The sequence below is a fragment of the Micromonospora alfalfae genome (assembly GCF_022230925.1).
In the GTDB taxonomy this organism is placed as follows: Bacteria; Actinomycetota; Actinomycetes; order Mycobacteriales; family Micromonosporaceae; genus Micromonospora; species Micromonospora alfalfae.
Window position 1 is genome coordinate 1 of record NZ_JAKKFH010000063.1, and the last position, 56,758, is coordinate 56,758.

Sequence of the window (56,758 nt, forward strand, 5' to 3'; positions counted from 1 at the left end):
ACTCCGCCGTGCCAAGGCGAACGGGTCGTGAAAGAGGCGCAGATCTTGGACGGACGGCGCCCCCGGCGTACCGCAGCGACCATGGTCCACTCGACTTCAGTGAAACCGCGGTATCCGACGTGGCGGGATGCCCCGACTTCCTGAAAGCCGAGTCGATCAACCGCGCCGGACGCGCCGAGGGCCGGACGGGCAGAGGGCCGGGGCCGGACGGGCCGAGGGCCGGGGCCGGACGGGCCGAGGGCCGGGGCCGGACGGGCCGAGGGCCGGGGCCGGACGGGCCGAGGGCCGGGGCTGGGACGCGTTGGTGCCCGCGCCGGCAGAGCGGGCGCGGGCACCTGGGCACGCCTACGGTCAGCGGAGGCTGGCGAAGAACTCGCGGATGTCGGCGACCAGCACCCCGGTGGCCTGGTGGGCCGCGTAGTGGCCGCCGACCTCGCCCCGGCCGTCAACGTCGGTCTCGTACGCCGTCCACCGGACGATGTTCGCGTGGTCGCGGTCGGCGAAGCGGCGGATGGACTGGAAGTCGCCGGGGAACATGGCCAGCGCGGTCGGAGCGGTGGTCGGCTCGGTCGGCGCCTCGCCAGCGTGCGCGTCCTCCCAGTAGAGCCGGATCGCCGAGGCGGCAGTGCCGGTGAACCAGTAGAGCGCCACGTTGGCCAGGATGAAGTCGGCGTCCAGGCTCTCGTCGAAGAGTTGGGCGTTCCAGGCGAGCAGCCCCACCGGCGAGTCGACCAGGCCGAACGCCAGGGTCTGCGGCTGCTGACTGTGCACCTGGTTGAAGGAGAACTTGTTCTCGTAGAACCACTGGAGGTGCCCGAGCGCCGCCTGGTCCGTCTCGGAGAGCCCGGCGAACTCGGCCGGGTCGCCGGAGGGGAACGAGAAGAGTTGGGTGACGTGTACGCCGAGCACCCGCTCCGGATCGACCCGGCCCAACTCCGGCGCGATCATCGAGCCGGCGTCGTTGCCGATCGCGCCGTAGCTGTCGTACCCCAGGCGGTTCATCAGCTCGGCCCAGGCGCGGGCGATGCGGAACCGGTTCCAGCCGGCGCTGCGGGTGGGGCCGGAGAAGCCGTAGCCCGGCAGCGACGGGATGACCACGTGGAACGCCGGCGCGGCCGGGTCGGTCGGCTCGGTGAGCGGGGCGATCACGTCGAGGTATTCCAGCACCGACCCGGGCCAGCCGTGGGTGAGCACCAGCGCGGTGGCGTCCGGCCGGGACGACCGGACGTGCAGGAAGTGGATCTGCTCGCCGTCGATCTCGGTGACGAACTGCGGGTGGGCGTTCAGCCGGGTCTCGACGGCCCGCCAGTCGAACTTGCCCTGCCAGTGGTCGACGAGGGTGCGTACCCGGTCGCTGCTCATCCCGTACGAGTCGCCCGCCGCGGGCAGGTCGACGGGCCAGTTGGTGCGGGCCAGCCGGGCGGCCAGGTCGTCGAGGGCGGTCTGCGGGATCTCGACGCGGAACGGGCGGATCGCGGTGTCGCTCATGAGGGAACCCCTTCGGAACGGAATGTTTCGTTCTGCAATCACCATAGCAGAGCGGAACGATCCGTTCCACTGCTAGGCTGAGGGCATGTCAACGACTTCCGGCAAGACGTTGGGCGGCCGCCGCGCCCAGGCCGCCCGCAACGACGAGGTCATCCTCGAAGCCGCCCGCGCGGTCTTCCTCGACGACCCGAAGGCCCCGATCGCCGCCGTCGCGGACCGCGCGGGCGTCGGCATCAGCGCGCTCTACCGGCGCTACGCGGGCAAGGAGGACCTGCTGCGCCAGCTCTGCCACGACGGGCTGCGCCGGTACGTCGCGGAGGCTGAGGCCGCCCTCGACGAGCCGGACGACTGGGCCGCGTTCACCGGTTTCCTGGCCCGGGTGGTCGATGCCGACGTGCACTCGCTCACCGTCCACCTGGCCGGCACCTTCACTCCGACCGAGGAGATGGGCCGGGACGCGATGCGCGCCGGTGAGTTGGCCACCGCCCTGGTCGACCGGGCCCACGCCAGTGGGCGGCTGCGCCCCGACGCTGTCGTACACGACCTGGGGTTGTTGTTGGAGGCGTGCGCGGCGGTCCGCGTACCCGATCCGGAGCGGACCCGCCAACTGCGCCGCCGGCAGCTCGCGGTCCTGCTGGCCGGTCTGTCGTCGGCGTCGGGCGCGGACCCGCTGCCCGGCCCGCCTCCGGCGGCCGGCGAGTTCGACTGGCGGTGGCGGCGCCGGGAGTGATGGGCGTCACGCGCTAAGGTTGAGCGGAATACGCTCAACTCTGGTTGTGTCCAACCCAGTGGACAACGCCGATCCGGGGGAGCCCATGAACACCGAAAGACTCACCACAAAGAGCCGCGAAACCATCACGGGCGCTGTCGCGCTGGCCAACCAGCGTGGTCACGCCACAGTGGAGCCCTGGCACCTGCTCCTGTCACTCCTGGACACCGACGGCTCGACCGCCACCGGCCTGCTGCGCGCCGTCGGGGCCGACCCGACCGAGCTGCGCCAGGCCGCCCAGCGCGCTGTCGACAACCTGCCGGCCGCGCGCGGCTCCAGCATCGCCGAGCCGACGTTGGCCCGGGAGTTCGTCAACGCCATCGGCGCCGCCGAGCAGATCGCCCGGCCGCTGGGCGACGAGTACACCTCCACCGAGCACCTGCTCGCCGGCCTGGCCCGGGTGGGCGGAGCGGTGTCCGGCGCGCTGAAGACCGCCGGCGCCACCGAGGAGGCACTGGTCGCCGCCTTCCCGACCGTCCGCGGCGGGGACCGCCGGGTCACCACCGCCGACCCCGAGCAGACCTACCAGGCCCTGACCAAGTACGGCGTCGACCTCACCGCCAGCGCCCGGGACGGCAAGATCGACCCGGTCATCGGCCGGGACTCCGAGATCCGTCGGGTCATCCAGGTGCTCTCCCGGCGTACCAAGAACAACCCGGTGCTGATCGGCGAGCCCGGCGTCGGCAAGACCGCGATCGTCGAGGGCCTGGCCCAGCGGATCGTCACCGGCGACGTGCCCGAGTCCCTGCGCGACAAGAAGCTGATCTCGCTGGACCTCGGCGCGATGGTCGCCGGCGCGCAGTACCGCGGCCAGTTCGAGGAGCGGCTGAAGTCCGTCCTGGAGGAGATCAAGAACTCCAACGGGCAGGTCATCACGTTCCTCGACGAGCTGCACACGGTCGTCGGCGCCGGCAAGGGCGAGGGCTCGATGGACGCCGGCAACATGCTCAAGCCGATGCTGGCCCGTGGTGAGCTGCGGATGGTGGGCGCCACCACGCTTGACGAGTACCGCGAGCACATCGAGAAGGACCCGGCGCTGGAGCGCCGTTTCCAGCCGGTGCTGGTCGGTGAGCCGACCATCGAGGACACCATCGGCATCCTGCGTGGGCTCAAGGAGCGCTACGAGGTGCACCACGGCGTACGGATCACCGACGCCGCGCTGGTGGCCGCCGCGACGCTGTCCGACCGGTACATCACCGACCGGTTCCTGCCGGACAAGGCGATCGACCTCGTCGACGAGTCCGCGTCCCGGCTCCGGATGGAGATCGACTCCCGTCCGGTCGAGGTGGACGAGATCGAGCGGGCGGTCCGCCGGTTGGAGATCGAGGAGATGGCGCTGGCCAAGGAGCCGGACGCCGCCTCGGCCGAGCGGCTGGAACGACTCCGCAAGGAGTTGGCCGACAAGCGCGAGCAGCTCACAGTGCTCTCCGAGCGCTGGCAGACGGAGAAGAGCCACATCACCAAGCTCTCCACAGCCAAGGAGGAGCTGGAACGCCTCGGCGGTGAGGCCGAGCGGGCCGAGCGGGACGGCGAGCTGGAACGCGCCGCCGAGCTGCGCTACGGCCGGATCCCCGCCCTGAAGGTCGAGCTGAAGCAGGCCGAGGAGGAGCTGGCCCAGCTCCAGGCCGACGGCGCGATGCTGAAGGAGGAGGTCGGCGCGGACGACATCGCCGCGGTGGTCGCCTCCTGGACCGGCATCCCCGCCGGCCGCCTGCTGGAGGGTGAGACGGCCAAGCTGCTGCGGATGGAGGAGTCGCTGGGCGGCCGGGTGGTCGGCCAGATCGAGGCGGTGGGCGCGGTCTCCGACGCGGTACGCCGTGCCCGGGCCGGCATCGCCGACCCGGATCGCCCGACCGGCAGCTTCCTGTTCCTCGGCCCCACCGGCGTCGGCAAGACCGAGCTGGCCAAGGCCCTCGCCGAGTTCCTCTTCGACGACGAGCGGGCCATGGTCCGCATCGACATGAGCGAGTACGGCGAGAAGCACTCGGTCGCTCGCCTGGTCGGTGCCCCGCCCGGCTACGTCGGTTACAACGAGGGTGGTCAGCTCACCGAGGCGGTGCGCCGACGGCCGTACTCGGTGGTGCTGCTTGACGAGGTGGAGAAGGCTCACCCGGACGTCTTCGACGTGCTGCTCCAGGTGCTCGACGACGGCCGGCTCACCGATGGCCAGGGCCGCACCGTGGACTTCCGTAACGCGATCCTGATCCTCACGTCCAACCTCGGGTCGTCGGTGATCAGCGACCTGACGCTCGCCGATGAGCAGCGCCGGGAGGGAGTGCTGGCGGTGGTCCGGTCGCACTTCAAGCCGGAGTTCCTCAACCGGCTGGACGACATCGTGGTCTTCGCCTCGCTGCGTGGGGACGACCTGCGCTCCATCGTCGACATCCAGTTGAACCGGATGCGGCGGCGGTTGGCCGATCGCCGGCTGGGTCTGGCGATCACCGATGCCGCCCGGGACTGGCTGGCCGAGCACGGCTACGACCCGATCTACGGCGCGCGACCGCTCCGTCGCCTGGTCCAGACCGCAATCGGAGACCAACTGGCCAAGGCACTGCTCTCCGGAACGATCCGGGACGGCGACACCGTCAAGGTCGACCTGGCCGACGCGAAGGAAGGGTTGGCCGTCACCTCCGCCTGATCCGTCGCACCCGGGCCGATCCCGCCTCGCCGGCGGGGTCGGCCCGACCCGTCTCTCCGCCCCCGACGGCGTCCCACCGGGACGCTCCGTAGCCGCCGTATCACCAGGCGATGATGAGTTTCTCCAGGTGCGCGGGGTTGTTACCGTTCCCGCCGACGCACTTGGGGAGGTGGTCGGCATGAACGGTCCCGTGGCGTACCTGGTGACGACGCTGGGGTGTCTGATCGGTGTCGCCGGGGTAGTGGTGGCGGTGGTGGCGCTGCGCAAGGGCCGTAAGGCCGCCCGGCCGGCGGCACCCGCAGACCCGTTCCGGGACACCGACAGCGACGCGCTCCGCGGCGACCCGCGCAGGCTCAAGCCCGGCGACATCGTCGAGATCCGCCGGGTGTCGTACGCGGTCCGGGGCTCGGTGCATCTGAATGAGGGCAGTTGGAGCTGGGCCGAGCACCTGCTGGACACCGTCGATGGCGACAAGCGCTGGCTCTCAGTGGAGGAGGACCCGGACCTGGAGTTGGTGCTCTGGACCGCCGAGCCGGCCGCCACGATCACCCCGGGCGCGTCCACCCTCGACTTTGCCGGCCGCCGCTACGCCTTGGAGGAGTCCGGTCAGGCCCGCTTCACGGCCACCGGCAGCACCGGCCTCGACCCCAGCGGCACCCTTCGATACCACGACTACCGGGCCCAGGGCGGCGAACGGCTTTCCTTCGAGGCGTACGGCCAGGCCGGCTGGGAGGTCGCCCGGGGCGAGCAGTTGCACCGCGCCGACGTGATGGTGTACCCGCAGGCCGGGCCGGAGGCCAGCTGACGTGTTGGTGAGCCTCCACGCCCCATACGTCGACACCTGCGCCGCCGACTTGAGCCTGGCACTTGGCGGCCCGGAGCGGCCCGCGCTGCACGTCCGCGACCTCACGCTGCCCGGGGACGTCCGGATACGGCTGCGCCTGCTCGGCGCGTCCCACCAGGTCGTGCTGGCCGAACCCGGAGGTGCGGCCGGACTCACCGAGACGGTTGCCTGCCTGCCTGGTCGGCCGCCGCACCTGCCCGGGGCCCTGGACGACGAGGCGGGCGGCTACCGCTTCACCGCCAGCGTGCTGCGCCCCGCCGACGGTGAGTTGCACACCCGGATCGCCGGGCTCCGCGCCGACCTGGCCGACGACCCGTACGCCCTGGTCGGAGTCTTTCCCGGTGACCCGGACGCGGTCACCGCGCTGGCCGTGCGCACCGACCTGCCGCACCGGTCGGTCGGCTGGCGGACCTGGCACGCGTACCCCCAGAGCAATGAGCTGGTCCTGACCGAGACGGTGGTGGCACTGCGATGACGTACCGACGCTGGTTCGTGGTGGGCGCGGCGGCGGCCGTGGTCGGCGTGCTGGTCGCGACCTTCGCCCTCGTCAACGGCACCTTCTCCGCGCGCGCCTACGTGCAGGACAGGTACTCGCGAGCGGCCAGCCGGGACATCGGTCGGGAAGCGATTGCGTACACCTCGTCCAAGTCACCGACCACTGTCGCCAAGGAACTGACCGACGCGTGGAAGCCGTCCGACCGGTACGCCGACGGCAGCGGCGTCTACCTGCGCTACGACGACGACTCGGTGGTGATCCTGCCGATCGCCACCGGCTCGGTGATCCTGCTCGAGGACATGGACACCGCTCACCCCCGTTACCACTCGACCGTCGGGTCGTACTGGGGCTGGGGACGCGGCAGCAGCGTTCGGGGCGGCGGCCCCGGCGCCGGCAAGTAGCCCGACGCCTCCCCCCTTCACCTGGAGCCCACCGTGCAGAACCTCGTCACCGATCTGCTGGCCACCCTCGCCTTCGGCGCGGTCGGCGTCGTCCTCATGGGCGTCGGCTACGCGCTGGTCGACCTGACCACTCCCGGCAAGCTGCACGAACTGATCTGGACCGGGCGCAACCGCAACGCGGCGCTGCTGCTCGCGTCCAACCTGCTCGGCGTCGGCACCATAGTGGTCGCGGCGATCGTCGCCAGTGACGACGACTTCGCCCTGGGGCTGGTCGGCGCGGCGGCGTACGGGATCGTCGGCCTGGTCGTCATGGCCGTGGCGTTCCTGCTGCTCGACGCGGTGACCCCGGGCCGGCTCGGCGAGCTGCTGGTCGACCCGGAGCCGCACCCCGCCGTGTGGGTGTCGGCCGTGGTGCACCTGGCCACCGGCGCGATCATCGCCGCCGCGATCCTCTGATGACCGAGGGACCGCGACCGGGCGGTGCTGGCCGGCCGTACCCGGGGAAGTCATGAGCACCGGGGCGCTTCCGGTGGTCGACGGCGGCACCGAGGCCCGGCCGCACTGGCGGCTGGCCCGCGCGGCGGTGCTGGTCGCTGTCTTCGTGTGCGCCGCCTGCGGGCTGGTCTACGAGCTGGCCCTGGTCGCGCTCGGCAGCTACCTGATCGGCGACACCGTCGGGCAGGCATCGATCGTGCTCGGCGTGATGGTCTTCGCGATGGGGGTCGGCGCGCTGGTCGCGAAGCCGTTGCAGCCCCGGGCCGCCGCAGCGTTCGCGGTGATCGAACTGACCCTGGCCCTGCTCGGTGGTCTGTCCGTACTCGGCCTCTACGCCGCCTTCGCCTGGCTCGACCTGTACGGCCCGGCGCTGGTCGGCACCGCCTTCGTGCTGGGACTGCTGATCGGCGCGGAGATTCCGCTGCTGATGGTGATGCTGCAGCGCATCCGCGAGCAGGCCGCCGGCAGTGCGGTGGCCGACCTGTTCGCCGCCGACTACGTCGGCGCGCTGCTCGGCGGGCTCGCCTTCCCGTTCCTGTTGATCCCCGTCTTCGGCCAGCTCAAGGGTGCCCTGGTGGTCGGCGCGGTGAATGCGGTGGCCGGCCTCGCCCTGGTCTGCACGGTGTTCCGGAGGGAGCTGAGCCGCCGCGCCCGGCTCGTCCTCGGCGCCGGCTCTGTAGTGGTCGCGCTCTGCCTGGGTTACGCCTGGGTGACCGCCGCCGACTTCGAGGTGACCGCCCGGCAGCAGCTCTACCGGGACCCCGTGGTGTACGCCGAACGCTCCCGTTACCAGGAGATCGTGCTGACCCGGTCGGTGCGGGAGGTCGGCCACGCCGACACCGACCTGCGGTTGTTCCTCAACGGTGATCTCCAGTTCAGCTCGGTCGACGAGTACCGCTACCACGAGGCGCTGGTGCATCCGGCGATGCGCGGCAGGCGCGGCGACGTACTGGTTCTCGGTGCCGGCGACGGCCTCGCCGTCCGGGAGATCCTGCGGTACCCGGACGTCCGCCGGGTGACAGTTGTCGACCTCGACCCGGCGGTGGTGACGCTGGCCCGCACCGTGCCGCAGCTGCGAACGCTCAACGGCGGCTCGCTCGACGACCCCCGCGTACGGGTGCTGAACACTGACGCGTTCGGTTGGCTGCGTACCGCCGCCGAGCGCTTCGACGTGGTGGTCGCCGACCTGCCCGACCCGGACGAGACGGCCACCGCCAAGCTCTACACCGTCGAGTTCTACGCGCTGATCAGGTCGGTGCTCGCCGAGCAGGGACGGCTGGTGGTGCAGTCCGGCTCGCCGTACTTCGCGCCCCGCTCCTACTGGTCGATCGATGCGTCGGTGCGGGAAGCCGGCTTCGCCACAGTGCCGTACCACGTCGACGTGCCGTCCTTCGGCGACTGGGGGTTCCTGCTCGCCGCGGCGGGAACAGTCCCGCCGGTGCTGGAACTGCCGGCCGACGCGCCCCGGCTGCGTTTCCTCGACCCGGGCGTGCTGCGGGCGGCGGCGGCCTTTCCCGCCGACCGCGCCCGTCTGAACGTGCCCCCCAGCACCCTCCTCCAACCGAGGGTCCTCGACTACGCCCGCGCGGAGTGGCGCGGCTACTGACCCCACCGCCTGGCACCTGAACAAGGCGGCTGTGTCAGGAAAGTGTCCGCTCATGGCGCAAACCTCATGATTAACAGGGTGGAGTGGGGGCGGACGGGGAAAGGGTGGAGGCATGTTTGGGATGCGGAAGGCTTGGGAGCGCGAATTGGGCGCCGCCGTCGACGAGTTGGTGGCGGCTGACACGCTCGCCTTTGGTGGGGTGGGGATCGCGGGCACGCTGTTGCCGGTGACCGAGGCGTACCACCGGGTCGAGGCCGCCCTCAGCGACCACCCCGAGGAGGTACGCCGTCAGCTCGACAGGGTGCTGGCCGACGGCACACCCGCCGGCCGGGCGTACGCGGCCACGCTGCTGGAGCGGGTCGACCCGGAGGCGGCTCGAGCGGCCTGGACGTCGCTGCGGGACGATCCGAGCGAGTTCACCACGTTCGTCGGCTGTGTGATGGACCGGGAAACCCTTGGCACGTACGCCAGTCGGCGGCTCGCCGCAGCATGATCCATTCGCCGGTCGGTGCTGCCCGATTGGTGCTGCCGGTCGCGGACGACGCGCCGTACGTTGCGAGCCATGAGCCCGCCCGCCACCGCGCCGCGTCCGCCCCGCCCGATCACCGTGACCGTCGCCTTCTGGCTGCAACTGGCAGTGGTGCTGGTGCTGCTCGGCCTGGCCGCGCTGACGGTGGCCGAGGCGGTGCACTTCGACGGCCAGATCGACCGCGCGGTACGGCTGGTGCCGGACGCCGACCCGGACGAGGTGGCTGGCGAGCGGCAGGGCAACGTCGCGATGACGCTGGTCCTCGGCGTGCCGGCGGTGTTGCTCGCGGTCTGGCTGGCGGCCACCGCCGTCCCGGTCCGGCGGGGCGTCAACGTCGCACGGGTCCTGGTCTTCGTGGCCAGTGGCGGGCAGTTGCTGGTCTGCTTCGCGCAGTGCTGTTCCGGAGGGTTTCTCGTGCCGGCGCTGACCATGCCGGACATCGGCGACGAGCCGTCACCGGACTGGGACGAGTGGGAGACCTCGACGTTCTTCGACACGCTCTACTCCGGCACCGATCCCTGGGACGACCTGTTCTTCCCCGCGGCCGGGCTGGGTGTGCTCACCGTTCTGGCCCTCTCCGCAACAGTGGTCCTGCTACTGGCCCTGCCGCCGGCGAACCGCTGGTTCGTGCCGCCCACCGAGAACGAGGCGTTGCCCGGCCCGGCCTGGGTGATGCCAGTCCCCGCCTACGCCCCTACCGGTTACGGATACCCGACAGCTCCGCTCGTGCCGGGCTTCCTGCCGCCGAACCAGCCGCTCCCACCCGGCTACCTGATCTGCCCCGACCCGGCCGCGCACCTGACGCCGGGAGCGCCGGGCACCTCACCAGGGCCGACCGGACCGCCGGTGGCCCCTCCGGACGACCTGCCCGACCACCTTCGCTAGCTGAGCTGTCGGCCACAGCAAGGGCCTTCCTGGTGCCGAGGGTTGTTACCGTCTGCGCCGACGTACCTGGGGAGGTGGTCGCATGGAAGCGCTGGTGACGTGCCTGGTGGCGGCTGTTGCCGTACTCGCGGTGGTAGTGGTCGTCGTGCGGGCCCGCCGACGGCCGACGGGCCGGCCCGACGGCCAGCCGGCGGAGCCACCACGCGGCGGCCCGCTCCGACTGACCCCTGGTGACCGCGTGCGGATCCGCGAGCGGGAGTACGCGGTGATTGCCACGATCCGCCTCGTCGAGGGCGACTGGAGTTGGGTGCAGCACCTCATCGACGACGACTCCGGCACCCGCCACCGGCTCTCCGTGGAGAACGGCCCCGAACTTGAGCTGGTGTTCTGGACCGCCGAACCAGGCGCCACAGTCACCCCGGGCGCCCCGACCATCGAGCTCGGCGGGCGGCGCTACACCTGGGCCGAGACCGGGCAGGCGCGTTACACCGCCACCGGCGAGACCGAGTTGCCGTCGACCGGGACGATGCGCTACCACGACTACCAGTCCGGTGGCGCCGCGCGGCTCTCCTTCGAGGCGTACGGCGAAGAGGGCTGGCGGGTCGCGCGCGGCAAGCTGCTCGACAGCGCCGACCTGACGATCCGCCCGCCCCGTGCCTGAGGCCCGCTGAGCCGGATCGGGCGGACGCGCCGGGCTCGTCACGGCATGCCGAACTGGCCGGTTGTCGATACGGTGTGGGCGCGATCTTAGGGAAGGAGAATCGTGGTCGATTCCCAGAGCACGCCGGCCCGTCAGCGGCCATCCATTGTGTCGATTTCCAGTTACCTGCTTTTCCTGTTCCTGGCACTCCAGGTGATCAGTCTGATCGTCACGCTCAGCACCTTCGGCACGACGCGGGACGCGGTCCGTGCGGCGTACGCGGACAGCGCCACCGATGGTGACCAGGTGGCCGACGTCTTCGCCGTCGTCGGCATCGGCGGGAGCATCGTCCTGCTGCTGCTCGCGGTCGTGCTGGGCGTGCTGGCCCTGTTCAACAACCAGGGCCGCAACGGCGCCCGGATCACCACCTGGATCGTCGGCGGCATCATGGTCTGCTGCGTGGGCGGTGGCCTGCTCAGCAACGCGGCCGGCGGGTTCAACACCGGTGGCGGGACCACCGGCGACGGGCCGAGCCCCGAGGAGATCCAGCGCCGCCTGGACGAGGCCCTGCCCTCCTGGGTCACCCCGGTCAGCCTCGTGCTCGGCGTGCTCAGCCTGATCGCGCTGATCGCGGCGCTGGTCCTGCTGGCGTTGCCGAAGGCCAACCCGTTCTTCCGCAAGCCCACAGCGGGCTGGGAGCCGCCGACCCCGGGCGCCAGCTACCCGGGTCCGCAGGCGCCCGGTCAGCCGGGCTACCCGCAGGCATCGGGTGAGCCGGGTTATCCGTCGAGTGGGGAGCCGAGCTACCCGCCGCCACCGGCAGCGAACCGGCCGGACGACACGCCGCCCACGGATCGGCCCGGGTCAACCCCGCCGTCGACGAGTTGACGGCTCGATAAGCACGACGCCGACGATCCCTCCGAGTAGGTTGCAACCCGACGCCTACCGGAGGGATTCGTCGTGTCGTACCCGGAATCGGCACCGGCCCGCCGGCCCGCCGCCGTCCTGTCGGCCGTGACCGTGCTGTTGGTGATGGCTGTCGCCGCGCTGGCGTACGCCGTGGTCGACCTTGTGGTGCTGGGCGGGACTGTCGACGCGTTCCGCTCCGCCGCCCGCGACACCTCGGCGAGCCCGGAGCAGATCGACGACGTGGTGACTCTGCTCCGCGCGTCCGCGGTGCTGTCGGCGGTGGTAGCGGTGCTCTCCGCGCCGCTGCTCGCCGGCCTGGCCCTCGGTCTGTTGGCCGGTCGCAACGGTGTCCGGGTGGGGACTTGGGTGGTCAGCGGGCTCGGTTTGCTCGCCGGCTGTTGCAGCGTGGCGGTGGTGGTCGGCGAACGGGCCGCGCCACTGCAACTGGGCGCCGACGAGCACGCTTTCGCCGAGTTGCTGGGTCTGATCGGCGACGCGTACCCGTCCTGGTGGATCCCGCTCAACGCCGGGCTTTCCGTCGCACAGGCGCTCGGTTACCTTGTAGTAGCTACGTTGCTGGTGCTGCCGGCGGCGAACAGGTGGTTCGGCCGCCACCGCTCGACTGCGCCAACCGCCCCGCCCATGTTCCCGCCCGCCCCGCACCAGCCCCCGTCGGCGCCGCACACGCCCCCGTACCCGCCCAGGTGAGGACCACTCCGTGACGCTCGACCCCACGACTGCCGAGCGCCGGGCCCTGATCACCGGGGCCACCGCCGGCATCGGCGCGGCGTTCACGCGGCGGTTGGCCGCCGACGGCTGGCACCTGGTGCTTGTTGCCCGCGACGCGGCGCGGCTGGCCGAGCTGGCCACCGAGCTGGGTTCCACGCACGGACACGAGGTGGAGACGATCTCGGCGGATCTGTCCACCGACGACGGCTGCGCCACCGTGGAGCAGCGGCTCGCCGAGGGCAGTCCGGTGCACCTGCTGGTCAACAATGCGGGGATCAGCCTGAACAAACCGTTCCTGCGCTCCACGGCGGAGGACGAGGCGCGACTGTTGCGACTCAACGTGCACGCGGTCATGCGGCTGACCCTGGCGGCGCTCCGTCCGATGACTGAACGGCGAAATGGGGCAGTGATAAATGTCTCTTCGGTCGCCGGGTTCGGTACGGCGATGCCCGGATCGACGTACTCCGCCAGCAAGGCGTGGGTCACCAACTTCAGTGAGTCCGTCGGGCAGTCGACGCGGCCGTTCGGCGTCCAGGTGATGGCCCTCTGCCCCGGCTACACCCGCACCGAATTCCATCAGCGGGCTGGCATCAACATGTCCAAGACGCCGGAGTGGCTGTGGCTGCGGGCCGAGGATGTGGTGGACGAAGCCCTGCGTGACCTGCGCAAAGGCAAGATGGTCAGCATCCCGGCGTGGAAGTACAAGGTGGTCGTCGCCGGCATGCGACACGCACCGCGGCGACTGCTCCAGGCGGTCGCGCGGGACACCCGCGGCCGGATCGGTCGCGACGAGCGCTGAGCTTCGACCCGCCCGCCGACACCGATCACGTGGTGGGACGACGTTGGCGCGCCGCTGTCGGGCCAGTTGCTGAGCGTAGTCGAACATCGCCAGTCATCGGTTCCCCTCGGGGCTGATCAGGGTGGACCCCGCACACGGCGTTCAGAGTTGCGCAGTAACCTCTATCGCCATGGGGGACCACGACGACCTGCGTAAATTCATTACCGACCTGGCTGTGGTCCACGGCCGGGTCGTGCTCTCGTCGGGGCGCGAGGCAGACTGGTACGTGGATCTGCGGCGCGTCACGCTCCATCACCGGGCCGCTCCTCTGGTCGGCCGGGTGTTGCTGGACCTCACCGCCGACTGGGAGTTCGACGCCGTTGGGGGCCTCACCCTGGGCGCGGACCCTGTCGCGCTCTCGATGCTGCACGCCGCCGCTCCGACCGGCCGGGCCCTGGACGCCTTTGTGGTGCGCAAGGCGGGCAAGGCCCACGGTCTTCAGCGGCGGATCGAGGGACCGGAGGTGGCTGGCCGTCGAGTGTTGGCGGTGGAGGACACATCCACGACGGGCGGAAGTGTTTTGACAGCTGTCGAGGCGCTTCGCGAGGCCGGGGCGGAAGTCGTGGGCGTGGTGGTTATTGTTGATCGAGGCGCCGGCGACGCGGTGCGAGCCGCCGGATTGCCGTACCGGGCGGCCTATACGTTGGCTGACCTCGGCCTTGTGGCGTAAAAGTCTGCCGATTCGGATCTGCTGATATGCAGGCGGATCGATGCTGCTGGTGGAAGGATGGAATACGTGGGAACTGCGTTGGCCGAAATGACTATGCCTCAGATCTCGCCGCTAAACGGCGAGCCGATCGAACGTGCCGATGCCGAGCGTCTCGCCGGGGTCCTCAAGGCCCTTGCTGATCCTGCTCGGTTGCGGCTGCTCAGCCTGATCCAGTCGGCCCCCGAGGGCGAGGCGTGCGTCTGTGACCTGACGGCGCCGCTCGGCCTCTCTCAGCCGACGGTCAGTCATCACCTGCGTATCCTCACCGAGGCTGGCTTGTTGCAGCGGGAGAAGCGCGGTGTCTGGGCGTACTACAGCCTGGTCCCGAGTGCGATCGCGACGATCGCCGACCTGCTGACCCCGCCGCGTAAGCGGGCCACCAAGAAGGCCCGCTGACGTAGGCACTACACGCCGTCCCGAGCCGGGGCGGCGTCCGGTGGCGAGCCAGGGGTGGCGCCACCGGTGGTTGACACCTGCTCGTCCCCGGTCGCACCACCGGAGGCCGGGTTCGACATGCCGACGGCCGACCCCCTTGCCAGGGGGCCGGCCGTCGTCGTACCGCTCAACGGTCCTGACCGTGCTCCGGGCGCTGACGACCGTGCTGGTGCCCGTCGTGGTCGAACGCCTCGCGGGCCGCCTCCACAGCACCGGCGGCACTGGCCGCCGCGACCACAGCGACCGCCTCGCCGCGCTTGCGAGCCCGCCGGTCACGCAGGAACTCGAAGAAGATCGGCAGTACCGAGATCAGAATGATCAGGGCCACCACCGGCAGGATGTAGTGGTCGATCTTGTCGCCGATGGCCTGGTAGATCTGCTCGGCCAGCAGGTAGCCGATCAGCAGGATGCCGTCCACCCAGAGGACCGCGCCGACGATGTTCCAGAGCAGGAACTTCCTGGCCGGCATCCCGAGCGCGCCCGCGACCGGGTTGAGGAACGTCCGGACGATCGGAATGAAGCGCGCCAGCACGACGGCCTTCGCCGGGCCGAACTTCTGGAAGTAGTACTCGGCCTTCTCCACGTACTCCTTCTTGAAGAGCCGGGAGTTCGGCCGTTCGAACATCGGCCGGCCGTACCGCGCTCCGAGCCAGTGCCCCAGCTGTGCGCCGACGACCGCGCAGATCGGCCCACCGATCAGCAGGCCGGCAAGGGAGAGGCGGGTGCCGTCGCCGAAGATCGCGTCCGCCACCGGTGACGAGGCGACCCCGGCGAGGAACAGCAGCGAGTCACCCGGGAAGAAGAAGCCCACCAGCAGGCCGGTCTCGGCGAAGAGGATCACCCACACGCCGATCAGCCCGAAGGTCTGCAACAGATCCTTGGGATCGAGCGGGTTCAGGGCGACGCTCTCTACGAGAGCGCGGGTCTTCTCAGCTGTGTCCACGGCCACAAAGGGTACCGAAGCCCAGGGCCCCGCCCGCGCCGGACCGGCCCGTCACCACCCGCCCGCGCCGTGGGGTCCAACGACGGTGCCCCGCCGACCAGTGGTGGTCGACGGGGCACCTGTGGTGCGGGGTGGGTCAGGCGACGAAGCGGGTCCGGCGACGCTTGGCCACCAGGTAGCCGCCGACGCCCGCGGCGAGCAGCAGCGCGCCGAGGCCGGCGATCAGCCCGGTGGACTGACCGGTGATCGGCAGCGAGCCGCCGTCACCGTCACCGCCGCCGTTGCCGCCGGTCGCGTTCACCAGGATCTTGGCGACGTCGTTGGCCGGGTTCAGGTCCTTGATCTCGGTCTCCTCGTGCCCGGTGCGCAGCCTGACCTCGCCGGTCTGGTCGCCGGCCTGGTCGATCCGCACCTGGAACTCGTAGTCGGCCTTCTCGCCCTTCTTGATCGAGCCGTCCACGAAGCACCGGTAGACCCGCGCGCCGGGCTTGCCCGGCTCCCACGCGTCGTCCTCGGAGTCGAAGCAGTTCTCCGGAGCACGGACGGCGGTGACGCCCTTCGGCAGCGTGACGGTGGTGCCGATCCAGGGCGACTCGCTGCCACCCGTGTTGACGGTCGCCGGCCCGTTGTTGACGTAACCGACAGCGAGCCCGACGGTGGCGCCGACGGAACCGCTAAGACTGGCGGCAGCCCGCAAAGCCGCCCGCTGAGCAAGACAAACCAAAAGGTTGATCAGAGTCACCGCAATGTTCGGTCGGTCCGCTTCCGTCATCTGAGGCAGGAGCCCCCCGGGAGGTGCAGTGACGTACGAGGAGTTCGCGGACACGCGGCTGGCCCCGCTGCTGCGGTACGCGGTGATGCTGACCGGCGAACCACACCAGGCTCAGGATCTGGTCCAGGAGACCATGGTCCGGGTTCAGCTCAACTGGCGTCGGGTCGCCCGCGCGGATTCGCCCGAGCGTTACGTACGCCGGATGCTCACCAACCAGTACGTCGACTGGCGGCGCGGCTCGTGGGTGCGCCGGGTGCTGTTGCGCGGGGAGCCCGACGCGTCGGTGCCGGTGCCCACCGACCACGCCCAGTCCGCCGTGGACCGGGACCAGGTCTGGTCCTGGCTGTCCCGGCTGCCGCGTCGGCAGCGGGCCGCTCTGGTGCTGCGCTACTACGAGGACCTTCCCGACGTCGAGATCGCCGACATTCTCGGCTGTGCCGTCGGGACCGTCCGTTCGTCCATCTCTAGAGCCCTGGCCACGCTCCGGGCCGAGTACGTGGAGGCGTGAACATGATCGAGGATGACCTGCGTGCCGCGTTCGCCCGGCACGAGACGTCCACCCCGCCGACCGGCCCGCTGCGGGTAGCGATCGACCGGCTCGCCGCTGTCCGCCGTCGCCGTCGGCAGCGGTTCCAGGCCGCTGGCGTCACGCTCGCCCTGCTCGGCGCGCTCGGAATCGGGGTGCCGCAACTGCGGCCCGATCGACCGGCGGAGGGCCCGCCGTTGTCCGGTCAACCGGTTGGGGGGCAGCCCGGGGCGTTGAACGTCCTGCTGCTCGGGGTGGACGGCTTCGGCGAGCAACCGTCGTACCGGTTGGCGGACTCCGTCCTGCTGGTGCACATCCCGGCCGACCGGAGCCGGCCGTACCTCATCTCGTTGCCGCGCGACCTGGAGGTCTCGATCCCCGGCCGGGGGATCGAGAAGCTCAACAGCGCGTTCCACAGCGGTGCCGGCGAGCCCCGGCCCGACCTGGACGCCGGCTACGACCTGACCCGCCGGGTGGTCGCCGACGTGACCGGGGTACGCGTCGACGCTGGCGCGGTGCTGACCTTCGCCGGTCTGCGTCGGATCACCGAGGCGGTCGACGGGGTGGAGGTGTGCCTGCCGAAGGAGGTTCGGTCCTGGCACACCCGCCGGACCTTCCCGGCCGGCTGTCAGGTGCTCGACGGGGCTGCCTCCGTCGACCTGCTGCGGCAACGGCGGTACCTGCCCGACGGCGCGTTGGACCGGGACCGCAACGCCCAGCGTTACGTCGCCGGGCTGGTCCGGCGAGCGGTCGCGCAGGACGTGCTGACCAATCCGGTCCGGCTCGCCCGGCTGCTGTCGGCGGCCGGCACGGGTCTGGCGGTCGACGACGACGGTCTGCCGCTGACCAGGCTGGTGGCGGTGTTACCCGAGCTCAAGAGCGTCGACCCGGTGGGGCTCAGCCTCCCGGTCGGCCCCCCGGTGGACGACGCTTCGCGGCTGCCGCTGGACCCGAGGCAGGGCCCGGAGTTCCTCGCCGCGCTGCGTGAGGATCGGTTGGCGCAGTGGGTGGCGCAGCACCCGGAGCAGGTCGATCCCGTCCGCTGACGAACGAGGACATCACGACGACGCCCCACCAGCCCGGTACGGGCCGGCGGGGCGTCGCTCGGAGCGGGCCGGGGTCAGGCCACGGAGCGAGGGCTGCGGCGTCGGGCCAGCAGGCAGCTCGCCGCACCGGCGACGAGCAGCAGGGCCCCGATGCCGGCGATCAGGGTGGTGGGAGCACCGGTGATGGGCAGTGAGCCACCGCCACCGCCACCATCACCATCACCATCACCGTCACCGTTGCCTTGGCCACCGCCGCCCTGGGCCGCGTTGACCACGATGGGGGCGGTGTCGTTTGCCGGTTTGGTGTCGTCCTTGAAGCCGCCGCCGGCGGAGCACTCGCACCGCGCGTTGACCCGCACCGCACCCCGGGCGTCGGAAATGACCCTGTCGATGCGCAGCCGGAACTTCAGCGGGTAGCTCTGCCCGGCCACCAGCAGCATCTCCGACGCGCACTGGTAGGTGCGAGTGCCCTGCCGCAACTGGCAACTGTCGGGGACCTCGACGGCGGTGGTGCCCGGCGGCAGCTCGACGTCGGTGTGGGTGGCGGCCTCGAAGTCCCCGTTCGTTCTGTCGAGCGTCGCCGGGCCGTTGTTCCGGAAGCCGACGGTCGCCGTGACGACGGTGCCGGCCGTGCCCTTGAGCGTGGCGCCGATCGCCGCGAGGTCGGTGCCGTTCCTGCCGGTGGCCTTGATGGTCCACCCGGTGTAGTCGTTACCCGGGCCGACATCGGTCTGGTCGGCCTGCCGCACCCTGTCGGGGGCCTCGGCAAGAGTCAGTTTCGGGCCGCTGCCGGGGGTGGCCGCTCGGGCGCCGACGGCCGTCCGCACCCGGGTCAGGTCCTCGAAGTCGGCAGTGGTCATGAACTGGGCGTAGCCGGAGTGGTTGGCCGGCGCGTAGGTGTCCTTGCCGAATTCGAGGTTCAGCGTGGTGGCCAGCCCGGTGCCGACCGGGATGTCCTCGTCGAAGTGGCAGGAGACCAGGTGGTCGTCGGAGTAGCGGCAGTTGCTGAAGCGGTCCCTGGTTCGGATCGAGTAGGGGAGGTCGAAGACCGCGACGAACCCGGTGACGGTCATGTCGCCGGCGTTGGCCACGACCAGCGGCACAGTGAACTTCCCACCCGGCTTGGCGGAGAGGCTGGTGAACGGTCCGCCGGCCAGGTCGACCCCCTCGCCGACCCGGACCCGGGAGGTGTAGCTGCCGCGCTGACCGCCGGCCGCCTGGAAGCTGACCACGACGTCGCCGGAGTCGCCGAGCTGCGCATTCTCGGTGAGGCCGAGGTGCACCCGCTTGGTTCCGTTGCGGTAGATCCCGCTGCCGAGCGGCGGCATCTCGTACAGGACGACATCGGAAGGCTCAGTGCAGACGAGAACGCCCTGCTCCGGCGCGGTGCACTCCTGGCCGTCGGCAGGAGTCACAGTGACCTTGTTGGCCAGGGAGCGGTAGTCGTACCGCACGGAGACGTCGGTGAGGACCGTCGGCTCGTCGGCGTGCAGCAACAGACCCCGGATGGTCGCCTCCGAGCCGATGGCCAGTGTGGCGTCCTGGAAGTAGGGCTCGATGGTGGGTGCGGCGACGGCAGGGGTGGCGGAGGCGGCGATCAACGCGCCTGCGGCGCCGAGCCCGGTCAGCCAGCGGAGCGAGTGCTTGAGCATGAGGTCCTCCCGTGGGGGTACAGGTGGCGCTCGTCCAACCTAGGGACGCCCAGACTCCTCCGGTAACCCCTTTCGGATCGATATTCGTCTAATGACCCGAACGGCTGACACCCCTGTCGCAACGGGCAACCGACCCCGCGACGGAATCAGCGGTAGTCGTCCTCGTCCCCGGTGACCACCCGGGCCTGCTCCATCGCGTCCCAGTCGCCGACCTCCAGGCCACGGTGCGGCTCGCTGTCGACGTCGGCCGGGCCGGCGACAGTGGCCTGCTCGACCGCGTCGGCCGGGTCCGCCTCGGGGTCGCGTTCGTCGGGCGCGAGGTGGTCGCCGGGGGTGAAGTCCTCGTCGGGCTGACCCATCATCCCTCCCGGGAGTCTCGGGGCACGGTCCCCACCACCGTACGGGTTGGGCCGGCGCGCCGCCCGGAAGCGGAGTAGGCGGAATCAGCCCTCGGCGACGCGACCCGGTGCCAGGATGGTGCAGTGGGCTTCCTCATCAGACTGGCGATCACCGCTGTCGCGTTGTGGATAACCACGCTGATCGTGCCCGGGGTCGACGTGCACGGTCGTTCGGGCGGCAACACCGTTCTCACCCTGATCGTGGTGGCTCTGATCTTCGGCGTGATCAACGCAGTGCTCAAACCGGTGATCCGGGTCGTCGGTTGTGTGTTCTACCTGCTGACCCTGGGCCTGTTCGCGCTGGTGGTCAACGCGTTGCTGTTCCTGCTCACCGACCGGATAGCCCGCGGGCTCGACCTGCCGTTCCAGGTGGACGGATTCTGGCCGGCGTTCTGGGGAGCCATCGTGATGACAGTGGTGACCTGGTTGATCAGCGTCATCGTGCCGGACAACCTCGACCGCCGGTGAGCGGCTGGCACCCGGGTCGGTTTCTCCGGTGCACCTCACCTACGGGATACTTCGGGTGGAGGACAGCGCGGTCCGGCGCACAAATGAAGAACAGCGGCCAGCACGGCCGAGAGTGGTAAGTAAGGAGCACATCACATGCCCATCGCTTCCCCCGAGGCTTACGCGGAGATGCTGGACCGCGCCAAGGCTGGCCGGTACGCGTACCCCGCGATCAACGTGACCTCCTCCCAGACGCTGAACGCAGCGCTCAAGGGCTTCGCCGACGCGGAGAGCGACGGCATCATCCAGGTCTCCACGGGTGGCGCCGAATACCTCTCCGGCCCCTCGATCAAGGACATGGTCACCGGCGCGGTGGCGTTCGCCGCGTACGCGCACGAGGTCGCCAAGAAGTACTCGGTGAACATCGCCCTGCACACCGACCACTGCCCGAAGGACAAGCTGGACGGGTTCGTGCGTCCGCTGATGGGCATCTCGCAGGAGCGGGTGAAGCGCGGCGAGGAGCCGCTGTACCAGTCGCACATGTGGGACGGCTCGGCAGTGCCGGTCGCGGAGAACCTGCAGATCGCCGCGCAGCTGCTCGACGAGGCCGCCAAGGCCAAGATCGTCCTTGAGATCGAGGTCGGTGTCGTCGGTGGCGAGGAGGACGGCGTCGAGAACGCCATCAACGACAAGCTCTACACCACCACCGATGACGGCCTTGCCATGGTCGAGGCGCTCGGCCTCGGCGAGAAGGGCCGCTACATGGCGGCGCTGACCTTCGGCAACGTGCACGGCGTCTACAAGCCGGGCAACGTCAAGCTGCGTCCGGAGATCCTCAAGCAGATCCAGGACGCCGTCGGCGCCAAGTACGGCAAGGACAAGCCGCTCAGCCTGGTCTTCCACGGTGGCTCGGGCTCCCTGCTGAGCGAGATCCGCGAGGCTCTGGACTACGGCGTGGTGAAGATGAACATCGACACCGACACCCAGTACGCCTTCACCCGCCCCGTCGTGGACCACATGCTCCGCAACTACGACGGCGTGCTGAAGATCGACGGCGAGGTCGGCAACAAGAAGCAGTACGACCCGCGCGCCTGGGGCAAGGCCGCCGAGGCCGGCCTGGCCGCCCGGGTCGTCGAGGCCTGCGAGCACCTGCGCTCGACCGGCACCACGATGACCAAGTAACGACGTCCCACTCGACGGCCGGCTCCCCACCCGGGGAGTCGGCCGTCGTCGTCAGGTCGTCAGGTCGTCAGCAGGCGTACCGCCTCGCGAACGTCGTCGGTGAGGTGGATCGTCGACGACAGATCACCGAACGGGGACGCCGCCAGCAGCGGACGCAACAGCGCCTCCACCGGCAGCTCCCCCGTCCAGTAGGCGCGGTCCAGGAAGATGTACGCCCCGCTGGCACCGTCGGTGCCGTAGTAGGTCTTGGTGGCCGCCTGGAACACCTCCTGCACGGTGCCCGCCCGCCCCGGCGCGAAGACGATGCCGCCCCGGGCGAGGCGCAGGATGGTGTCCTCCCGGATCGCGTTCGAGAAGTACTTCGCGATCCGCCCGGCGAACAGGTTCGCCGGCTCGTGCCCGTACAGCCAGGTCGGAATGGCCAGACCACCGGCACGCGCCCAGCCCAGGTCGTCGCCGCGTTGCCGGGGCACCCCCGCGTAGCGCTGCCGGACCGTCAGCGCCGTGGCCGTGTACCGGTGGTGGTCGGTGAAGTCGGGCGCGGTGGCCAGCAGGTCGATCGCCGCCGTCACATCGGCCTCCGGCCGGTCCGCCAGGTAGGCACCGAGGTTCGCCGCCTCCATCACACCCGGGCCGCCGCCGGTCACCACCAGCCGGTCGGCCCGCGCCAGCTCCCAACCCAGCACGGCCGCCATCCGGTACGCGGGACTGCCGCGCCGCACCGCGTGCCCGCCCATGATGCCCACCACCGACTGCGGCCCGTACGCGGCCAGCCAGACCCTCGTGGCGTCGGCCAGCGCGTTGTCCACGCCGTGGTCGTGCAGCCGCTGACCCAGCGCCTCCTTGACGTCCGGCAGCGCGCCGCCGTGCGCCCGGTAGTGGTCGTACACCCGGGTGTCGTACATCCCGGTGAACCCGCCCTCGGCGAACCCGGCGGCCAGGTCGTCAGGGGTGTAGAGGTGCGTCGGCTGGGTCGGGTACGGCAACCCGGAGAACGGTGGCACCACGTTCGCGCCACGCCGGACCAGGTCGGCGCCCACGTCCCGGGACGCGAACCGGCAACCGACGAAGAGGGTGCCGGCGACGTCGACGCCGGTCAGGTCGGGCACCGGCGCGAGGTCGAGTCGCAGGCCCTGCACGGTCAGCCCGGCCAGCCGACCGGTGCTCAGCTGGCTGTCGAACTCGGACCGGGTCTGGATCTCACCGGGATGCAGGTGCGGCTCGATGACGTCCGCGGGAGGTGGGGTCGGCACCGGGCCATCCTGCCCCTCCGCGAGGGCCGGTCAAACCTCGGGCCAGTGGTGGAACGGACAGGAGCCCGATGGTCGTGGCCACCGGGCTCCTGCATTACCGGTTCCTGGGGAGGCTCCGGACCATTAGTTGTAGTGGAAAACACCAGGCAGCGGCATAGGCCGCAGGCGTGACCAACTCCTCAGCCGTTCAGCGGGACACGTCGGCCGACCCGCTCGCGTGTCGCCCTGTCCAGCGGGTTGAATGGGGCGATGCAGAACCTTTTGCCAGAGCCACCGGCCACCCGCCTGCCCGTGAACGACGAGGCCGACGCCGCCCTGGCCGCCGCCGACGAGGCCGGCACCGATGAGGCGTACGCCAACGTGGCGGCCGGCTTCCCGACCTACAGTGCGGCCTGGGCGGAGCTCGCGGCGCGGGCATTCGCGCAGGGCCAGGTGGTGGCGGCGTACGCGTACGCCCGCACCGGTTACCACCGGGGCCTCGACCAGCTGCGCCGCAGTGGTTGGAAGGGGCACGGCCCGGTGCCGTGGTCACACGAGCCCAACCGGGGCTTCCTCCGCTGCCTGTACGTGCTGTCACGCGCCGCCGACGAGATCGGCGAGGCCGACGAGGCGGCCCGCTGTGCCCAGTTCCTGCGCGACTGCGACCCGGAAGCGGCGGACGCGCTGGCGAGCAACTGATCCCGTCCCGACGGCCGGCCCGACATCGGGCCGGCCGTCGGCGGGTCACAGCCCTTCGGCGACCGCGGCGGCGATCTTCAGCCAGGCGTCCCGGGTGGCTGAGGAGAGCCCGCCGTACCGGATCGGCTCGCCACTGTCGATGAGCCGCTCGTACGGGGCCAGCAGCACCGCCCGGGTGCGGGCCGCGAAGTGCTCCTGGATGGCCGGCAGGTCGATCTCCTTGCGGGACGGCGGCATCGACACCACCGTCACGGCCTGACGGACCAGCCGTTGCCGGCCGCTCTGCTCCAGGTGGTCGAGCATCCGGGCGGCGGTCTCGGCGGAGTCGTTACGGGCCGACATGGTGACCACCAACTGGTCGGTGGCGTCCATCGACGCCTGCCAGTTCTGCGCCCGGACGTTGTTCCCGGTGTCCACGAAGATCAACTTGTAGAACCGGCTGACCACCTCACGGATCTCGGCGAACGCGGCAGCTGTCAACATCTCGCCACCGGTGGCCGACTCGTCCGAGGCCAGGACGTCGAACATCCCCTCGCCCTGCGAACGGACATACTGCGACAGGTCGCCGACGCGCCCGTGCGCGCCCTGGAACTGCCCGAGGTCCCGCAACATGTCCCGCACCGTGCGGGAGTGGAAGTCCTGTTGGGCGCGCATCCCGAGGGTGCCCTGGGTTTCGTTGTTGTCCCAGGCCAGCACGTAGCCGCCGCGCTTCTGACCGAACGTCATCGCGAGCAGCAGGATGGCCACCGTCTTACCGGCGCCGCCCTTCGGGTTGACCACCGTCACCTGCCGCAGACCACCGAAGTTGCGGCGCACCATCTCGATGTCCCGTTTGAGCTCCTGCTCGTGCCGCCCCGGAGAGAGCCGGAGCAGGCCCATCTTGTTGACCACCGCGCGTACACCCATGGTCGCCACCGGGTCGGCGGGTCGAACCTGACGGCGCCGGGCGAAGTCCTCGGCGGTCGGCGCAGCTGTGGTGTCCGGTGTCCAGCTGGCGTCCGGGTACGCGGTCGCGTCCGGGTACGCGGGCGCCGGGACCCGGGTCACCCCGTCGGCCTCCTGGTACTGCTGACCGGGCGTGCCGCCGTGCGAGCCCTGTTGCCAGGGCGGCGGGTACCAACCCGGCGAGGGCGGGAACGGCCCCGGCGGTGGGGTCGCCGGCCCGGCCTGCCCGGGAGCGTGCTGCGGTGCGGCAAGGCCGTGCGGTGGGCTGCTGAACTGCGTCACGTCGGGCGGCGGCGGAATCTGCGCCGAGCCGGCCTGGCCGGGGATGAACGGCTGCCCGGGGTGTGCCTGCGCGGGACCAGCGTGCGGGACGACCGGAGGCGGAGGCGGAATCGGAGGCGTCGCGCCGGCCTCGTCCTGAGCGGGCGCGGCCGTTCCGGCCGGGCGCTGCGGCGGGTACGCCCACGGCGACTCGGCAATCGGCCGCGCCGGCCCGTCGGCGGACCCGTCCGCACCGGGACCACCGGGCTGTGGTGCCTGCTGGCCAGGCTGTGGTGCCGGCCCACCAGCCTGCGGCGCGGTCCCGCCATTCTGTGGTGTCGGGCGGCCAGCCTGCGGCACTGGCCCGGCAGGCTGTGATGCCGACCCGGCAGGCCGTGGTGCCGGTCCGGCCGCTGCGAGGGCTGTGGCCGAGAAGTCTGCCGGCGCGGAACCGGCGGCCGTCGGGCTGTCGGTGGCGCGCGGGCTGTCGGTGGCGTTCGGACCGGCGGCGGACGCGGTGGCCGCCGGGATGGGTCGGTCGGTGGCTGCGGCCGTGGTGGGCCGGCCGGCGGGTGCGGGTGCGGCGGGGTGGTCGGTGGCTGCGGACATGGTGGGCCGTTCGGCGGGTGCCGGTGCGGCGGTGCGGTCGGCGGCGGCCGGGTGGTCCAGGGTGAACGGCAGATTCAGGTCGACGCCGCCCGGGGTGACCGGCGCGGCAGTCGGGCCCCGGTCGCCGGGCTGCACCTGCGCCGCGTCACCGATCTGGCCGGCCGCATCGGGCGCGGCACTGCCTCCGTCGATCGCTGCGGGCCGGCCGTCCCTCGGCGCGGAGGTGGTGCTCGGCGTCGCGGCGACAGCCGGGATGCCGGGGCCGGCTGGCCCGCCGTTGCTCCCCGGGCCGGTCGCCGACGGCGTCGGCCGGACACCGGTAGCTGGCGGAGCGGCCGGCGGTGACGCAGCGGCAGGGTCGGTCGGCGGCGGCCAACTCGGCTGCGCCGGCGCCCAACCCGACCCGACGCCGGACGGGCCGCTTGCCGTCCACCCCCCAGGTGCCGGGACGGCGCCGGTGAGCGACGGGTAGTCCGACGGCGAGGGCGGCGACTGGGCGGCAGCGCCGGGCTGGCCGGGTACCGGCGGTCGCCCGATCGGCGGCGCGGCCACCGGCGGCGTGACCGGATGGGTGACCGGAGACGGCCCACCCCGCTGCTCGGCGACCGCAGCCCACGGCGGCACCGCGCCCTGGTCGCCCGGATCTGGCGGCCAGAGTGGTTCGACGTCCCGCTCCGGCACCGGCTGCTGGCCGGGCACCTGCGCCCGGTCGGCGTTCTCGTCCATTACGGCCCTCCCCAGTCCTCCTGCGAGGATAGGCCCAATCGCCCACCAGGGCCGATCGGTGCAGGTCGGCCGGTCGGTGCGGTCGAGGTCAGCTCGACCAGACCGCCCAGGCGCCCGGCTCGACCCACCAGGAACGCTTACGGGTCAGCTCGCCTTCGACACCATCGTCAAGATAAGGCACCTTGCCCTCCCTGGGCAGCACCGACACCGCCCGTCCACGAGCCCGCCGAACTTCGAGGCGTACCCGCTTGCGCCCCCACGCCGAGCGGACGACCACCGGCACGGCCACCGCGACCTCGACCTGACCGTCGGCCGGGTCCGGCGCGGTCAACAGCGTCACGTCGTTGAGCGTCGCGTACCCGCCGGCGTTCCCGACCGCGCAGGCCAGCAGCGGTTCCGCACCGTCGCTGAGGATGGTGTCGTCGACCTCCACCCGGGCGCGCCAGTGCAGCGGCCGGCCGGCGTCATCGGCCGCGCCGAGGAGCGCGCCGTCCAGGGTCACCGAGCCACCGTCGTTGCGGAGCAGGTCCAACCGGCGCGGCGTGCCGTCCAGCACCGCGGCGGCCACCGCCGCCGGGTCACGGGGCAGCCCGAGCTGCGCGGCCAGGTCCCGGTGGGTGCCGCCACGGGCCGGGTCGAGCGGGAGTACGGCCACCGGCGGCAGGTCGGGCAGGGTCCGGTTGCCGGGCAGATCCGCCGGGCGCTTGCTCGGCGCCGGGGCGTACCGCTTGACCAGCCGGCGCAGCACGGCGCGCAACTGCCCGTCGCTGGCCGTGGCGACGACCAGCCGGGTCTTGCTGTCCGGGTCCGGCCAGGTGAGGCCGTCCGGTCGGGCCGGGCCGTCGAGCCGGGCCAACACCGCGTCGATCTCGGCGTCGGAGCGGGCGGTGACCGTCTCCACCCGGGCACCCCGGGCGTTCAGCGCGTCGGCGCAGGCCAGCACCGGCACCCGTGGCCGCTCCGTCGCGCACTGCCCGGTGTCGGTGTCGGCCTGGCTGCTGTCGGCCTGGCTGCTGTTGGCCTGGCCGGTGTCGGTCTGGCTCGTCGGGGCGGTGTCGCCCCCGGTCGCGCCGCCGCAGCAGGCCCCGCCGCTGCCACAGCCCCCGGGAGCGTCCCGCTCCGAACCGAGGGTGAGCAGCACCACGTCGTACACGGAAGGAGCCTCCTGCCTCTCGACGCGACCCCTGCCGGCCACGCCGTCACTACTTGTTAACCTGACACCCCGGGCTCGCCGAGCGGTCGCCACCTGGCACCCGAGCCTTCTGGAGGCGGAAAAGATGCCAGCGATCGTGCTCATCGGCGCTCAGTGGGGCGACGAGGGCAAGGGCAAGGTTACCGACCTGCTTGGTGAGCGGGTCGACTACGTCGTGCGCTACTCCGGCGGCAACAACGCCGGGCACACGGTGATCACCCCGGACGGCCAGAAGTACGCGCTGCACCTGATGCCGTCCGGCGCGCTCTCGCCGAACGCGATGATCGTCATCGGCAACGGTGTGGTGGTCGACCCGAAGGTGCTGCTCGCCGAGATCGACGGCCTGGCGGAACGCGGCGTCGACGTGTCCCGGCTGCGGATCTCCGGTGACGCGCACCTGATCATGCCGCACCACCGGGCGCTGGACCGGGTCATCGAGCGTTACCTCGGCTCGTCCCGGATCGGCACCACCGGCCGTGGCATCGGCCCGGCGTACGGCGACAAGGTCGCCCGGATCGGCATCCGCCTCCAGGACCTGCTCGACCCGGGCATCCTGCGCAAGAAGCTGGAACTCGCGCTGCGCGAGAAGAACCAGATCCTGTTCAAGGTCTACAACCGCAAGGCGATCGACGTTGAGGCGACCGTCGAGGAGTACCTGGCGTACGCGGAGCGGCTCAAGCCGTACATCGCGGAGACCCGGGCGATGCTCTGGGACGCCCTGGACCGGGGCGAGACGGTGCTGCTGGAAGGCGCCCAGGCCACCATGCTCGACATGGACCACGGCACCTACCCCTTCGTCACCTCGTCCAACCCGACGGCCGGTGGCGCCTGTGTGGGGGCGGGCATCCCGCCGACCGCGATCAACAAGGTCATCGCGGTGAGCAAGGCGTACACCACCCGGGTCGGTGCCGGGCCGTTCCCGACCGAACTGTTCGACGCCAACGGTGACCACCTGCGCAAGATCGGCGCGGAGTACGGCACCACCACCGGGCGGGAGCGCCGGTGCGGCTGGTTCGACGCTGTCGTCGCCCGGTACGCCTGCCGCCTCAACGGCGTCACCGATCTGGTCATCACCAAGCTCGACGTGCTCACCGGCCTGCCCAAGGTGCCGATCTGCGTCGGCTACGAGATCAACGGCGTCCGGGTCGACGACATGCCGATGAGCCAGACGGACTTCCACCACGCCAAGCCGGTCTTCGAGGAACTCGACGGCTGGTGGGAGGACATCACCAAGGCCCGCACCATCGACGACCTCCCGGAGAACGCCCGCCGCTACATCGCGAGGGTCGAAGAGATCTGCAACACGAGGGTGAGCGTCGTGGGCGTAGGCCCAGGCCGAGAAGAAAACGTAGTCCTCCACCCCCTCCTCCCCTAACCCCCCGACCCCCCTGCCCACCCCCCACCCCCTCTGCCCCGGTGATCAAGAAGTTTGCGTCAGATTTCCTCGCGAGGTTGACGTAAAGCTCTTGATCACCGAGGCGAAGGGTGGGGTTGTCCACAGGGGGTTGAGGGTTGTCCACAGGGGCTTTGCTCGGGTGGGGTGGGTGGGCAGGGTGTGGGTGTGGGTGCACATCAACTTCTTCGCCACATTGCGGCCGGGCAGGACGGCATGGTCACCCTGGACCAGGCATTGCGTGCCGGCCTGACCAGGGACCAGATCCGACAGTTACACCGGTCCGGCAGGTGGCAGCGGGTTCTCCGTGGGTGCTTCGTTCCAGAAGCGGAGTCGAGTGATCTGACGCTTCGGCGGGCGCGAATCCGCGCTGCGGTCATGAGCCTCGGCCCAGGCGCCTTCGCGGTTCTGGACTCCGCGTTGGAGTTGCACGGCATCGCGGGTCTCCGCCGGACAGCACAGGTCCACGTCTCGGTGCCAGTCGATCGACCCCGACCCCAGCGCTCCCTGGTGCCGTGGTTGACGGTGCACCAGGTGACCGTCGGCCCTGGCGACATCGTCAAGGTTGCGGGCATTCCGGCGACGTCTCCGCTTCGCACCGTCTCAGACGTCATCCTTCGGGTTGATCGTTATCCAGCGGTCTCGGTCCTCGACTCAGCTCTGAACCAGGGCCGCATCGATCCGGCACAGTTGGCGGCCATTCCGAACCTCATCCGGGGACGTCGGGGCGCGGTCATGGCACGGGCCTGTCTCGCCGAGGCGGACGAGCGGGCACAGTCGCCGTTGGAGACGCGTAGCCGGCTGCGGTGCGTGGATGGCCGGGTGCCGCCGGACACGCTGCAGTTGGAGGTGCGTGATGATGACGGCTATCTGCTCGGCATTGGCGACCTGGGCTGGCGCGGCCCAAGGCTGATCGCCGAAGCGGACGGCCGAGACGCGCATGGCATCCCGGAGGCCGCCTACGCCGACCGCCGTCGCCAGAACCGCCTGGTCAACGCCGGCTGGACCATCCTCCGTTTCACCTGGCAGGACACCCTCAACCCCACCTACATCCCGCACACGGTCCGCCAAGCAATCGCGGCCGCCCAGCGGAGGTGATCAAGAGGTTTCCGTCAAGAACGAGTCCACCACTGACGCAAACCTCTTGATCACCGAGGCCCTACGGGGGTGGGGGTTGGAGTGGGGGACAGTAGGATCTCGGGCGTGCGGGTTCTTTTGGTGGGTGGTGGTGGGCGGGAGCATGCGCTCGCGCTCGGGCTGGCTGGCGACTCGGGGGTTTCCGCGGTTGTTGCGGCGCCTGGTAATCCGGGGATCGCCTCGGTGGCTGAGCTGCGTGCGGTGAGCGCCTCAGATCCGGCGGCGGTGGCGGCGTTAGCCGTGGAGACCGCCGCTGACCTGGTGGTGATCGGGCCCGAGGCGCCGCTGGTCGCCGGGGTCGCCGATGCGGTGCGCGCGAAGGGCATCGCCGTGTTCGGTCCATCCGGTGCTGCCGCGCAGTTGGAGGGCTCCAAGGCGTTCGCCAAGGACGTGATGACCGCCGCCGGCGTGCCGACCGCCCAGGCGTACGTCTGCACGGACGAGGCGAGCACCGCTCGGGCGCTGGACGAGTTCGGCGCGCCGTACGTGGTGAAGGACGATGGGCTCGCCGCCGGCAAGGGCGTGGTGGTGACCGACGACCGGGCCGCCGCGTTGGCGCACGCGAACGAGTGTGGACGTGTCGTGGTCGAGGAGTTCCTCGACGGCCCGGAGGTCAGCCTCTTCGTGGTCACCGACGGCGAGGCGGCGCTGCCGCTGGTGCCGGCACAGGACTTCAAGCGGCTCGGTGACGGCGACACCGGGCCGAACACCGGTGGCATGGGGGCGTACGCGCCGCTGGCCTGGGCCCCGTCCGGGCTGGTCGACGACGTGATGCGCGACGTGGTCCACCCGACGCTCGCGGAGATGCGTCGCCGGGGCACCCCGTTCGCCGGCCTGCTCTACGTCGGGCTCGCGATCACCGCCGCCGGCCCTCGGGTGATCGAGTTCAACGCGCGCTTCGGTGACCCGGAGACCCAGGTGGTGCTCGCGCTGCTGGAGACCCCGCTGGGTGGGCTGCTGCACGCGGCGGCCACCGGCTCGTTGGCCGAGCACCCGCCGCTGCGGTGGCGCGACGGTAGCGCCGTGACGGTGGTGCTCGCCTCGGCGGGTTATCCGGCGGCGCCGCGCACCGGCGACGTGATCACCGGTGCGGACCGTCCGGGCATCATCCACGCGGGCACCGCCCGCCGGGCCAGCGACGGCGCGTTGGTCTCCGCTGGCGGTCGGGTCCTCTGCGGTACGGCCACCGGCGCCGACCTGGCCGCCGCGCGGGACGCCGCATACGCGCTGGTGGACGGGGTGGAGTTGGCCGGCTCGCAGCATCGCACCGACATCGCCGCCGCCGCGATCGAGAACCGGATCACGATCCCCAGCTGAGTCCCCGTGTCGGCGGGCTGGGTTTCGACCGCGAACGTCGGCGGTGTGGGTCGGGCTGATGGAGCCCTACCCGGTTCCGGGCCACCCTTGCAGGTCGTCCATGATCGCGTAGCTCGATGCCCTGATCCGGGCGGGCGGAGCGGATCGCCGTGGGCGCGGTCGGCGGGTTCGCCACGCTCCGGTCCCGCCGAACGGCACCCTGAAGGGCCGCACCCGGGCACGTTCTGTCTCCACCACGGCCGGACGGCCGCCGACAGTCCAGCCGGCGTGCCGATCCGTCGCCTGGCCGAGTGGCCCGGTCGGTCGGGTCGCGTGTCGGTGCGGGCAGGAGTTGCGCCAGTCCGGTGAGGTTGTCGCCCCCCGCGGGGCAACCCGGCGTTGCTCTGGCCACGACTTAGCGGTGTCGGAGGCAGAGCGACGCGAGGAGTGGAGATGCGGGTTTGCGGACGATCGCCGTGCTGTTGGTGGCCGGTGGGAGGACAGGTCCGAGGATGCCGCTGAGCCGGACATCGGCCGAGCGGGCCGCGGCCGATGCCGAGTACACCGAGTGCGTTCGGGTTGGTCTGCCGCAGTGGCGGCGGACGGCGTACCTGATGAGCGGTGACTGGCACCAGGGCGACGACATCGTGCAGCGGGTGCTCACCGAGCTGTACCGCAACTGGTCCCGGGCACGGCGGGCCGGCAACCTGAACGCACTGGTGCGGACGATGCTGATGCGACGGTTGATCGACGAGCGGCGACGCGGCTGGGCGCGGGTGCGGCTCACCGACCTGCTACCGGAGCGGCCCGCACCGACCGCCCCGGACGCCGCTGAACGGCTCGATCTGGTGGCGGCGCTGCGCCAGGTCGCGCCTCGGCAGCGCGCTGTCCTGGTGCTGCGGTTCTTTCAGGACCTGACGGTGGAGGAGACGGCGCAGGCGCTCGGCTGCGCGCCGGGCACCGTCAAGAGCCAGACCGCCAAGGGGCTGGCGACGCTGCGAGGCCTGCTCGCCCCCGCCCGAGATGACGTGCCGACCACCATGCAGACCGGCATGGCGAGTGGTACGCCGACCAGTGTGTTGGCCCACGGAGGTTGACGATGATGGATGACACGGATGTGGCGCGGTTGATGCGCGCCGAGGTCGAGGCGGCCGAGACACCGTCGGTCGTTGTGAACATCGAACGGGCGATGACCGTCGGGCGGCGGCAGCGCTGGTACGCACGGGGCGCGGGTGCCGCGCTGGCGGTGGTCGCGGTTGCCGTCGGCGCGGTCACGGTGCCGGGCCTGGTCGCGCCGGACGGGTCGTCGCCGCCGTCGCTGGAGATGGTCGGTGCGCTGGCGCCGTTGGAGCCGTACACCGGGGAGGTGCCGTCACCCGACACGTCCCGGATCCCGGCCGCGTTGGAGACGATCGATCCGACCGTTCAGTACGTTCGGTTCGGTTGGTTGCCGTCGGGTCTGGACAGCTTGCAGTACCAGTCGGGTCTGCTGCTGAGCGGGCCGGGTGTCGTCCTGATCGCGCACGCCGCCGACTCGCCGAACCCCAACTGGGCAGGGGTTGCGGTCAGTCTCCACCCGCAGGGGGTGACGCCGCCCGCGCCGCAGGTCATGGGCATCGACCAACGGGCACCCACCCTGAGCACGGCGCCCGCGCCAGATGTGCGGGGCACATCGGCGACCTTCATCCAGTACGACGTCGACGGCACTGACCGGCTCTCCCTCCGATGGCAGTACGCCCCGGACGGCTGGGCCGCTGTCGATGTCTCACCCTGGGTGGCGGGGCAGGATGCCCGCGAGATCGCCCTGCACGTGGCGCAGAGGCTCAGGTTCGGTACGACCGAGCTGGTGCGGATGCCGGCCCAGGTGAAGGGGGTGCCGCAGAAGGTGCGGCCGATCCAGACCGACGTCTCCGGGCCGCTTACCCCGGACGGCTGGCGGTGGTATGCCGGCGTCACGTACAGCGCCGAACCCTCCACGGCGGATCCCGGTAGGCAGCGGGCGAAGACGGTGGACGTCGGCTTCTTTCCGTACGTCGAGATGACCGACAAGGTTCGGGCCGAGTTGAAAGGTAAGGAATTCTTCCGGCCGCCGAACACCACAGTCGACGGTCATCAGGCGTCCTTCTCCGCTGCCGCTGATCCGAGTTCGTCGGAGACGCTGGAGGTGCTCGACGTACGGGGGATGGTGGTCAAGATCGACGCACACAGTGGAACGCTCGATGAGCAGGGCACGAAGGGCTTGTTCCAGCGCCTCGACCTCGCCGAGGCCAAGCCGGACTGGCGGCCTTCGCTGACGGTCGACTGACGGGGGCGGTAACCGCCCCGGAACTCGTCGGCTTTCGCTGACGGTTTCGGGGCGGTCAGCCGTAGTAGCGGCGTAGCTCCCGGCTGAGCACCTTGCCGGTGGCGTTCCGGGGCAGGTACTTCACGAAGATCACGTCTCGGGGGACGGAGAATCGGGCCAGGTAGTGCCGGACGTACTCGCGTACCGCCTCGGGGTCGAGCGTCTCGTTGGGGTGCAGGGCGAGGAACGCGGACAGTCGCTGGCCGTACTCGGGGTCGGGCACGCCGATCACGGCCGCTTCGCGGACCTGTGGCAGTTGGGCGAGCAGATCCTCCACCTCGGACGGGAAGACGTTCTCACCACCGGAGACGATCATGTCGTCGGCCCGGCCGTCGACGAAGAGCAGCCCGTCGGGGTTGAGTCGGCCGAGGTCACCGGTGTCGAGCAGCCCGTCGCGGGTCTCCCGGTTGGCACCTGAGGTGTACCCCTCAAAGAGCATCTCGTTGCCGACGAAGATCCGCCCGACCTGTCCGTTCGCGACCGGCTGGCCGTTGTCGTCGAGCAACTCCAGCCGGGTTCCGTGTGGTGGTCGGCCTGCCGTCGTGGGTGCCTCGCGCAGATCCTGGGGACCGGCGATGGAGGCCCAGGAGACCTCGGTGGAGCCGTAGAGGTTGTAGAGGACGTCTCCGTAGACGTCCATGAACTTCGGGGCGAGCCCACCAGGCAGCGCCGAACCGCTGACGGCGACGACCTTGAGTGGCGGGCGCGGGTCTGGCGCGGGCACCTCCAGCAGTCGCTGCACCATCACGGGTACGGCGAAGAGCGCGTCGCACCGGTGTTGGTGCAGCGCGGTGAGCGTGGCGGCCGGGTCGAAGCGGCGCTGCAGCACGATGGTGGCCCGTAGCGCGAAACAGACCTGGAGGGCGGCGAAGCCCCAGGTGTGGAAGATCGGCGCCGTGATCATTACCCGGTCGCGGGTGTGCAGCGGGATGCGATCGATGATGGACACCAGCGGGCCGAAACCGCTGGGCGTGGGTCGTCGGGCGCCCTTGGGTGCCCCGGTGGTGCCCGAGGTGAGCACGATGATCCTGCCGTCGCGCTCCGGAGGGTGCAGCTCGCCCGGGAGGGCCCCGGCGACCAACTCCTCGCGGGCGCGTTCGTCGAGGCGGGGCAGTTCGGCGGGGAGGCCGAGGACCCGCTCGGCGAACTCGTCGTCGTGGACCAGCAGCCGGAGTTGCTGCTCCTCGGCGACGGTGACCAGTTGGGCGGTGGAGAGCCCGGTGTTGACCAGGACCGCGTCCACACCCAGCAGGTTGGCTGCGACGATCGTCTCGATCAGCCCGTGGTGGTTGCGGCAGAGCACGCCGATCCGGTCGCCGGCCTGTACGCCGAGCCCGGCCCGCATCGACCGGGCCATCCGTTCGGCCCGGTCGAGGAGGTCCTGGTAGGTCAGCTCGGTGCCGTCCTCGTCGATGACCGCCAGCCGGCCAGGGTCGCGGGCGGCTGCCTGGCGTAGTTCGCCGGCCAGGCTCCACCCCCAGGTGCGCAACGCGTTGAGCTGAGAGGTGATCCGGATCGGGCTGCCCGGCATGAGCAGCCCGCGACGAGTCAGCGTGGCGACGAAGAACGGCAGGTCCATGCCGCAGACCTCCTACGGGCGGTGCGCGGACGGGCGACTGGTTCCCCCGTCCATCAGGGCTTCTTTCCTTGATCATGCACTGGGCGCTGCGGAAGGCCCAGTCCGCGTCGGCGTGGGGTGACGAAGACGGCACAGATCGTGGATTCCGGCTGCGGTGCGCGGCGGCGTGCGGCGCGGCCGGCCGGAGCAGGGACCGCCCGCCCCCGGGCCGGCCGGCCGTTGGGCACCCCCGAGCCGCAGGGCGCCGGTCGGTCAGCGGATCTGCATCCCGGAGATCGCCCGGGAGATGACCAGTCGTTGGATTTCCGAGGTGCCCTCGAAGATGGTGTAGATCTTGGCGTCCCGGTACCAACGCTCGACCGGGTGGTCACGCAGGAAGCCGGCTCCGCCGAGCAGTTGCACGGCCTTCTCGGTGACCGACACGGCCACCTCGCCGGCCTTGAGCTTGGACATCGATCCTTCGCCAGCTGTGAACGGGCGGTTGTTGCGGCCCATCCACGAGGCCCGCCAGACCAGCAGCCGCGCCGCGTCGATCTCCATCCGCATGTCGGCCAGCGCGAACGCGACCGCCTGGTTCTCGATGATCGGGCGTCCGAACTGGACCCGGTCCTTCGCGTAGTCGAGCGCGTACTCGTAGGCGGCCCGGGCCACGCCGAGCGCCTGGGCGCCGACTGTGGGTCGGGACAGCTCGAAGGTGCGCATCGCGGCCTGCCCGGTGGCCCGCTGACCGGAGCGGGCCCGGTCCAGGCGTTCCAGCAGGGCGTCCCGTCCGCCGAGCAGGCAGCGGCCGGGTACGCGTACCCCGTCGAGGAAGACGTCGGCGGTGTGCGACGCGCGGAGGCCGAGTTTGCGCAGCTTGCGGGTGGCGGCCAGGCCGGGGGTGCCCGGCGGTACGACGAACGCCGCCTGACCCCGGGAGCCGAGCGCGGGGTCGACGGAGGCGGTGACCACGTGCACTCCGGCGATTCCGCCGTTCGTGGCGTACGCCTTCTGACCGGTGAGCACCCACTCGTCGGTGGCCTCGTCGTAGACGGCCCGGGTGCGCATCGCGCCGACGTCGGAGCCGGCTTCCGGCTCGCTGGTGCAGAAGGCGGCGACGGCCGGCGAGTCGACGTCGCCGAAGCACTGCGGCACCCATTCGACCATCTGGTCCGGGGTGCCGGCGCCGTAGATGGCGGCGACGGCGAGTGAGGTGCCGAAGATGCTCATGCCGATGCCGGCGTCACCCCAGAAGAGTTCCTCGCTGGCGATCGGCAGGGAGAGCCCGGTCGGGTCGGCCCAGCAGGTGGCGAGGAACTCGAAGCCGTAGAGGCCGACCTTGGCGGCTTCCTGGATCACCGGCCACGGGGTGTCCTCGCGCTCGTCCCACTCGGCGGCGGCCGGGCGCACGACCTCGGCGGCGAAGCCGTGCACCCAGTCGCGTAGATCCCGCTGTTCCTCGTTCAGGTCGAGCGAGAACTCAGCCATGTCAGGCCTTGGGGATGTCGAACAGGTTGGCGATGTTGGCGGCGAGGCCCAGGTCGCCCTTCGCCTTCAACTTGCCGGTCATGAACATCATCACCGGGTTGGCGCCACCGGAGACGATCTTCAGGAACTCGACCGGGCCCATGGTGAGGCTCAGCTTCGGGTCGTGCTGCGGGGTCTGGTTCACGACGCAGGTGCCGTCGGCGATGGCCACCTCGTAGGTGTCGCTGCCGCCGTCGGGACGACCGGTGATGATCCAGTGGATGACCGCGTTGGTGGAACCGGCCCGGTCCGCGCGGAACAGCGACGGCATCCGACCGAACACCTCGCCGAGGACCTTGTCCCGCATGTCACCGGACATCACCTGGGCGATCTTGTCGTCCGGGGTGGACTTGACCAGCTGGGCGAACTCCTTGGGGCCGACATTCGCGAAGGTGGCCGGGTCGAAGTCAGTCATCAGGTGCGCCTTCCGGAAGATTGGCTACTCGCGCGTAACCCTACGCACGAGTAGGTATGCTCGCAAGGTGTCCAGCGTCCCCGCCTTCAAGCGCCTGCCTCGCGCCGTCCGCGAGCAGCAGATGCTCGACGCGGCCGTCAAGGTCTTCTCCCGACGTGGCTTCCACGCCGCCAGCATGGACGAGATCGCCGAGGACGCCGGCATCTCCAAACCCATGGTGTACGCGTACCTCGGCACCAAGGAGGAGCTCTTCGTCGCCTGTCTGCACCGGGAGGGCACCCGGATGATGCAGGCCATCGCCGGGGCGGCGGCTCCCGACCTGCCGGCCGACGAGCGGCTCTGGCGCGGGCTGCGGGCGTTCTTCGGCTTCGTGGGCGCGCACCGCGACGGCTGGGCGGTGCTCTACCGGCAGGCCCGGGGTGAGCAGCCGTTCGCCGGCGAGTTGGCCACCATGCGGGCCCGGCTGGTCGAGGTGGTCGCCGGGATGCTCGACCACGCCCTGCGCGCCGAGGGCCGGGAGATCGCCGCCGTCGACCTGGAGGTCGTCGCGTACGCCCTGGTCGGCGCGACCGAGTCGCTTGCCGACTGGCTCGCGGACCACCCGGAGGCCGACCCGGAGAAGACCGCCACCCGAATGATGAACGTGGCCTGGCTCGGTGCCGCCCAACTGCTGCACGGCGTCGTCTGGCGCCCGGCCGCCGACTGACCCCCCCGGAGGTCAGCGCCCGGCCGCCGACTGACCGCCCCGAGGTCAGCGCCCGGCCCCGGCAGCCCCCGAGGTCAGCGCACCGGCACCCGGCGCACAGGTTCGGTCGCCGACGCCGACCCCGCGGATCGGCGACGCCGGCCCAGCCAGCGAACCACCTCGACGATGGTGGTCACGCCCAGGGCGAGGCTCAGACCAAGCAGGAGACCGCGCAGCGGGTCCTGCTCGAAGGCCATTCCGCCGAGGTAGCCCACCAGCCCGGAGTAGAGACCCCACGAGCCGGCGGCGAGGGCGTCGAAGGCCAGGAACCGCCGTCGGGGATAGCGCACAGCGCCCATGGTGAGGGTGACCGCCGTCCGGCCGCCCGGCACATAACGGGCCACGGTGAGGATGAGGCCGCCCCGGGTGGCGATCCCTCGACGGGCCCACTCGATGGCGGCCCTGCGCCGGCCCTCGGCTGGCAGCCGGTCGAGTAGGCGGGTGCCACCGCCCCGACCGATGGCGTACGAGATGTGATCGCCGATCAGCGCCCCGCTCGCGGCCACCAGGATCACCGCAGGAAGGTACGGCGCACCGGAGGCCGCGAACACCCCTGCGGTGATCACCGCCGTCTCGCTCGGTACCACCGGGAAGAAGCCGTCGAGCACCGCGATCGCGAAGATCGCCAGGTACACCCAGGGCGAGGACATCGTGTCGTGCAGCAGGTCGAGCAGATCCATGATCCTGATGCTGGTCGGGGCGGCGGCTCCCGACATCGGCCAGTGGTCAGGTGGGCGGCACTACTTAGGTAGCGGCCGGCCCGGACTGCGTATAGGGGTCATCCCCCACCTCACCCGGGTACGGCGTTGCGGGGCGACCCGATCCGTCGGCTGCGCTCTAGGCTCGCTGCGTGGCCTCCAGCGCCGTCGCCCCCCGGCGGGTCGTCCATCGGTACGCCCCGCTGCTGCTCGCCGTCCTGGTCGCCGTGGCCGTGTGGGCCAGCGCGACCGGTGACATCGGGGTCCGCTCGCCGCTGCCGAGCGCTGTCGTGCTGCTGATCGCACTGGGCTCGGCGTGGGCCGCCGCCACGATCCGGTCCCGCCGCTGGCCGTTGTTCCTGGCCGCGGCGGTCGGCTGGTTGGTGCTCGCCGCGGCGGCGGCCGGGGTGCTGGCCTCGTACCAGGCGGGTCTGCGGTTGCGCGGTCGCCAACTCGCCGGCTACCTCGCCGGTGTGGCAGTGGTGCTGACCGGCGGGGTGCTGGTCGGGCTGGCAGTGGGTGGCGTACGCCGGATCACCACCGCCAGCACCGGCAACGTGCTGCTCCTCGCCGCCTGCCTGGTGGGGCTTCCGTTGGTCTTCGGTCTCTGGGTGCGGGCCCGTCAGGACACGCTCGCCGCTCTGCGGGACCGGGCCGAGCGGCTGGAACGCGAGCAGGAGGCCCGCGCCGACCGGATCCGGGCCGAGGAACGGACCCGGATCGCCCGGGAGATGCACGACGTGGTGGCACACCGGGTCTCGTTGATGGTGGTGCATGCCGGGGCGCTGGAGGTGACAGCCGTCGACCCGGCGACCGTCGAGGCCGCCGCGCTGATCCGGACCACCGGCCGGCAGGCGCTCACCGACCTGCGCGAGGTGCTGGGTGTGCTGCGCCAGGCCGACCCGGCCGTGACGCCGGAGCGGGGGCTCGACACGTTGGACGAGTTGATCGGGGAGTCCCGCGCCGCCGGTCTGCGGGTGTCCCGGCAGGACGAAGGTGTGCCGACGGCACTTCCGGCGACGCTGGGCCGTACCGCGTACCGGGTGGTCCGCGAGGCGTTGACCAACGTGCGTAAGCACGCGGCCGACGCCGAGACGACTGTCTGCCTGCGCTACCTGCCCGACGGGCTGGAGGTGCTGATCCGCAACGGCCCGTCCGAGGGCGGGTCGGGGCTGCCGGGTGCCGGGCAGGGTCTGCTCGGGCTGCGTGAGCGGGTGGAGCTGCTCGGCGGCCGGTTGGAGGCAGCTCCCGTGGACGGCGGCTTCCTGGTCCGGGCCCTGATCCCGCTGGCGGGTGCGGCGTGATCCGGGTGGTGGTGGTCGACGACGAGCAGCTTGTTCGGGCCGGGCTGCGGCTGATCCTTGAGGCGGCGGAGGACATCACTGTCGTCGGTGAGGCGGCTGACGGCGCCGGCGCGCTGGATCAGGCCCAGCGGTTACGCCCCGACGTGGTACTGCTCGACGTGCGGATGCCGGGCGTCGACGGGCTGACCGTCGCGCCCGCGGTGGTCGCCGTCGGCCCGAAGGTGATCATGTTGACCACCTTCGACCTCGACGAGTACGTGCACCGGGCGCTGCGGGCCGGCGCTGTCGGCTTCCTGCTCAAGGACACCCCGCCCCGCGAGTTGGCCGCCGCCGTTCGGACGGTGGCCGCCGGCAACGCGATGCTCGCCCCGACCGTGACCCGGCGTCTGATCAGCTCGTTCGCCGAGCGTGGTCCGGCCCGCCGGGACGCGGCCCGTGAGCGGCTCGCACCGCTGACCGGGCGGGAGCTGGCGATCGTCCGGGAGGTGGCGCGCGGGCACGGCAACGCGGAGATCGCCCGGCGGCTGACGATGAGCGAGGCCACCGTCAAGGCACACGTCAGCCGGGCGCTGGCGAAACTCCACGCGGGCAACCGGGTGCAGTTGGCCATCCTGGTGTACGACGCCGACCTGCTGTGACGAATGTCAGGTCGAGCCGGCCCGGTCGGTGGTGGCGGCGGCGCGGCGGCGGGCCCGGTGGCGCAGCCAACGGACGCCCTCGATGCCCAGCGTGACGATCACCGACAGGCCGATCCCGGCGAGGACACCCTTGACGGGGTGCCGTTCGAAGGCCAGCCCACCGAAGTAGCCGAGCAGCCCGCAGTACAGGGCCCAGGTGACCGCCGCTATCGCGTCGTACAGCAGGAACGACCGGCGGGGATAGCGCACCGCGCCCATGGTGAGGGTGACGGCGGTCCGCCCGCCCGGCAGATACCGGGAGGTGGTCAGGATCAGCCCGCCGCGCCGGTTCAGCGCGCGCCGGGCCCACTCCGAGCTGGCTCGTCGGCGGCTGCCGTCGGGAAACCCGGCGAGGCGTCTCGCGCCGCCACCGCGCCCGATGGCGTACGAGACGTGGTCACCGGCGCAGGCGCCCACCGCAGCGGCGGCGACAACCGCCGCCAGCTTGGGATTTCCGCTGGTGGAGAGCACGGCGGCGGTGATGACGGCCGCCTCGCCGGGTACGGCCGGGAAGAACGCGTCGACCGCCGTGAGCCCGAAGATCAGCAGGTACACCCACGGTGAGGTGACCAGCTGTCGGAGCAGGTCGAGCGCGGAATCCATGCCCCCATGCTCGCCGGGTGCGACCCGCCCGGTGGCCGAAGCCGCGGGATAACCCCACCTCTCCCCGCGCCGATCTTGCACTTTGGGTCCGCACCAATCCCTGCAAAAGCCGCAGAACAACAACCGAAAGTGCAAGATCGACGGGTTGCGGCGGGGTGGGGCCCGGTGGGGTGGGTCAGGCTGAGTGGATCAGGGCTGGCGGGGTGAGCAGCGGGCCGTGTGAGGTCTTGTCGTCGGCGGTGGGGCCTTGCGAGGTCAGCACCACAGGTACGTCCAACTCTGTGCTCACCGCCTGTGCCCAGTCCGTCGGCGGTTCGTCGTACACCGGGCGGGAGCGCAGCAGGCGGGCGGTGAGCGCGGCCTGCCGGTCCAGGTCACCGGGCGGGCCCGGGGTGAGCCGGTCGGTGGTGTCGTAGCGGCGGCAGATCCGCAGGTCGGGGCCGGCCAGGTCGAGGTGGGTCACTGCCAGGCCGTCGACGCCGCCGGCCGCGGCGAGGGCGTACCGGTGGGCGACCGCGTCGAAGTGGCCGAACCGGAACCGGCCCTGCCACGGGTTCGTGGCGTTGTGCCGGTCGGTGAACGGCAGGCTCGGGTCCTCGGTCACCAACGGACCGTGCCCGTGCCGGGTGGTGACCACCCGGAGCACCCCGATCCGGGTCACGTCGCCGGGCCGGCCCGCCTCGGCGAGGAGGCTGTCGACGTTGGCGAACGTGGTGGTGCTCCACGTCGTGTACGGGTGGAAGCCGTGCCACTCGTCGAGCAACACCCCCTGCGCACCCTCGAAGACGCAGGCCCCGGTGCGCAGCGCCTCGGCGAGCCAACTGCCGTCGACGATGGCGACCCGGTCGGCGAACCCGGTGTACGCGGGCAGGCAGTCCTCGACCGGTGGCGCGTCCAGCGGGCCCAGCTCGGCGGTCAGCCGGTCCCGCAGGATGGTCAGCCTGCGGCGCAGCAGTGCCGGGCTGTGGCAGTCGGCAACCCGGGGCGCGTCGTCGGGGTGGGCGAGACCGTACGCGACGGCCTCGCCCACCCCCAGCCCGCAGGAGCCGTGCCGGTCGGCTCCCCGGGCGATCTCGCGGGCCCGGTTGGCGGCCCGGTGGTACGGGGTGGCGAGCAGCGCGTCCCCGTCGACTGTCAGCCGGTCGAGCGCGTCGGGCACCCCGACAGTGGCGAGGTGGTCGGCCTCGGCGGCCAACGCCAGCGGGTCCACCACCACGTGCCGGGACAGGTGCGTACGCACCCCGGGGTGGAAGGTGCCGGCGCCGAACTGTGCGAACGTGTGGTGCCGCCCGTCGCGCAGCACGACGTTGTGTGCCGCCTGCGCGCCCCCGTTGAAGCGGACCACGGTGTGCACGGGACGGGTGGCGCAGAGCCAGTCCACGACGGTGCCCTTGCCGGCGTCGCCGTAGCCGAGGTCGACCACCGCCACGTGGTTCACAGCCGGGTCACCCCGCTGGCCGTGTCGGTGAACGTCGGCAGCGTCGACACCTCGGCCCGCCGTCCCCGGCCGAGGCGGGCCAGCGCCTTCGACACGGTCCCGGTGGCGCCGGAGCCGGCACGGTCCAGGTCGCGTAGGCCCTCGTCCAGGTTGATGGCCTGTTCGCCGAGGCCGATGGTGAGCGCGATGGTCTCGCAGACCGCGTCGAGGTCGTCGAGCACCACGGCGTTCTGCCCGAACAGGTCCCGCCAGAAGTCGAGCACCTTCGCGTTGCCGGCGTAGTGGCTGCCGGCGGGGAGTAGGTAGTAGGTGTCCCAGCGGCGGGTCACCTCGTCGACCACCTGCCGCAGCGGCACGTCCTCGGAGAGGTCGTCCCCGATCAGGCCGGCCACCTCCCGGGCCTTCACCCGCTGGTACGCCAGCTCGTCGCCGATGATGAACAGGTAGCCGCGTCGGCCGCGCTTCTCCCAGTTGTCGGTGACGGTGTGCCGGGCCATGAAGTACATGGCCAGTTCGTACGACTCGCTCATCTGTCCGCCGCCACCGCCTTCGAGGACGATCCGGCCGAGGTCGTCGTCCATCCGGTTGTCCGACTCGAACTGGCCCACCTGCAACGGCACCCGGTCGCAGGTGGCGTCGCCGATGGCACCGAACATGATCTGCGGGTCGCTGGCGTAGCCCTGCCGTTGCAGCAGCCCGAGCAGTTGCGGCAGCTTGGTCTGCAGGACCCGTGGCACCGTGCGCATCGAGCCGGTCACGTCGAAGAGCACCGCGACGGGGGTCGACCGGGGGTGCTCGGCGGAGTCGCGGCTCTCGCGGGTCGCGTCCCTGGGGCCGAGCGCGGGGTGCACAGTGCGCGCCCCGCTGTCGCTGTAGGAGAAGGCGCTCCTTCCGGTGGACCGGCGGTAGCGGTCGGCGGCGTCGTACACGTCGGTGGACCAGATTCCACTGCCCATGACAGCTCCTTAGGGGGTGAGGGTGAAGGGTCGGAAGGTGCGTGGCCCGTAGAGCCGGTCCAGCACCTGGTCGAGCTCGCGCAGCAGGCGCCAGGCGTCGTCGGGCCGGGCGTCCAGGGACCGCTGCCGGCAGCCCTGCGCGAAGGTGTGCAGCTCGCGGGGTGCGCGCGGCCCCATCAGCCAGCTCATGCAGTGGCTGGCCATCGCGATGTCGGTGCCCGGGCCGCACCGCTGCTTCTTGATGACTTCCTCCGGGTCCCAGCCGTGGCCGGGTACGACCGCCGGGATCGTGCTCCCGACGGCAGCGGAGAAACACCAGTCGATCAGCACCACGCCGTGGGCGTCCGGCTCGATCAGCACGTGTCGGGGCACTACCGCGCCGTGCACCACGCCCGCCCGGTGGGCCAGGCCGAGCACCACCAGCAGACGCCGCCACATCCAGGCGACATCCCGGGCGTCCAGCCCGTCGGGGTACGCGCGCCGCACCTCCTCAAGGTCGTGCAGGCCGGGTGCGGTGGCGAGCACGTTGATCCGCCGTTCCGCTCCGGTGCTGGCGTCGCGGTGCCTGAACTCGTCGACCAGCCGGGGCACGTACGGCAGGTAGCGCGGGTCGCCGCGCTCGGCGATGGTGCGCAGGGCGTGCGCCTCGCGGGCCATCAGGTCGTTGTCGGTGGGCCGTCGGGGGAGCTTCAGCAGCCGGTCGTCGCCGACGTCGTAGAGGTCGGCCAGGTCACCCGAGTGGGCCGGCGCGCCGAGCCGGTAGTCGCCGAGGACTGTGGTCTGCCGTGCCTGCCACCGGGTGGTGACGTGGATGAACGCGTCGAGGGCTTCGGCGCGTACCGCCGGGTTGGTCGGCAGGCGGTCGGGGTGCAGGGCCGCTACCAGCTCGCGGTAGCGGTGGGCCGGCTGGTCGGCGCCGAACAGGTCCGCGTCGGTGCGGGCGGCCGCGACCAGGCGGATGGCCTCCGTGGCCCTCACCGCACCGTCTCCTCGCGCGCGGGGCGCAGCAGCGCCGGGTGCAGCAGGTGGGCGTCGCCGGCCCGGTAGAGCCGGGCGCGCGGGCCGCCGCGGGCACCGCCGCGCTCGGTGCTGGCACCGGTGCTCTCCACGAAGCCCGGCACGGAGAGCACCTTGCGGTGGAAGTTGCCGGCGTGCAGCGGGTGCCCCCAGACCGTCTCGTAGACGGCGCGCAGTTCGCTGATCGTGAACTCGGCGGCGAGGAAGCGGGTGGCGAGCGGGGTGTACTCCAGCTTGGAGCGGGCCCGTTCCAACGCGTCGTCGATGATCCGGCCGTGGTCGAAGGCGAGCTGTCGGCTGGTCAACGCGGTCACCGGGAGCCAGATCGCATCGTCGGCGTCGCTGCCGGCGGCCGGGTCCGGCAGGTCGGGGGCGAACGCGAGGTGGGCGATCGAGACGACCCGCATGCGCGGGTCACGGTCGGGAGCGCCGTAGCTGCCCAACTGCTCCAGGTGTACGCGGCGCAGCGCCTCGCCGCCGAGCCCGGTCTCCTCGGCCAGCTCCCGTCGGGCGCCAGCGGTCAGGTCCTCGTCGGGGAGGACGAAGCCTCCGGGCAGCGCCCAGTGCCCCGCGAAGGGTGCCTCGCCCCGCCGGATCAGCAGCAGGTGCAGTGCGCCGTCGCGGATGGTCAGCGCCACCACGTCGACTGTCACCGCGACCGACGGATAGGCCCGGGGGTCGTACGCGGCCAGGAACTCCTGCTCGTTCATCGCGTCTCTCTCACTCTGAGAACATCTCGCTGTGAGAACAACTTAGCGCAGAAGTGCGCGCCTGCCAAGGGCAGGACCAACTCAGCGCACGAGACGGTGCGGTGCGCTCAGCGCGCGGTGCGGTGCTGTGCGCTCAGCGCACGAAGCCCGTCAGGTGGGGTCGGCCCCGGGAGTCGTGCAGGGCGAACCCGCCATCCGGCAGGAGCGCGAAGCTCACGGTGCTCGGCAGCGGCACGGGCAGCTTGAAGGCGACCTCGACGGTGTACACGTCCGGCAGCCGGGCCTCCAGCGCGGCCAGGCAGCGCGCCTTGCTCCACATGCCGTGCACGATCGGCCGGCGGAAGCCGAACAGCCGCGCACCGAGTCGGGAGGTGTGGATCGGGTTGTGGTCGCCGGAGACCCGTGCGTACTCCGTACCGACGCGCGGTTCCACCCGCCAGCGGGCGGTGGCCGTCGGCGCGGCAGGCCGCTCGCCGGGCTCACGTCCGCCCGGCTTGCGCTCCCGACCGAGGTACGTCGAGACGCCGCGCCACACCTCGGTCCCGTCGACGGAGCCGACCAGCACCATGTCCACCTGCCGCCCCCGGTCGTGGGGGCGCAGGTTCTCCGCGTACGTGGTGAAGTCGAGGGTCTCGTCGGCGGTGATCGGGCGGTGCGTGGTGATCCGGTTGTCGACGTGCACCAGGCCGATCAGCGGGAGGGGGAAGTCCGGCGCGGTCATCAGGCGCACTGCCAGTGGAAAGCCCATGACGTGGGGAAACGTCGCGGGCAGCCGATCGGTGAGCCGGAACCCGCAGACCCGGTCGTAGTCGGCCAGCCGCGCCCGGTCGACGCTCACCCCGCCCACTGTCAACTCGACAGCCGGCAGGTCGGGCCCGCGCCGCCCACCCCCGAGGCCCGGTAGCGCGCCGAGCAACGCCCGTCGGTGCAGCGCCCCGACCGCCGGCATCCTGGGCAGCTCGACCAGGCTGCGGCCGCCCCTCTCCGGCCCCGCGCCCATCACGCCCCCAGCAGGCTCTGGCCGCAGACCCGGACCACGTTTCCGCTGACCGCGCCGCTGGCTGGCCAGGCCAGCCAGCCGATCGTCTCGGCCACGTCCACCGGCAACCCGCCCTGGGCCAGGCTGTTCATCCGCCGCCCCGCCTCGCGGACCACCAGCGGGATGCGCGCGGTCAGCCGGGTCTCGATGAAGCCGGGGGCCACCGCGTTGACGCTGATCCCGTGCTGCCGCAGGGCCGGCGCGAGTGAGTCGACCAGCCCGATCACGCCGGCCTTGCTGGTGGCGTAGTTCGTCTGCCCCCGGTTGCCGGCGATCCCAGCGATCGACGAGACCGAGATGATCCGCCCGCCGGCCGGGATCAGCTCCCGCGCCAGCAGTACGTCGTTGATCCGCTCCTGGCTGGAGAGGTTGACGTCGATCACCTGGTCCCACCGGTCGGCGTCCATCCTGCCGAGCGTCTTGTCCCGGGTGATCCCGGCGTTGTGCACCACCACGTCGACCCGGCCGTGCCGGCTGGCCAGGTGCTCGGCGAGTCGGGTCGGCGCGTCCGGCGCGGTCAGGTCGAGTTGGACGGCGGTGCCACCGATGTCGTTCGCCACCGCGGCGAGCGCGTCACCGGCGGCCGGGATGTCCAGGGCCACCACCTTCGCGCCGTCGCGGGAGAGCACCCTCGCCAGCGCTGCGCCGATGCCCCGTGCGGCGCCGGTGACCAGCACGACCTGCCCGTCCAGCGGGCGGTCCCAGTCGGCGGGGCCGCTCGCCGCGCCGGGGCCGACCCGGATGACCTGCCCCGACACGTACGCGGACCGGCCGGACAGCAGGAACCGGAGAGTCGACTCGAGGCTCGTGATGGTGCCAGCCGAGTGGACCGGGTCGTCCGACGCGTCACCGCTCACGTAGACGAGTTGCGCGGTGGTACCCCGGCCGAACTCCTTGCCGATGCTGCGGACCAGCCCTTCGAGGGCGCGTTGGGCGGTCGCCTCGCGGGGTGTCGGGCACTCCTGTGGCGAGGTGCCCAGCACGATCACCCGACCGCTGGGCAGCACGGCCCGGGCCTGCGGGTGAAAGAAGTCGTAGAGCTGGCGCAGGTCGGTCGAGTCGATGAGCCCGGTGGCGTCGAAGAGCAGTGCCCCGTACCGCTGCGGGTTGGCCCCGGCAGGGTCGGCCAGCTCGACCCCGGCGCTGGTGAGGATCTTGGCAACCGGCTCGGCGAGCCGGCCGCCGGTGGCCGCGCCGAGCAGGGCCGGGCCGGCCAGCAGCGGGTCGCCGGGGTGGTGCCGGCGCAGTCGGGGCGGGTCGGGCAGCCCGAGGCGCTTGACCAGCGCGCGGCCGGCGGCCGATTGGACGAAGCTCGCGTACCTGTCGGTCATGGGCGTAGCCTACTGGCGAGTAGGGTTTGAGCAACACATGTCGAGGAGGCGGATCGTGCAGAGCATCCGGCGGGTCGCGGTCATCGGGGGCAACCGCATCCCCTTCGCCCGCTCCAATTCCCGCTACGCGGACGCGTCGAACGCGGACCTGCTCGGCGCGGCGCTCGACGGCCTGATCGCCCGCTACGGGCTGGCCGGGCAGCGCATCGGCGAGGTGGTCACCGGGGCGGTGCTCAAGCACTCCCGCGACTTCAACCTCACCCGTGAGGTGGTCCTCGGCTCCCGACTCGACCCCCACACCCCGGCCTACGACATCCAGCAGGCCTGCGGCACCGGCCTGGAGGCGACCATCCTGGTCGCCAACAAGATCGCCCTCGGTCAGCTCGACGCGGGCATCGCCGGCGGTGTCGACACCACCTCCGACGCCCCGCTCGCCGTCAACGAGGAGATGCGCCGCACGCTGCTCAAGCTCAACTCGGCCCGTACGCTGGGCGAACGGCTCAAGATCGCGGCGAAGCTTCGCCCGTCCCAGCCGTTCAAGCCGGAGATCCCGCGCAACGCCGAGCCGCGTACCGGGCTGTCCATGGGCGACCACGCCGCCCGGACCGCAGTGCGCTGGCAGATCGACCGGCGCTCCCAGGACGAGTTGGCGCTGCGCTCACACCAGCGCCTCGCCGCCGCGTACGACAGGGGCTTCTTCGACGACCTGATGACGCCGTACCTGGGGCTCACCCGGGATGCGAACCTGCGCCCGGACAGCAGCCTGGAGAAGCTCGCCTCGCTGAAACCGGTCTTCGGCACCCGTGGCCCGGACGCCGAGCACGCCACCATGACTGCCGGCAACTCGTCACCCCTCACCGACGGCGCGTCCACTGTGCTGCTGGCCAGCGAGGAGTGGGCGGCGGCGCACCACCTGCCCGTGCTCGCCTGGTTCAGCTGGTCGGAGACGGCGGCGGTGGACTTCGTGCACGGCGACGAGGGGTTGCTGATGGCACCCGCGTACGCGGTGCCCCGGATGCTGGCCCGTGCCGGGCTGACGTTGCAGGACTTCGACTACTACGAAATTCACGAGGCGTTCGCGTCGCAGGTGCTGGCCACCCTCGCCGCCTGGGAGTCGCCGGAGTTCGCCAAGGACCGGCTCGGCCTGGACGCCCCGCTGGGCGCGATCGACACTGACCGGCTCAACGTCAACGGTTCGTCGCTGGCCGCCGGGCACCCGTTCGCCGCCACCGGCGGCCGGATCGTGGCGACCCTGGCCAAGCTGCTGGCCGAGCGGGGCAGCGGGCGTGGGCTGATCTCCATCTGCGCCGCCGGTGGTCAGGGCGTGACCGCCATCCTGGAGCGCTGAGCGGAGCGTGCACGGCGACGCCCGCCGGACCCGAGGGTCCCGGCGGGCGTCGATCGTGCGGTGGGGCTCAGCCGAGGGTGAACTTCTCCCAGGTGCTGATGGTTGGGCCGTTGGCGATCAGCGGCTTGGATCCTGCGCCGTCGGCGCTGACGTACTTGCTGTTGACAGCGGCCTTGAAGCTGACTGTGCCGTCGCTGCTGCGGACCATTGTGAACCGCTCCCAGGTGCTGGCGGTCGCCGCGCCCGCGATCAGCGGCTTGGCGCCTGCGCCGTCGGCGGACACGAAGCGGCTGTTGATGTGGGCGAAGAGGGTGACCTGCCCGTTGCCGAGATCCACCACGTCGAACCGCTCCCAGAGGCTGACCGCCGGGCCGTTGGCGATCAGTGGCTTGCTGCCCGCGCCGTCGGCGCTGACGTAGCGGCCGTTGACCCGCGCCTTCAACGTCCGGTTGGCGTCGGTGGCCTTGACCTGGTGGAACTTCTCCCAGGTGCCGATCGTCGGTCGGGTGGCGGCCAGCGGCACGGCGCCGCTGGGATCGGCGGTGACGTACAGGCCGTTGTCGGCCTTGAGGCTGACGCTGCCGTCGCTGTTCCGGTTGATGTTGAACCGCTCCGGAGCGTCCACGACCTGGCTCATGGCGTGCAGCGAGTCCGGGCCGCCGCTGTAGGTCCGGCTGACGTACCGCCCCGTGACGTAAGAGAAGAGTGCGACCTGGCCACCGCCTGCGTCGGTGAGGTCGAACTGCGTGGCGAGGCCGAACTCGGGCCTGCTCGGCACGAGACCGGTAGGCGTGCCGTACCCGTCGACGTAGCGGCGGTTGGCGAGAGCGAGGAGACCCACCGTCGCGGTCCGTCGCAGGACGCTGACCCGCTGGGTGCTGGTGTTCGTCCGACCGTCGGTTCCGGTCACCTCGACGCTGAGGCTGTAGGTGCCCGGTTTGGCGTACGTGTGCGAGGCCACCGGCGTGCTCTGGGTGACCCCGGACCCGTCACCGAACTCGAACCGGTAGGACTTGATCGGATGGAAGCCTGGCTTCGACGCGGAGGCGTCCAGCTTCACCGAGAGCGCTCCGAGATCGATGCTGACGCCGAACGACGCTGCCGGCGGCCTGATGGTCTCCACCGCGCCACGGTCGGCGTAGGTGGTCGGGCCGGCACCGGTGTTCGCCACGGCCGGGTCGTCCATGCGCGGGGTGCCGATGCGGTCGAGTGCCGGGAACCCGGGGGCCGCGGAGTTCGCCGAGTCGATGTCGTCTCGTGGTTGTCCCGTCTCCCGGTCGTGTGCGGCCTGCCCGGACGCGGCCCGGAAACCGGCGAGGCTCATCCGGGTGTTCAAGGCGTAAATCTGCGGGGAGTCGCTGTAGTAGTGGTGGGCGTTGTTGTAGTCGACCTTGGTCTTTCCGACGGCCCCGCCGTAGACCCCGATCTCGACACCGTCGAGAAAGGCCGGGTCGCAGTAGCCCTGGCTGAAGAAGCCGTTCGTGGTGAGAACGTTGTTCTGCACGGAGACGCCGGGCGAAGTTCCGTCGACCCGGATCCCGTCGCGGCAGCGGTTGCGGATCGTGTTGTTGGTGATCGCCGTGTTGGCGGCACCGTTGTTGTGCACGCCGTGGCCGGGGCCACCGTCGATCTGGTTGTTGGCCACCACAGTGTCGACCGCGCCCACCCCGATGGCGACTGCCGCTGCGGTGAAACCGCTGACCTTGCTGTCGAGGATGCTGACTCTCGGCCCGTCGACCCGAACGCCGACGCCGTCGGAGGGTGTCCGGTACCCGGCGCTGCTCAATACGTTCACGGATCTGACCAGCACGTCGCTGCTCGCGGCGTCGATGATGATTCCAGCGTTCAGGGTCGGCCCGCTGGCGTTGATCTGCTTCAATGTCGACCTGGTGACACCGGCCAACCGGACGGCGGGCGCGGTCGAGGAGGTGTCCATCGCGAAGTTGCCGCCCTGGATGGTGATCCGCGAGGAGTTGCGCAGGTCGAGGCCGGGCAGCACGCTTGTCGACCCAATGGTGCGCAGATTCTTGAGTACGACATCGTGCTGGCCGTCGATCACGAAGCCGGCGGTCGCGCCGATCAGAGTTGCCACGCCACTGGCGAAGAAGGTGACCGGTTGCTCGGGCGTGCCGGACGTGGGGATCGTGACGCGTTCCCGGTAGTTGCCGCTGCCGACGTCCACCGACTGGCCGGCCGTGACCACCGCAGCCGCGGCACCGATGGTGCAGAACGGCTGCGTCAACGTGCCCGGGAACTGGTCGGAGCAGCCGGTGGCGGGGTTCTGCCGGACGTAGAGCGTCGTCGGAGCGCCCGCCTGGGCCGGCACGATGGTGCCCACCAGGGCACCACCGGTCAGCACGACGGTCGCGAGACCGGAAAGGAGGGATTTGCCCATGCTTTGCCTCGGGGATGAGGAGGAGCCGGCGGTCGCCGGGAGTCAGATAAAGGTGATCATGCATCACCGGCCGATTGAGGCGCTGACCGCAGTGACAAAACGGCCACTCCGCCAGTGTGTGCAAGGCGACGCCCGCCGGACTTGAGGGTTCCGGCGGGCGTCGACAGTGCGGTAGGGCTCAGCCGAGGGTGAACCTCTCCCAGGAGCTGACGACCGGGCCGCTGGCGATCAGTGGCTTGCTGCCCGCGCCGTCCGCGCTCACGTACTTGTTGTTGACGGCGGCCTTGAAGCTGACAGTGCCGTCGCTGCTGCGGACCATTGTGAACCGCTCCCAGGTGCTGGCGGTCGCCGCGCCCGCGATCAGCGGCTTGGCGCCAGCGCCGTCGGCGGACACGTAACGGTTGTTGACACGGGCGAGGAGGCCGACCTGCCCGTTGCCGAGATCCACCACGTCGAACCGCTCCCAGGTGCTGGCGGTCGGCGCGCTCGCGATCAGCGGCTTGGCGCCAGCGCCGTCGGCGCTGACGAAGCGACCGTTGACCTGCGCCTTCAGGGACCGGTTCGCGTCCGGTACGACGACCTGGAGGAACTTCTCCCAGGTGCCGATGGTGGACTGGCTGGCGCTCAGCGGAACGGCGCTGTTGACGTCGGCGGACACGTACTTGCTGGTGATGGGGGCCTGGAGGCTGATGGTGCCGTCGCTGTTTCGCACCAGCTTGAACATCTCGTGTACGTCCACGAGCACGCTGTCCGCTGTCAACGTGGCGAGGTCGAACTCGGAGATGGCGACGTAGCGCCCGGCCGTCCGGGAGAAGAGGGCGACCTTGCCGTTGCCGGCGTCTGCCAGGTCGAACTGCGCGATCGTAGTCGGTTCGGCCTGGTTCGGTCGAAGCCCGAAGCCGGTCTCGTAACTCACGTAGCGGCGGTTCGACAGGGCCCGCAGACCAACGGTCCCGGTCGGCCGGAGCATGCTGATCCGCCTGCTGTAAGTCCCCGACCGACCGTCGGTGCCAGTGACAGTGACGCCGATCTGGTAGCCGCCCGGGTTCGCGTAGGTGTGCGAGGCGATCGGGCTCGTCTGGGTGACGGTGCTGCCGTCGCCGAATGTGAACCGGTAGGACTCGATCGGGTTGAGGCCGGGGAGGGAGGCGGACGCGTCCACAGTCACCGAGCGCGCCTGGAGATTCATGGCGACGTCGACCCGCACCTCCGGGCTGCGGATGGCTTCGGTGGTGCCCCGGTCGGCGTACGTGACCGGGCCGGCGCCGGTGTTCGGCACGCCCGGGTCGTCGATGCGCGGCGCGCCGCCGCGGGCGAGGGTCGGGTAACCGGGGGCGGCCGAGTTCGCCGAGTCGATGTTGTCCCGGGCCTGCCCCGTCTCGCGGTCGTGGGCGGCCTGGCCGGAGGCGGCCCGGAACGCGGCCAGCGACATTCGGGTGTTCCAGGCGTAGATCTCCGGTGAGTCCTTGTTGTAGTGGTCCGCGTTGTTGTAGTCGACCACCGTCTTTCCGACGGCACCGCCGTAGACGCCGATCTCGACCCCGTCCAGCACCTTGCTGTAGCAGTAAGCCAGATCGAAGTAACCGTTCAGAGCGAGCACGTTGTTCTGTACGGAGACGCCGGACGAGGCTCCGTCGACGCGGATGCCGTCCTGGCAGCGGTTATTGATGGTGTTGTTGGCGATGGCCGTGCCGGTGGCCCCGTTGTTGTGCACGCCGTGGCCGGCGCCCCCGGAAATCACGTTGTTGGCCACCACGGTGCCGGCCGCGGTGGGCCCGAGCGCGATCGCCGCGTTGGTGAAGCCGGCGATGCTGCCACCGATGTACGAGTTGCGCGGCCCGTCGATCCGGACGCCGATCGTGTTGTCGGAGAGGATGTAGTTGGCATAGCCCTGCACGCTCGTGTCCTGGATGGCCACGTCACTGCTGGCGGCGTCCATGGTGATGCCGGCGCTGGCGGTCAACCCACTGACGGTGATCTTCGACAGGCTCGAGCTGGTCACGCCGGCGAACCGGATCACCGGTGACGTCGCGGGCATGTTCAGGCCGTAGGTGCCGCCCCGGATGGTGAGGCCCGAGGAGTTGCGCGCGTCCAGGGCCGGCACGTCGCCCGACCCGACGACGCGGAGGTTCTGGAGCACCACGTCGTGCTGGCCGTCGATCACGAAGCCCGCCGTCGCGCCGGTCAGGGTCGCCGCGGAACTGGAGGTGGTGAGGAAGGTTACCGGCTGCTCAGGCGTGCCGGACGTGCCGATCGTGACGCGCTCCGGGTAGTTGCCGCCGCCGATGTCGACGGTCTGCCCGCCGGTGACGATCGCCGCTGCGGCTCCGATGGTGCAGAACGGCTGCTCCAAGGTGCCCGGGAACTGGTCCGAGCAGCCGGTGGCGGCATTCTGCCGGACGTAGAGCGTCGTCGGAGCGGCCGCCTGGGCGGGCAGCGCGGCGCCCACCAGGGTGCCACTGGTAAATACTGCGGTCGCGAGACCGGCGAAGAAGGATTTGCGCATGCTGGCCTCGAAAAGGAGGAGGATCCGGCGACGCCGGAGGTCAGATAAGGCGATTCTGCATGATCGACAAGTGAGGCGCTGACCTGGGTGACAAAACGGCCACCCGTCTCGTGACCGTCCTGGTTCCGGCGAATCGAAGCGGCCGGCAGATAGACGTTCACGTCCTGTTCAACGGGTGGCTGAAAGCCCGTGAGGTTGTCGGGTAACGGTGACCGTCCGCACCCCCGAACGAGGTGCGTTCGATGACACCTGCGTCCGGAACGGGGCCGGTAAGTGTTGGTGCTGTCTGTCGTCATTCCGATGTACAACGAGGCCGCGGTCATCCCGGCCCTGATCGCCCGGCTGCGTCCGGTGCTCGACGCGCTCAGCGTCGAGTACGAGGTGGTGGCCGTCGACGACGGCAGCCGGGACGACACCGTCTCGGTGCTCTTCACCCATGCGCGGAGCTGGCCGCAACTACGCCTGCTCCAGTTGCGCCGCAACAGTGGACACCAGGCGGCGTTGACCGCCGGGCTGTACCGCGCCCGTGGGCAGTGGGTGGTCAGTCTGGACGCCGACCTGCAGGACCCGCCGGAGACGGTGGCCGAGATGCTGCGGGTCGCCCGTGAGCAAGGCGTCGATGTGGTGTACGGCGTACGCGCCGACCGCAGCTCGGACACCATGTTCAAACGGCGCACCGCGCAGCTCTACTACCAACTGATGCGCCGGCTCGTCGGCGCCGAGGTGCCCGCCCAGGCCGGTGACTTCCGGCTGGTCAGCCGGGACGTGATCGAGACCCTGCGTCAGCTGCCCGAACGCACCCCGGTCTACCGGCTGCTGATACCCGCGCTCGGCTTCGCCAGTGCGGAGGTGCGCTACTCCCGGGAGGTTCGGGCGGCGGGCGAGACGAAATATCCACTGCCCCGGATGATCGCGCTCGCCTGGGACAGCATCGCCAACTTCTCCGCAGCGCCGCTGCGTCTCGCCACCTGGCTGGGAGCGATCAGCTTCCTGGCCTGCCTCGGCCTCATCGGCTTCGGCGTCGTGGCGTACCTGCGCGGTCTGACCATCCCGGGCTGGACGTCGACCTTCGTGGCGGTCCTGCTCCTCGGTGGCGTGCAACTGGTCTGTCTCGGCCTACTGGGCGAGTACGTCGGGCGGATCTACGCGACAGTGCAGGGTCGACCGACGTACCACGTCGGGGCCGACTCGGCGGACACCGAGCTGACCTCCCCGTTTCCCGCCGCGCCGGTGGGTAGCGCCGGTGGCTGACTCGCTCGGGTTGGTGGACCGACCCGCCTCGGCGCCCGCGCCGCACCCGGACCGACGATCCGCCCGGTCACTCCGGTCCGCCGTGGTCGCGGCCCTGCCCTGGGCGGTGCTCCTCGCCGCGATGCCGGCCGCCTGGTCGTACACCGGCGTTCCCGCCGTCGACGTGCTCCGCTACGTGGCGTACTGGTCGTTGGCCCTGGTGTTACCCGGCACCCTGGTGCACCGGGCGGTACGCGGTGGCCGCGGCAACCTGCCGGAGGACCTGGGCTTCGGTGCGGCCACCGGCCTGCTCCTCGAACTCGGCGTCTGGGTCGCCGCCGCGGCCACCGGTCAGCAGCACCTGCTGCGATGGTGGCCGGTGCCCCTCGTGCTCGCCTTCCTGGCCGTTCCCCGGCTACGTCGCCACTGGCGGGTCGGGGCCCGCCGGCCGCTCCCTCTCGCCTGGCACTGGTCCGTCGTCGCTGTGCTGCTACTCGTGCTGCTGTGGGCCGTCGCGCAGTGGCGTCTGGTGCCGCTCCCGCCGGTGAACCACAGCTACTACCAGGATCTGCTCTACCACCTGTCGCTGGTCCAGGAGCTGACCCGGGACCTGCCCTTCCAACTGCCGCAGCTGGCCGGCGAGCCGCTGCGCTACCACTACCTGTCCGACGCGCACATGGCCGCCGGCAGCATGATCACCGGTATTCCACCCGCGACGGTCCTGCTGCGGCTGTGGCTGGCGCCGGTCGCCGTGGTCAGCGTGCTGGTCACCGCCGGCCTGGCCCGCGGCCTGACCGGCCGCTGGTGGGCGGGCCCGGTGGCGGGCGCGGCGGCTGGCCTCGGCATGCCGGTGGCCGTCAACTCGGCGATCGCGGACGGCGCCTTCGCATTCTCCTTCTCCAGCCCGTCACAGACGTACGTCCTGCCACTGCTGGTGCTGCTCGCCGGCATCTGCGTCGACGCCGTACGCGGACGACCGCTGGGCGTGGCCTGGGCGTTGCTGCCGGCACTCGGGCTGGCCTGCGCCGGCGCAAAGTCCAGCGCGCTGCCGCCGCTGATCGCCGGCGTCGCCGTGGCCGTCGCCGCCACCTGGTGGCAGCAGCGCCGGCGGGTGCCCTGGCCGGCGCTCGCGACCCTGCTCTGCCTCGTGGTGCCGATGGGCGTCGGCTATCTCCTTTTCGCCGGCGGCGGAGCGGGCACCCTCGCCCCACAGGCGTTCGCGTTCCTGCACGCGATGCCGCAGTACCGGGAGACCATCGGCGCGGGCGACGGGGTACGCGGCGGCGGCCTGCTGCCGTTCGGCCTGAGCAGGGCGGGGGCGTCCGGTTGGCTGCTGACATTCGTCCTGCTCGGCTGGTGGCTGCTGGTGCAGTTGCCCCGGCTGATCGGCATGCTGGTCCTCGCCGGGCCTCGCCGTGCCGACCCGGCACCCTGGCTGCTGTCGGGCGCGGTGCTCGCCGGCGCGGGCGGCATCTGGACCCTGCATCATCCGTCGCTGAGCCAGGTCTACTTCTGGCTGGACGTGCTCCCGTTCGGCGCCGTGCTGACCGTGTGGCTGCTCACCCTCGTCCGGCCGTCCTGGCCGGTGGCGGTGTCCGCCGCGGTGCTCGGCGTGGCGTCGTACCTTCTTGTGCCCATGATGCCCCGGCCGACCGCGACCATGGCCGGTTGGATGGGCGTTCTCGGCCGGTCGTACCTGCGGCTCGCGGTACTTCTCCTGCTGGCCGCGCTCGTCGCGATCGGAGTCCGTGCGCTGCTGATTCGCCGGGACGGCGGCGGGCGGCGGCGGACCGTGGCGGTGGCGCTGGCCGGCGTCACGGCGGCGCTGCTGGGCGCGAGCGTCGCCCGGGGCGTCGACGGTGCCGTCCGGTACGTCCAGGTCGCACCGGGGCTGCCCGCGTCTGTCGCGCAGCCGTCCACTGTGACAGCGGCGGAGATGCGGGCCGCGCTGTGGCTGGACGAGCACGCGGCGGACGACGACGTGGTGGCCACCAACGTGCACTGCCGTCCGGTGCCGACCACCGCGCACTGCGACGCCCGCGCCTACTGG

At 71.3% G+C, this 56,758-nt stretch carries 52 protein-coding genes and 1 pseudogene (1 of these 53 cut by a window edge); 32 read left to right on the forward strand and 21 right to left on the reverse strand.

The window, feature by feature from the left end; genetic code table 11:
* Positions 1 to 351: 351 nt before the first annotated feature.
* Entirely contained in the window at positions 352 to 1,488 is a 1,137-nt protein-coding gene (locus tag MED01_RS34565) for an epoxide hydrolase family protein (protein ID WP_238672719.1), read from the reverse strand.
* An 85-nt stretch (positions 1,489 to 1,573) separates the two neighbouring features.
* Between MED01_RS34565 and MED01_RS34570 the strand changes: the two genes are divergently transcribed.
* The 15 genes from MED01_RS34570 (at position 1,574) to MED01_RS34640 (ending at position 14,372) form a co-directional block, all read left to right on the forward strand.
* Positions 1,574 to 2,218 carry a TetR/AcrR family transcriptional regulator gene (locus tag MED01_RS34570; protein WP_238672720.1) on the forward strand — a complete coding sequence of 215 codons (645 nt, stop codon included), beginning with the start codon at positions 1,574 to 1,576 and terminating at the stop codon, positions 2,216 to 2,218.
* A gap of 85 nt (positions 2,219 to 2,303) precedes the next feature.
* Entirely contained in the window at positions 2,304 to 4,895 is a 2,592-nt protein-coding gene (gene clpB, locus MED01_RS34575; RefSeq protein ID WP_238672721.1) for an ATP-dependent chaperone ClpB, read from the forward strand.
* A 178-nt stretch (positions 4,896 to 5,073) separates the two neighbouring features.
* Entirely contained in the window at positions 5,074 to 5,700 is a 627-nt protein-coding gene (locus MED01_RS34580) for a DUF4178 domain-containing protein (RefSeq protein WP_238672722.1), read from the forward strand.
* A 1-nt stretch (position 5,701) separates the two neighbouring features.
* The gene (locus MED01_RS34585; RefSeq protein ID WP_238672723.1) at positions 5,702 to 6,214 is read left to right on the forward strand and encodes a DUF2617 family protein; all 513 of its coding nucleotides are present in this window, start codon (positions 5,702 to 5,704) and stop codon (positions 6,212 to 6,214) included.
* Positions 6,211 to 6,636, forward strand: a complete 426-nt coding sequence (locus MED01_RS34590) for a DUF4247 domain-containing protein (RefSeq protein WP_238672724.1) — start codon at positions 6,211 to 6,213, stop codon at positions 6,634 to 6,636. Before MED01_RS34585 ends, MED01_RS34590 begins: the two co-directional genes overlap by 4 nt.
* Before the next feature lie 33 nt (positions 6,637 to 6,669).
* Positions 6,670 to 7,092: a DUF350 domain-containing protein gene (locus MED01_RS34595; protein ID WP_238672725.1), complete on the forward strand. Its 423-nt coding sequence runs from the start codon at positions 6,670 to 6,672 to the stop codon at positions 7,090 to 7,092.
* A gap of 52 nt (positions 7,093 to 7,144) precedes the next feature.
* Complete coding sequence (locus MED01_RS34600; protein ID WP_238672726.1) at positions 7,145 to 8,737, forward strand: polyamine aminopropyltransferase; 1,593 nt, start codon at positions 7,145 to 7,147, stop codon at positions 8,735 to 8,737.
* Positions 8,738 to 8,849: 112 nt separating this feature from the next.
* A complete protein-coding gene (locus MED01_RS34605) occupies positions 8,850 to 9,230 on the forward strand; it encodes a hypothetical protein (protein WP_112725824.1) in 381 nt (126 codons plus the stop codon).
* Positions 9,231 to 9,299: 69 nt separating this feature from the next.
* On the forward strand, positions 9,300 to 10,151 hold the full coding sequence (locus MED01_RS34610; protein WP_238672727.1) for a hypothetical protein: 852 nt from the start codon (positions 9,300 to 9,302) through the stop codon (positions 10,149 to 10,151).
* An 82-nt stretch (positions 10,152 to 10,233) separates the two neighbouring features.
* Positions 10,234 to 10,812, forward strand: coding sequence for a DUF4178 domain-containing protein (locus MED01_RS34615; protein ID WP_238672728.1), 579 nt, complete (start codon positions 10,234 to 10,236; stop codon positions 10,810 to 10,812).
* Between the two features lie 102 nt (positions 10,813 to 10,914).
* A complete protein-coding gene (locus tag MED01_RS34620; RefSeq protein WP_238672729.1) occupies positions 10,915 to 11,679 on the forward strand; it encodes a hypothetical protein in 765 nt (254 codons plus the stop codon).
* 72 nt (positions 11,680 to 11,751) lie between these two features.
* Complete coding sequence (locus MED01_RS34625; protein WP_238672730.1) at positions 11,752 to 12,408, forward strand: hypothetical protein; 657 nt, start codon at positions 11,752 to 11,754, stop codon at positions 12,406 to 12,408.
* 10 nt (positions 12,409 to 12,418) lie between these two features.
* Positions 12,419 to 13,228, forward strand: a complete 810-nt coding sequence (locus MED01_RS34630; protein ID WP_238672731.1) for an SDR family NAD(P)-dependent oxidoreductase — start codon at positions 12,419 to 12,421, stop codon at positions 13,226 to 13,228.
* Between the two features lie 169 nt (positions 13,229 to 13,397).
* Complete coding sequence (gene pyrE, locus MED01_RS34635; RefSeq protein ID WP_112586136.1) at positions 13,398 to 13,937, forward strand: orotate phosphoribosyltransferase; 540 nt, start codon at positions 13,398 to 13,400, stop codon at positions 13,935 to 13,937.
* A gap of 57 nt (positions 13,938 to 13,994) precedes the next feature.
* Complete coding sequence (locus MED01_RS34640; RefSeq protein ID WP_030332125.1) at positions 13,995 to 14,372, forward strand: ArsR/SmtB family transcription factor; 378 nt, start codon at positions 13,995 to 13,997, stop codon at positions 14,370 to 14,372.
* 166 nt (positions 14,373 to 14,538) lie between these two features.
* On the opposite strand, the gene MED01_RS34645 is transcribed toward MED01_RS34640, so the two are convergent.
* Together MED01_RS34645 and MED01_RS34650 are read right to left on the reverse strand one after the other, a co-directional pair.
* On the reverse strand, positions 14,539 to 15,360 hold the full coding sequence (locus MED01_RS34645) for a DedA family protein (protein WP_238672732.1): 822 nt from the start codon (positions 15,358 to 15,360) through the stop codon (positions 14,539 to 14,541).
* 130 nt (positions 15,361 to 15,490) lie between these two features.
* A complete protein-coding gene (locus MED01_RS34650) occupies positions 15,491 to 16,051 on the reverse strand; it encodes an LPXTG cell wall anchor domain-containing protein (protein WP_238672733.1) in 561 nt (186 codons plus the stop codon).
* A 103-nt stretch (positions 16,052 to 16,154) separates the two neighbouring features.
* Between MED01_RS34650 and MED01_RS34655 the strand changes: the two genes are divergently transcribed.
* Positions 16,155 to 16,634 (forward strand): SigE family RNA polymerase sigma factor, encoded by a 480-nt coding sequence (locus MED01_RS34655; protein ID WP_112586142.1) that lies wholly within the window; start codon positions 16,155 to 16,157, stop codon positions 16,632 to 16,634.
* 2 nt (positions 16,635 to 16,636) lie between these two features.
* Positions 16,637 to 17,698, forward strand: a complete 1,062-nt coding sequence (locus MED01_RS34660) for an LCP family protein (protein ID WP_238672734.1) — start codon at positions 16,637 to 16,639, stop codon at positions 17,696 to 17,698.
* A gap of 74 nt (positions 17,699 to 17,772) precedes the next feature.
* Here the strand turns inward: MED01_RS34660 and MED01_RS34665 are convergent, their stop codons facing one another.
* Complete coding sequence (locus tag MED01_RS34665; protein ID WP_238672735.1) at positions 17,773 to 19,350, reverse strand: LPXTG cell wall anchor domain-containing protein; 1,578 nt, start codon at positions 19,348 to 19,350, stop codon at positions 17,773 to 17,775.
* 146 nt (positions 19,351 to 19,496) lie between these two features.
* Positions 19,497 to 19,709 (reverse strand): hypothetical protein, encoded by a 213-nt coding sequence (locus MED01_RS34670; RefSeq protein WP_238672736.1) that lies wholly within the window; start codon positions 19,707 to 19,709, stop codon positions 19,497 to 19,499.
* Positions 19,710 to 19,832: 123 nt separating this feature from the next.
* On the opposite strand from MED01_RS34670, the gene MED01_RS34675 reads away from it, so the two are divergent.
* Positions 19,833 to 20,216, forward strand: coding sequence for a phage holin family protein (locus MED01_RS34675; protein WP_030491363.1), 384 nt, complete (start codon positions 19,833 to 19,835; stop codon positions 20,214 to 20,216).
* Positions 20,217 to 20,351: 135 nt separating this feature from the next.
* Positions 20,352 to 21,377 carry a class II fructose-bisphosphate aldolase gene (gene fbaA, locus MED01_RS34680; protein WP_124853722.1) on the forward strand — a complete coding sequence of 342 codons (1,026 nt, stop codon included), beginning with the start codon at positions 20,352 to 20,354 and terminating at the stop codon, positions 21,375 to 21,377.
* A gap of 59 nt (positions 21,378 to 21,436) precedes the next feature.
* Here the strand turns inward: fbaA and MED01_RS34685 are convergent, their stop codons facing one another.
* Positions 21,437 to 22,630, reverse strand: coding sequence for an LOG family protein (locus MED01_RS34685; protein WP_238672737.1), 1,194 nt, complete (start codon positions 22,628 to 22,630; stop codon positions 21,437 to 21,439).
* 249 nt (positions 22,631 to 22,879) lie between these two features.
* Between MED01_RS34685 and MED01_RS34690 the strand changes: the two genes are divergently transcribed.
* Positions 22,880 to 23,308 carry a DUF3151 domain-containing protein gene (locus MED01_RS34690; protein ID WP_238672738.1) on the forward strand — a complete coding sequence of 143 codons (429 nt, stop codon included), beginning with the start codon at positions 22,880 to 22,882 and terminating at the stop codon, positions 23,306 to 23,308.
* Between the two features lie 45 nt (positions 23,309 to 23,353).
* Here MED01_RS34690 and MED01_RS34695 read toward each other — a convergent pair whose 3' ends face one another.
* Together MED01_RS34695 and MED01_RS34700 are read right to left on the reverse strand one after the other, a co-directional pair.
* Positions 23,354 to 25,123 (reverse strand): chromosome partitioning protein, encoded by a 1,770-nt coding sequence (locus MED01_RS34695; RefSeq protein WP_238672880.1) that lies wholly within the window; start codon positions 25,121 to 25,123, stop codon positions 23,354 to 23,356.
* A gap of 814 nt (positions 25,124 to 25,937) precedes the next feature.
* Positions 25,938 to 27,002: a diacylglycerol kinase family protein gene (locus MED01_RS34700; RefSeq protein WP_238672739.1), complete on the reverse strand. Its 1,065-nt coding sequence runs from the start codon at positions 27,000 to 27,002 to the stop codon at positions 25,938 to 25,940.
* A gap of 124 nt (positions 27,003 to 27,126) precedes the next feature.
* On the opposite strand from MED01_RS34700, the gene MED01_RS34705 reads away from it, so the two are divergent.
* The 6 genes and pseudogenes from MED01_RS34705 to MED01_RS34730 all read left to right on the forward strand — a co-directional run bounded on the left by MED01_RS34705 (position 27,127) and on the right by MED01_RS34730 (position 33,172).
* Positions 27,127 to 28,416: an adenylosuccinate synthase gene (locus MED01_RS34705; protein WP_238672740.1), complete on the forward strand. Its 1,290-nt coding sequence runs from the start codon at positions 27,127 to 27,129 to the stop codon at positions 28,414 to 28,416.
* A gap of 186 nt (positions 28,417 to 28,602) precedes the next feature.
* A pseudogene (locus MED01_RS35975) lies at positions 28,603 to 28,734 on the forward strand (type IV toxin-antitoxin system AbiEi family antitoxin domain-containing protein); the annotation flags it as partial.
* 78 nt (positions 28,735 to 28,812) lie between these two features.
* Positions 28,813 to 29,532, forward strand: coding sequence for a type IV toxin-antitoxin system AbiEi family antitoxin (locus MED01_RS34715; RefSeq protein ID WP_238672881.1), 720 nt, complete (start codon positions 28,813 to 28,815; stop codon positions 29,530 to 29,532).
* Between the two features lie 105 nt (positions 29,533 to 29,637).
* Positions 29,638 to 30,888 carry a phosphoribosylamine--glycine ligase gene (purD, locus tag MED01_RS34720; protein WP_238672741.1) on the forward strand — a complete coding sequence of 417 codons (1,251 nt, stop codon included), beginning with the start codon at positions 29,638 to 29,640 and terminating at the stop codon, positions 30,886 to 30,888.
* A 491-nt stretch (positions 30,889 to 31,379) separates the two neighbouring features.
* Complete coding sequence (locus tag MED01_RS34725; RefSeq protein WP_238672742.1) at positions 31,380 to 31,964, forward strand: SigE family RNA polymerase sigma factor; 585 nt, start codon at positions 31,380 to 31,382, stop codon at positions 31,962 to 31,964.
* A gap of 5 nt (positions 31,965 to 31,969) precedes the next feature.
* Positions 31,970 to 33,172 carry a hypothetical protein gene (locus MED01_RS34730; RefSeq protein WP_238672743.1) on the forward strand — a complete coding sequence of 401 codons (1,203 nt, stop codon included), beginning with the start codon at positions 31,970 to 31,972 and terminating at the stop codon, positions 33,170 to 33,172.
* 55 nt (positions 33,173 to 33,227) lie between these two features.
* Here MED01_RS34730 and MED01_RS34735 read toward each other — a convergent pair whose 3' ends face one another.
* The 3 genes from MED01_RS34735 to MED01_RS34745 all read right to left on the reverse strand — a co-directional run bounded on the left by MED01_RS34735 (position 33,228) and on the right by MED01_RS34745 (position 36,711).
* Complete coding sequence (locus MED01_RS34735) at positions 33,228 to 34,790, reverse strand: AMP-binding protein (RefSeq protein WP_238672744.1); 1,563 nt, start codon at positions 34,788 to 34,790, stop codon at positions 33,228 to 33,230.
* Positions 34,791 to 35,042: 252 nt separating this feature from the next.
* The gene (locus MED01_RS34740) at positions 35,043 to 36,257 is read right to left on the reverse strand and encodes an acyl-CoA dehydrogenase family protein (protein WP_210787407.1); all 1,215 of its coding nucleotides are present in this window, start codon (positions 36,255 to 36,257) and stop codon (positions 35,043 to 35,045) included.
* A 1-nt stretch (position 36,258) separates the two neighbouring features.
* Positions 36,259 to 36,711 (reverse strand): SCP2 sterol-binding domain-containing protein, encoded by a 453-nt coding sequence (locus MED01_RS34745; RefSeq protein ID WP_238672745.1) that lies wholly within the window; start codon positions 36,709 to 36,711, stop codon positions 36,259 to 36,261.
* 67 nt (positions 36,712 to 36,778) lie between these two features.
* Here MED01_RS34745 and MED01_RS34750 point away from each other — a divergent pair, with 67 nt between their 5' ends.
* Positions 36,779 to 37,417, forward strand: coding sequence for a TetR/AcrR family transcriptional regulator (locus MED01_RS34750; protein ID WP_238672746.1), 639 nt, complete (start codon positions 36,779 to 36,781; stop codon positions 37,415 to 37,417).
* Between the two features lie 74 nt (positions 37,418 to 37,491).
* Here the strand turns inward: MED01_RS34750 and MED01_RS34755 are convergent, their stop codons facing one another.
* Complete coding sequence (locus MED01_RS34755) at positions 37,492 to 38,136, reverse strand: DedA family protein (protein ID WP_274526718.1); 645 nt, start codon at positions 38,134 to 38,136, stop codon at positions 37,492 to 37,494.
* A 170-nt stretch (positions 38,137 to 38,306) separates the two neighbouring features.
* Between MED01_RS34755 and MED01_RS36265 the strand changes: the two genes are divergently transcribed.
* Positions 38,307 to 39,458 carry a sensor histidine kinase gene (locus MED01_RS36265; protein ID WP_238672747.1) on the forward strand — a complete coding sequence of 384 codons (1,152 nt, stop codon included), beginning with the start codon at positions 38,307 to 38,309 and terminating at the stop codon, positions 39,456 to 39,458.
* Entirely contained in the window at positions 39,455 to 40,096 is a 642-nt protein-coding gene (locus MED01_RS34765; RefSeq protein ID WP_238672748.1) for a response regulator, read from the forward strand. The genes MED01_RS36265 and MED01_RS34765 overlap by 4 nt, the downstream gene beginning before the upstream one ends.
* Positions 40,097 to 40,102: 6 nt before the next feature.
* On the opposite strand, the gene MED01_RS34770 is transcribed toward MED01_RS34765, so the two are convergent.
* From MED01_RS34770 to MED01_RS34800, 7 genes are all read right to left on the reverse strand, one after another.
* Positions 40,103 to 40,738, reverse strand: coding sequence for a DedA family protein (locus MED01_RS34770; RefSeq protein WP_238672749.1), 636 nt, complete (start codon positions 40,736 to 40,738; stop codon positions 40,103 to 40,105).
* 175 nt (positions 40,739 to 40,913) lie between these two features.
* Positions 40,914 to 42,176, reverse strand: coding sequence for an adenylosuccinate synthetase (locus MED01_RS34775; RefSeq protein WP_238672750.1), 1,263 nt, complete (start codon positions 42,174 to 42,176; stop codon positions 40,914 to 40,916).
* Positions 42,173 to 43,132 carry a hypothetical protein gene (locus MED01_RS34780; RefSeq protein WP_238672751.1) on the reverse strand — a complete coding sequence of 320 codons (960 nt, stop codon included), beginning with the start codon at positions 43,130 to 43,132 and terminating at the stop codon, positions 42,173 to 42,175. The genes MED01_RS34775 and MED01_RS34780 overlap by 4 nt, the downstream gene beginning before the upstream one ends.
* Positions 43,133 to 43,141: 9 nt before the next feature.
* A complete protein-coding gene (locus tag MED01_RS34785; protein ID WP_238672752.1) occupies positions 43,142 to 44,110 on the reverse strand; it encodes a protein kinase family protein in 969 nt (322 codons plus the stop codon).
* On the reverse strand, positions 44,107 to 44,859 hold the full coding sequence (locus tag MED01_RS34790; RefSeq protein WP_238672753.1) for an NUDIX hydrolase: 753 nt from the start codon (positions 44,857 to 44,859) through the stop codon (positions 44,107 to 44,109). The genes MED01_RS34785 and MED01_RS34790 overlap by 4 nt, the downstream gene beginning before the upstream one ends.
* A gap of 133 nt (positions 44,860 to 44,992) precedes the next feature.
* A complete protein-coding gene (locus MED01_RS34795; RefSeq protein ID WP_238672754.1) occupies positions 44,993 to 45,859 on the reverse strand; it encodes a MaoC/PaaZ C-terminal domain-containing protein in 867 nt (288 codons plus the stop codon).
* The gene (locus MED01_RS34800) at positions 45,859 to 47,229 is read right to left on the reverse strand and encodes a 3-oxoacyl-ACP reductase (protein ID WP_238672755.1); all 1,371 of its coding nucleotides are present in this window, start codon (positions 47,227 to 47,229) and stop codon (positions 45,859 to 45,861) included. The genes MED01_RS34795 and MED01_RS34800 overlap by 1 nt, the downstream gene beginning before the upstream one ends.
* 55 nt (positions 47,230 to 47,284) lie before the next feature.
* Between MED01_RS34800 and MED01_RS34805 the strand changes: the two genes are divergently transcribed.
* Positions 47,285 to 48,577: an acetyl-CoA C-acetyltransferase gene (locus tag MED01_RS34805; RefSeq protein WP_238672756.1), complete on the forward strand. Its 1,293-nt coding sequence runs from the start codon at positions 47,285 to 47,287 to the stop codon at positions 48,575 to 48,577.
* Between the two features lie 67 nt (positions 48,578 to 48,644).
* Here MED01_RS34805 and MED01_RS34810 read toward each other — a convergent pair whose 3' ends face one another.
* Positions 48,645 to 50,972 (reverse strand): PKD domain-containing protein, encoded by a 2,328-nt coding sequence (locus MED01_RS34810; protein ID WP_238672757.1) that lies wholly within the window; start codon positions 50,970 to 50,972, stop codon positions 48,645 to 48,647.
* Between the two features lie 178 nt (positions 50,973 to 51,150).
* The gene (locus tag MED01_RS34815) at positions 51,151 to 53,478 is read right to left on the reverse strand and encodes a PKD domain-containing protein (RefSeq protein ID WP_238672758.1); all 2,328 of its coding nucleotides are present in this window, start codon (positions 53,476 to 53,478) and stop codon (positions 51,151 to 51,153) included.
* A gap of 279 nt (positions 53,479 to 53,757) precedes the next feature.
* On the opposite strand from MED01_RS34815, the gene MED01_RS34820 reads away from it, so the two are divergent.
* Both MED01_RS34820 and MED01_RS34825 read left to right on the forward strand, forming a co-directional pair.
* Complete coding sequence (locus MED01_RS34820) at positions 53,758 to 54,729, forward strand: glycosyltransferase family 2 protein (RefSeq protein WP_308193595.1); 972 nt, start codon at positions 53,758 to 53,760, stop codon at positions 54,727 to 54,729.
* A protein-coding gene (locus MED01_RS34825; protein WP_238672760.1) for a hypothetical protein crosses the window boundary here: on the forward strand, positions 54,722 to 56,758 show its 5' portion. It continues 306 nt past the right edge of the window; only the first 2,037 of its 2,343 coding nucleotides appear in the window; its start codon is at positions 54,722 to 54,724; its stop codon lies beyond the right edge, outside the window. The genes MED01_RS34820 and MED01_RS34825 overlap by 8 nt, the downstream gene beginning before the upstream one ends.

Excerpts from the sequence above, each read along its gene's own strand:
- MED01_RS34610 (WP_238672727.1), top strand. The coding sequence starts at position 9,300 with ATGAGCCCGCCCGCCACCGCGCCGCGTCCGCCCCGCCCGATCACCGTG.
- MED01_RS34570 (WP_238672720.1), top strand. The coding sequence starts at position 1,574 with ATGTCAACGACTTCCGGCAAGACGTTGGGCGGCCGCCGCGCCCAGGCC.
- MED01_RS34795 (WP_238672754.1), bottom strand. The coding sequence starts at position 45,859 with ATGGGCGCGGGGCCGGAGAGGGGCGGCCGCAGCCTGGTCGAGCTGCCC.
- MED01_RS34770 (WP_238672749.1), bottom strand. The coding sequence starts at position 40,738 with ATGGATTCCGCGCTCGACCTGCTCCGACAGCTGGTCACCTCACCGTGG.
- MED01_RS34665 (WP_238672735.1), bottom strand. The coding sequence starts at position 19,350 with ATGCTCAAGCACTCGCTCCGCTGGCTGACCGGGCTCGGCGCCGCAGGC.
- MED01_RS34800 (WP_238672755.1), bottom strand. The coding sequence starts at position 47,229 with ATGACCGACAGGTACGCGAGCTTCGTCCAATCGGCCGCCGGCCGCGCG.
- fbaA (WP_124853722.1), top strand. The coding sequence starts at position 20,352 with ATGCCCATCGCTTCCCCCGAGGCTTACGCGGAGATGCTGGACCGCGCC.
- MED01_RS34580 (WP_238672722.1), top strand. The coding sequence starts at position 5,074 with ATGAACGGTCCCGTGGCGTACCTGGTGACGACGCTGGGGTGTCTGATC.
- MED01_RS34715 (WP_238672881.1), top strand. The coding sequence starts at position 28,813 with ATGAGCCTCGGCCCAGGCGCCTTCGCGGTTCTGGACTCCGCGTTGGAG.
- MED01_RS34660 (WP_238672734.1), top strand. The coding sequence starts at position 16,637 with ATGATCGAGGATGACCTGCGTGCCGCGTTCGCCCGGCACGAGACGTCC.
- MED01_RS34745 (WP_238672745.1), bottom strand. The coding sequence starts at position 36,711 with ATGACTGACTTCGACCCGGCCACCTTCGCGAATGTCGGCCCCAAGGAG.
- MED01_RS34605 (WP_112725824.1), top strand. The coding sequence starts at position 8,850 with ATGTTTGGGATGCGGAAGGCTTGGGAGCGCGAATTGGGCGCCGCCGTC.
- MED01_RS34695 (WP_238672880.1), bottom strand. The coding sequence starts at position 25,123 with ATGTCCGCAGCCACCGACCACCCCGCCGCACCCGCACCCGCCGGCCGG.
- MED01_RS34740 (WP_210787407.1), bottom strand. The coding sequence starts at position 36,257 with ATGGCTGAGTTCTCGCTCGACCTGAACGAGGAACAGCGGGATCTACGC.
- MED01_RS34705 (WP_238672740.1), top strand. The coding sequence starts at position 27,127 with ATGCCAGCGATCGTGCTCATCGGCGCTCAGTGGGGCGACGAGGGCAAG.
- MED01_RS34815 (WP_238672758.1), bottom strand. The coding sequence starts at position 53,478 with ATGCGCAAATCCTTCTTCGCCGGTCTCGCGACCGCAGTATTTACCAGT.
- MED01_RS34780 (WP_238672751.1), bottom strand. The coding sequence starts at position 43,132 with ATGGGCAGTGGAATCTGGTCCACCGACGTGTACGACGCCGCCGACCGC.
- MED01_RS34600 (WP_238672726.1), top strand. The coding sequence starts at position 7,145 with ATGAGCACCGGGGCGCTTCCGGTGGTCGACGGCGGCACCGAGGCCCGG.
- MED01_RS34690 (WP_238672738.1), top strand. The coding sequence starts at position 22,880 with ATGCAGAACCTTTTGCCAGAGCCACCGGCCACCCGCCTGCCCGTGAAC.
- pyrE (WP_112586136.1), top strand. The coding sequence starts at position 13,398 with ATGGGGGACCACGACGACCTGCGTAAATTCATTACCGACCTGGCTGTG.
- MED01_RS34590 (WP_238672724.1), top strand. The coding sequence starts at position 6,211 with ATGACGTACCGACGCTGGTTCGTGGTGGGCGCGGCGGCGGCCGTGGTC.
- MED01_RS34810 (WP_238672757.1), bottom strand. The coding sequence starts at position 50,972 with ATGGGCAAATCCCTCCTTTCCGGTCTCGCGACCGTCGTGCTGACCGGT.
- MED01_RS34755 (WP_274526718.1), bottom strand. The coding sequence starts at position 38,136 with ATGGATCTGCTCGACCTGCTGCACGACACGATGTCCTCGCCCTGGGTG.
- MED01_RS34790 (WP_238672753.1), bottom strand. The coding sequence starts at position 44,859 with ATGAACGAGCAGGAGTTCCTGGCCGCGTACGACCCCCGGGCCTATCCG.
- MED01_RS34735 (WP_238672744.1), bottom strand. The coding sequence starts at position 34,790 with ATGGACCTGCCGTTCTTCGTCGCCACGCTGACTCGTCGCGGGCTGCTC.
- MED01_RS34615 (WP_238672728.1), top strand. The coding sequence starts at position 10,234 with ATGGAAGCGCTGGTGACGTGCCTGGTGGCGGCTGTTGCCGTACTCGCG.
- MED01_RS34640 (WP_030332125.1), top strand. The coding sequence starts at position 13,995 with ATGGAATACGTGGGAACTGCGTTGGCCGAAATGACTATGCCTCAGATC.
- MED01_RS34565 (WP_238672719.1), bottom strand. The coding sequence starts at position 1,488 with ATGAGCGACACCGCGATCCGCCCGTTCCGCGTCGAGATCCCGCAGACC.
- MED01_RS34730 (WP_238672743.1), top strand. The coding sequence starts at position 31,970 with ATGGATGACACGGATGTGGCGCGGTTGATGCGCGCCGAGGTCGAGGCG.
- MED01_RS34725 (WP_238672742.1), top strand. The coding sequence starts at position 31,380 with ATGCCGCTGAGCCGGACATCGGCCGAGCGGGCCGCGGCCGATGCCGAG.
- MED01_RS34670 (WP_238672736.1), bottom strand. The coding sequence starts at position 19,709 with ATGGGTCAGCCCGACGAGGACTTCACCCCCGGCGACCACCTCGCGCCC.
- clpB (WP_238672721.1), top strand. The coding sequence starts at position 2,304 with ATGAACACCGAAAGACTCACCACAAAGAGCCGCGAAACCATCACGGGC.